This is a genomic window from Sedimentibacter sp. (genome assembly GCF_032080165.1).
GTDB lineage: Bacteria > Bacillota > Clostridia > Tissierellales > Sedimentibacteraceae > Sedimentibacter.
Map to the genome: position 1 here is coordinate 109616 of NZ_DAMASY010000004.1, position 57671 is coordinate 167286.

65 protein-coding genes and 1 pseudogene (1 of these 66 cut by a window edge) are annotated in these 57671 nt (G+C 33.1%); 12 read left to right on the forward strand and 54 right to left on the reverse strand.

Annotation, left to right across the window (positions count from 1 at the left end):
- The 8 genes and pseudogenes from RT412_RS07120 to RT412_RS07155 all read right to left on the reverse strand — a co-directional run.
- Positions 1-598: pseudogene (locus tag RT412_RS07120) on the reverse strand (hypothetical protein); the annotation flags it as partial.
- A complete protein-coding gene (locus RT412_RS07125; RefSeq protein WP_313413197.1) occupies positions 599-928 on the reverse strand; it encodes a hypothetical protein in 330 nt (109 codons plus the stop codon).
- Between the two features lie 59 nt (positions 929-987).
- Positions 988-1344: a hypothetical protein gene (locus tag RT412_RS07130; protein WP_313413202.1), complete on the reverse strand. Its 357-nt coding sequence runs from the start codon at positions 1342-1344 to the stop codon at positions 988-990.
- Position 1345: 1 nt separating this feature from the next.
- Positions 1346-1924: a hypothetical protein gene (locus RT412_RS07135; RefSeq protein WP_313413203.1), complete on the reverse strand. Its 579-nt coding sequence runs from the start codon at positions 1922-1924 to the stop codon at positions 1346-1348.
- Positions 1925-1938: 14 nt separating this feature from the next.
- Positions 1939-2127, reverse strand: a complete 189-nt coding sequence (locus tag RT412_RS07140; RefSeq protein ID WP_313413205.1) for a hypothetical protein — start codon at positions 2125-2127, stop codon at positions 1939-1941.
- The gene (locus RT412_RS07145; protein ID WP_313413207.1) at positions 2118-2678 is read right to left on the reverse strand and encodes a 3D domain-containing protein; all 561 of its coding nucleotides are present in this window, start codon (positions 2676-2678) and stop codon (positions 2118-2120) included. The genes RT412_RS07140 and RT412_RS07145 overlap by 10 nt, the downstream gene beginning before the upstream one ends.
- A complete protein-coding gene (locus RT412_RS07150) occupies positions 2675-2983 on the reverse strand; it encodes a histidine kinase (protein WP_313413210.1) in 309 nt (102 codons plus the stop codon). The genes RT412_RS07145 and RT412_RS07150 overlap by 4 nt, the downstream gene beginning before the upstream one ends.
- 9 nt (positions 2984-2992) lie before the next feature.
- On the reverse strand, positions 2993-3793 hold the full coding sequence (locus RT412_RS07155; RefSeq protein WP_313413212.1) for a Rha family transcriptional regulator: 801 nt from the start codon (positions 3791-3793) through the stop codon (positions 2993-2995).
- Between the two features lie 72 nt (positions 3794-3865).
- On the opposite strand from RT412_RS07155, the gene RT412_RS07160 reads away from it, so the two are divergent.
- Complete coding sequence (locus RT412_RS07160) at positions 3866-4099, forward strand: hypothetical protein (protein ID WP_313413214.1); 234 nt, start codon at positions 3866-3868, stop codon at positions 4097-4099.
- 2 nt (positions 4100-4101) lie between these two features.
- On the opposite strand, the gene RT412_RS07165 is transcribed toward RT412_RS07160, so the two are convergent.
- Both RT412_RS07165 and RT412_RS07170 read right to left on the reverse strand, forming a co-directional pair.
- On the reverse strand, positions 4102-4236 hold the full coding sequence (locus tag RT412_RS07165; RefSeq protein ID WP_281372263.1) for a hypothetical protein: 135 nt from the start codon (positions 4234-4236) through the stop codon (positions 4102-4104).
- Positions 4237-4281: 45 nt separating this feature from the next.
- Complete coding sequence (locus RT412_RS07170) at positions 4282-4497, reverse strand: XRE family transcriptional regulator (protein ID WP_313413215.1); 216 nt, start codon at positions 4495-4497, stop codon at positions 4282-4284.
- Between the two features lie 170 nt (positions 4498-4667).
- On the opposite strand from RT412_RS07170, the gene RT412_RS07175 reads away from it, so the two are divergent.
- The 4 genes from RT412_RS07175 (at position 4668) to RT412_RS07190 (ending at position 6953) form a co-directional block, all read left to right on the forward strand.
- Positions 4668-5000 (forward strand): helix-turn-helix transcriptional regulator, encoded by a 333-nt coding sequence (locus tag RT412_RS07175; RefSeq protein ID WP_313413217.1) that lies wholly within the window; start codon positions 4668-4670, stop codon positions 4998-5000.
- A 21-nt stretch (positions 5001-5021) separates the two neighbouring features.
- Entirely contained in the window at positions 5022-5492 is a 471-nt protein-coding gene (locus RT412_RS07180; RefSeq protein WP_313413218.1) for an ImmA/IrrE family metallo-endopeptidase, read from the forward strand.
- A 15-nt stretch (positions 5493-5507) separates the two neighbouring features.
- Complete coding sequence (locus tag RT412_RS07185) at positions 5508-5720, forward strand: hypothetical protein (RefSeq protein ID WP_313413220.1); 213 nt, start codon at positions 5508-5510, stop codon at positions 5718-5720.
- A 147-nt stretch (positions 5721-5867) separates the two neighbouring features.
- Positions 5868-6953 (forward strand): tyrosine-type recombinase/integrase, encoded by a 1086-nt coding sequence (locus RT412_RS07190; protein WP_313413222.1) that lies wholly within the window; start codon positions 5868-5870, stop codon positions 6951-6953.
- A gap of 68 nt (positions 6954-7021) precedes the next feature.
- Here RT412_RS07190 and RT412_RS07195 read toward each other — a convergent pair whose 3' ends face one another.
- The 12 genes from RT412_RS07195 to RT412_RS07250 form a co-directional block, all read right to left on the reverse strand.
- Positions 7022-8293 (reverse strand): ATP-binding protein, encoded by a 1272-nt coding sequence (locus RT412_RS07195; protein WP_313345212.1) that lies wholly within the window; start codon positions 8291-8293, stop codon positions 7022-7024.
- 1 nt (position 8294) lies between these two features.
- Positions 8295-8963 carry a response regulator transcription factor gene (locus tag RT412_RS07200; RefSeq protein WP_313345209.1) on the reverse strand — a complete coding sequence of 223 codons (669 nt, stop codon included), beginning with the start codon at positions 8961-8963 and terminating at the stop codon, positions 8295-8297.
- Between the two features lie 192 nt (positions 8964-9155).
- A complete protein-coding gene (locus RT412_RS07205; protein ID WP_313345206.1) occupies positions 9156-9560 on the reverse strand; it encodes a hemerythrin family protein in 405 nt (134 codons plus the stop codon).
- Between the two features lie 21 nt (positions 9561-9581).
- The gene (locus RT412_RS07210; RefSeq protein WP_313345203.1) at positions 9582-10892 is read right to left on the reverse strand and encodes a HAMP domain-containing methyl-accepting chemotaxis protein; all 1311 of its coding nucleotides are present in this window, start codon (positions 10890-10892) and stop codon (positions 9582-9584) included.
- 87 nt (positions 10893-10979) lie between these two features.
- Positions 10980-12545, reverse strand: coding sequence for a GGDEF domain-containing phosphodiesterase (locus tag RT412_RS07215; protein WP_313345200.1), 1566 nt, complete (start codon positions 12543-12545; stop codon positions 10980-10982).
- A gap of 126 nt (positions 12546-12671) precedes the next feature.
- Positions 12672-13550, reverse strand: coding sequence for a flagellin Hag (gene hag / locus RT412_RS07220; protein WP_313345197.1), 879 nt, complete (start codon positions 13548-13550; stop codon positions 12672-12674).
- A 183-nt stretch (positions 13551-13733) separates the two neighbouring features.
- Positions 13734-14906 carry a polysaccharide pyruvyl transferase family protein gene (locus RT412_RS07225; protein ID WP_313345194.1) on the reverse strand — a complete coding sequence of 391 codons (1173 nt, stop codon included), beginning with the start codon at positions 14904-14906 and terminating at the stop codon, positions 13734-13736.
- Between the two features lie 46 nt (positions 14907-14952).
- Positions 14953-15705: a CBS domain-containing protein gene (locus RT412_RS07230; RefSeq protein WP_313345191.1), complete on the reverse strand. Its 753-nt coding sequence runs from the start codon at positions 15703-15705 to the stop codon at positions 14953-14955.
- A 4-nt stretch (positions 15706-15709) separates the two neighbouring features.
- Positions 15710-16888 (reverse strand): N-acylneuraminate cytidylyltransferase, encoded by a 1179-nt coding sequence (locus RT412_RS07235; RefSeq protein WP_313345188.1) that lies wholly within the window; start codon positions 16886-16888, stop codon positions 15710-15712.
- Between the two features lie 2 nt (positions 16889-16890).
- Positions 16891-17763, reverse strand: a complete 873-nt coding sequence (locus RT412_RS07240; protein ID WP_313345185.1) for an N-acetylneuraminate synthase family protein — start codon at positions 17761-17763, stop codon at positions 16891-16893.
- Positions 17764-19659, reverse strand: a complete 1896-nt coding sequence (locus RT412_RS07245; protein ID WP_313345183.1) for a 6-hydroxymethylpterin diphosphokinase MptE-like protein — start codon at positions 19657-19659, stop codon at positions 17764-17766. It abuts the gene before it with no gap.
- Positions 19649-20272, reverse strand: a complete 624-nt coding sequence (locus tag RT412_RS07250; protein WP_313345181.1) for a hypothetical protein — start codon at positions 20270-20272, stop codon at positions 19649-19651. The genes RT412_RS07245 and RT412_RS07250 overlap by 11 nt, the downstream gene beginning before the upstream one ends.
- Before the next feature lie 261 nt (positions 20273-20533).
- Here RT412_RS07250 and RT412_RS07255 point away from each other — a divergent pair, with 261 nt between their 5' ends.
- Positions 20534-21049 (forward strand): hypothetical protein, encoded by a 516-nt coding sequence (locus RT412_RS07255; RefSeq protein ID WP_313345178.1) that lies wholly within the window; start codon positions 20534-20536, stop codon positions 21047-21049.
- A 48-nt stretch (positions 21050-21097) separates the two neighbouring features.
- Here the strand turns inward: RT412_RS07255 and RT412_RS07260 are convergent, their stop codons facing one another.
- The 9 genes from RT412_RS07260 to RT412_RS07300 form a co-directional block, all read right to left on the reverse strand.
- Positions 21098-21499, reverse strand: coding sequence for a hemerythrin family protein (locus RT412_RS07260; protein WP_313345175.1), 402 nt, complete (start codon positions 21497-21499; stop codon positions 21098-21100).
- 13 nt (positions 21500-21512) lie between these two features.
- Positions 21513-23627 carry a methyl-accepting chemotaxis protein gene (locus tag RT412_RS07265; protein ID WP_313345172.1) on the reverse strand — a complete coding sequence of 705 codons (2115 nt, stop codon included), beginning with the start codon at positions 23625-23627 and terminating at the stop codon, positions 21513-21515.
- Positions 23628-23723: 96 nt separating this feature from the next.
- Positions 23724-25763 (reverse strand): methyl-accepting chemotaxis protein, encoded by a 2040-nt coding sequence (locus RT412_RS07270; RefSeq protein WP_313345169.1) that lies wholly within the window; start codon positions 25761-25763, stop codon positions 23724-23726.
- 97 nt (positions 25764-25860) lie between these two features.
- Positions 25861-26205 (reverse strand): hypothetical protein, encoded by a 345-nt coding sequence (locus RT412_RS07275; protein ID WP_313345167.1) that lies wholly within the window; start codon positions 26203-26205, stop codon positions 25861-25863.
- A gap of 9 nt (positions 26206-26214) precedes the next feature.
- Positions 26215-26592 carry a flagellar export chaperone FliS gene (gene fliS / locus RT412_RS07280; RefSeq protein ID WP_313345165.1) on the reverse strand — a complete coding sequence of 126 codons (378 nt, stop codon included), beginning with the start codon at positions 26590-26592 and terminating at the stop codon, positions 26215-26217.
- 9 nt (positions 26593-26601) lie between these two features.
- On the reverse strand, positions 26602-28803 hold the full coding sequence (gene fliD / locus RT412_RS07285; RefSeq protein WP_313345162.1) for a flagellar filament capping protein FliD: 2202 nt from the start codon (positions 28801-28803) through the stop codon (positions 26602-26604).
- Between the two features lie 54 nt (positions 28804-28857).
- Positions 28858-29925 carry a chemotaxis response regulator protein-glutamate methylesterase gene (locus RT412_RS07290; protein ID WP_313345159.1) on the reverse strand — a complete coding sequence of 356 codons (1068 nt, stop codon included), beginning with the start codon at positions 29923-29925 and terminating at the stop codon, positions 28858-28860.
- A 3-nt stretch (positions 29926-29928) separates the two neighbouring features.
- Complete coding sequence (locus RT412_RS07295) at positions 29929-30735, reverse strand: protein-glutamate O-methyltransferase CheR (protein WP_313345157.1); 807 nt, start codon at positions 30733-30735, stop codon at positions 29929-29931.
- 2 nt (positions 30736-30737) lie between these two features.
- Complete coding sequence (locus RT412_RS07300; protein ID WP_313345155.1) at positions 30738-32813, reverse strand: chemotaxis protein CheA; 2076 nt, start codon at positions 32811-32813, stop codon at positions 30738-30740.
- Between the two features lie 207 nt (positions 32814-33020).
- Here RT412_RS07300 and RT412_RS07305 point away from each other — a divergent pair, with 207 nt between their 5' ends.
- The 6 genes from RT412_RS07305 to RT412_RS07330 are packed head-to-tail and all read left to right on the forward strand — an operon-like array spanning position 33021 to position 39473.
- The gene (locus tag RT412_RS07305) at positions 33021-34454 is read left to right on the forward strand and encodes a hypothetical protein (RefSeq protein ID WP_313345152.1); all 1434 of its coding nucleotides are present in this window, start codon (positions 33021-33023) and stop codon (positions 34452-34454) included.
- On the forward strand, positions 34441-34722 hold the full coding sequence (locus RT412_RS07310; RefSeq protein ID WP_313345149.1) for an EscU/YscU/HrcU family type III secretion system export apparatus switch protein: 282 nt from the start codon (positions 34441-34443) through the stop codon (positions 34720-34722). The genes RT412_RS07305 and RT412_RS07310 overlap by 14 nt, the downstream gene beginning before the upstream one ends.
- 2 nt (positions 34723-34724) lie before the next feature.
- Complete coding sequence (locus RT412_RS07315) at positions 34725-36746, forward strand: cell division FtsA domain-containing protein (RefSeq protein WP_313345146.1); 2022 nt, start codon at positions 34725-34727, stop codon at positions 36744-36746.
- Between the two features lie 14 nt (positions 36747-36760).
- On the forward strand, positions 36761-37387 hold the full coding sequence (locus RT412_RS07320) for a PilZ domain-containing protein (protein WP_313371160.1): 627 nt from the start codon (positions 36761-36763) through the stop codon (positions 37385-37387).
- A gap of 8 nt (positions 37388-37395) precedes the next feature.
- Positions 37396-39180, forward strand: coding sequence for an S-layer homology domain-containing protein (locus tag RT412_RS07325; protein WP_313341528.1), 1785 nt, complete (start codon positions 37396-37398; stop codon positions 39178-39180).
- 20 nt (positions 39181-39200) lie between these two features.
- Positions 39201-39473, forward strand: coding sequence for a late competence development ComFB family protein (locus RT412_RS07330; protein ID WP_313341531.1), 273 nt, complete (start codon positions 39201-39203; stop codon positions 39471-39473).
- Positions 39474-39548: 75 nt separating this feature from the next.
- On the opposite strand, the gene RT412_RS07335 is transcribed toward RT412_RS07330, so the two are convergent.
- The 23 genes from RT412_RS07335 to fliJ form a co-directional block, all read right to left on the reverse strand.
- The gene (locus tag RT412_RS07335) at positions 39549-40031 is read right to left on the reverse strand and encodes a chemotaxis protein CheD (protein WP_313341533.1); all 483 of its coding nucleotides are present in this window, start codon (positions 40029-40031) and stop codon (positions 39549-39551) included.
- Positions 40028-40633 (reverse strand): chemotaxis protein CheC, encoded by a 606-nt coding sequence (locus RT412_RS07340; protein WP_313341536.1) that lies wholly within the window; start codon positions 40631-40633, stop codon positions 40028-40030. The genes RT412_RS07335 and RT412_RS07340 overlap by 4 nt, the downstream gene beginning before the upstream one ends.
- 96 nt (positions 40634-40729) lie before the next feature.
- Positions 40730-42199 carry a FapA family protein gene (locus tag RT412_RS07345; protein ID WP_313341539.1) on the reverse strand — a complete coding sequence of 490 codons (1470 nt, stop codon included), beginning with the start codon at positions 42197-42199 and terminating at the stop codon, positions 40730-40732.
- A gap of 21 nt (positions 42200-42220) precedes the next feature.
- Positions 42221-42922 (reverse strand): flagellar hook-basal body protein, encoded by a 702-nt coding sequence (locus RT412_RS07350; protein ID WP_313341542.1) that lies wholly within the window; start codon positions 42920-42922, stop codon positions 42221-42223.
- Positions 42923-42978: 56 nt separating this feature from the next.
- Entirely contained in the window at positions 42979-43731 is a 753-nt protein-coding gene (locus RT412_RS07355) for a flagellar hook-basal body protein (RefSeq protein WP_313341545.1), read from the reverse strand.
- Positions 43732-43735: 4 nt separating this feature from the next.
- The gene (locus RT412_RS07360) at positions 43736-44527 is read right to left on the reverse strand and encodes a FliA/WhiG family RNA polymerase sigma factor (RefSeq protein ID WP_313341548.1); all 792 of its coding nucleotides are present in this window, start codon (positions 44525-44527) and stop codon (positions 43736-43738) included.
- Between the two features lie 17 nt (positions 44528-44544).
- On the reverse strand, positions 44545-46602 hold the full coding sequence (gene flhA, locus RT412_RS07365; protein WP_313341551.1) for a flagellar biosynthesis protein FlhA: 2058 nt from the start codon (positions 46600-46602) through the stop codon (positions 44545-44547).
- Positions 46599-47669 (reverse strand): flagellar biosynthesis protein FlhB, encoded by a 1071-nt coding sequence (gene flhB / locus RT412_RS07370; protein WP_313341554.1) that lies wholly within the window; start codon positions 47667-47669, stop codon positions 46599-46601. The genes flhA and flhB overlap by 4 nt, the downstream gene beginning before the upstream one ends.
- A 16-nt stretch (positions 47670-47685) precedes the next feature.
- Positions 47686-48456, reverse strand: a complete 771-nt coding sequence (gene fliR / locus RT412_RS07375; protein WP_313341556.1) for a flagellar biosynthetic protein FliR — start codon at positions 48454-48456, stop codon at positions 47686-47688.
- Positions 48457-48468: 12 nt separating this feature from the next.
- Positions 48469-48735 (reverse strand): flagellar biosynthesis protein FliQ, encoded by a 267-nt coding sequence (gene fliQ, locus RT412_RS07380; RefSeq protein ID WP_313341559.1) that lies wholly within the window; start codon positions 48733-48735, stop codon positions 48469-48471.
- 14 nt (positions 48736-48749) lie between these two features.
- Positions 48750-49454, reverse strand: a complete 705-nt coding sequence (gene fliP, locus RT412_RS07385) for a flagellar type III secretion system pore protein FliP (RefSeq protein WP_398439151.1) — start codon at positions 49452-49454, stop codon at positions 48750-48752.
- A gap of 66 nt (positions 49455-49520) precedes the next feature.
- Positions 49521-49799 (reverse strand): flagellar biosynthetic protein FliO, encoded by a 279-nt coding sequence (locus tag RT412_RS07390; RefSeq protein ID WP_313341562.1) that lies wholly within the window; start codon positions 49797-49799, stop codon positions 49521-49523.
- Positions 49800-49862: 63 nt separating this feature from the next.
- A complete protein-coding gene (locus tag RT412_RS07395) occupies positions 49863-50225 on the reverse strand; it encodes a response regulator (protein ID WP_313341565.1) in 363 nt (120 codons plus the stop codon).
- 21 nt (positions 50226-50246) lie between these two features.
- Complete coding sequence (gene fliY / locus RT412_RS07400; RefSeq protein ID WP_313341568.1) at positions 50247-51374, reverse strand: flagellar motor switch phosphatase FliY; 1128 nt, start codon at positions 51372-51374, stop codon at positions 50247-50249.
- 13 nt (positions 51375-51387) lie between these two features.
- Positions 51388-52371: a flagellar motor switch protein FliM gene (gene fliM / locus RT412_RS07405; RefSeq protein ID WP_313341571.1), complete on the reverse strand. Its 984-nt coding sequence runs from the start codon at positions 52369-52371 to the stop codon at positions 51388-51390.
- A 26-nt stretch (positions 52372-52397) separates the two neighbouring features.
- Complete coding sequence (locus RT412_RS07410) at positions 52398-53207, reverse strand: flagellar motor protein MotB (RefSeq protein ID WP_313341574.1); 810 nt, start codon at positions 53205-53207, stop codon at positions 52398-52400.
- Positions 53208-53231: 24 nt separating this feature from the next.
- Entirely contained in the window at positions 53232-54092 is an 861-nt protein-coding gene (locus tag RT412_RS07415; protein WP_313341577.1) for a MotA/TolQ/ExbB proton channel family protein, read from the reverse strand.
- 14 nt (positions 54093-54106) lie between these two features.
- On the reverse strand, positions 54107-54304 hold the full coding sequence (locus RT412_RS07420) for a flagellar FlbD family protein (RefSeq protein WP_313341580.1): 198 nt from the start codon (positions 54302-54304) through the stop codon (positions 54107-54109).
- A gap of 195 nt (positions 54305-54499) precedes the next feature.
- Positions 54500-55417 carry a flagellar hook-basal body complex protein gene (locus RT412_RS07425; protein WP_313341583.1) on the reverse strand — a complete coding sequence of 306 codons (918 nt, stop codon included), beginning with the start codon at positions 55415-55417 and terminating at the stop codon, positions 54500-54502.
- A 78-nt stretch (positions 55418-55495) separates the two neighbouring features.
- A complete protein-coding gene (locus RT412_RS07430; protein WP_313341586.1) occupies positions 55496-55876 on the reverse strand; it encodes a TIGR02530 family flagellar biosynthesis protein in 381 nt (126 codons plus the stop codon).
- A 12-nt stretch (positions 55877-55888) separates the two neighbouring features.
- The gene (locus tag RT412_RS07435; protein WP_313341589.1) at positions 55889-56377 is read right to left on the reverse strand and encodes a flagellar hook capping FlgD N-terminal domain-containing protein; all 489 of its coding nucleotides are present in this window, start codon (positions 56375-56377) and stop codon (positions 55889-55891) included.
- Positions 56378-56389: 12 nt separating this feature from the next.
- Positions 56390-57586, reverse strand: coding sequence for a flagellar hook-length control protein FliK (locus RT412_RS07440; RefSeq protein WP_313341592.1), 1197 nt, complete (start codon positions 57584-57586; stop codon positions 56390-56392).
- A gap of 78 nt (positions 57587-57664) precedes the next feature.
- Positions 57665-57671: the final stretch of a flagellar export protein FliJ gene (gene fliJ, locus RT412_RS07445; protein ID WP_313341594.1), read on the reverse strand. Its footprint extends 446 nt past the window's final position; the window shows 7 of its 453 coding nt (coding positions 447-453); its start codon lies beyond the right edge, outside the window; it ends in the stop codon at positions 57665-57667.

Sequence of the window (57671 nt, forward strand, 5' to 3'; positions counted from 1 at the left end):
TTTGGTATCCTGTGTTAGTCGCAGCACTTCGGTATCCTGTGTTAGTCGCAGCACTATAGTCTCCTGTGTTAGTCGCAGCACTTTGGTATCCTGTGTTAGTCGCAGCACTATAGTCTCCTGTGTTAGTCGCAGCACTTTGGTATCCTGTGTTAGTCGCAGCACTTTGGTATCCTGTGTTAGTCGCAGCACTTCGGTATCCTGTGTTAGTCGCAGCACTTCGGTCTCCTGTGTTGGTCGCAGCACTATAGTCTCCTGTGTTCGATTCCTTGGCATGCTCCCAATCAACTTTAGACTTTATATATTCAACTCCGGCTTTAATCAGTCCGGGAAGTCCTATCTCCACACCTATATGTATTTTAGAAGCTGCTACCTTACTATCTCTGCCATCTTCTTTATCTATTTTCCCGTCTCCGTCTACTTCGCAATATCTACTATCCGCCGGAGGATAATACTCAAATACATTCAAAGGATCTTCACAAAAATGGAATCCTTTGCTACAAGCTTTTATATTTCCTTCTTGTTCATAATCCTCGCCTGTTTCATATTGAAAACCTCTGCATTTTAAATCTTTATCAAAACCCTTATATCCTTTTATCATCTATATTTCCTCCTTGATTTTATTTTCATCACCTTCAAACGGTAAATCGCGATTTGTAACACAAGTAAACGTAAATCCTTCAACATTGACGATATATTTGTATTTAAACATTTCCGAAAAGAAGCCTTTAATTGGAACTTTGTTTGCAGTTCTGCAAATTTCTAAAAAAACATCTCCATCGAAAATTTGGAAACTATCACTATAGCTGTTGTAAGCGCATATAGAGGCTTTTTCTTCTGCTTTTAAATTGGCTTGCCTTATCGCTTCTTCAGAAACTAAGGTTGTCTCTTTTAATTCTGTAGCCGTATCTATTAATTTTTCTATATTCATAAATTATCTCCTTGATTTTTCTTACTGTGTTTTGTACAATAAAGAAAATGTTTTATTTTTTATTTGCCTGTTCCCGCAGGCTTTTTTCTTTTGTTTAGCGGTTTTAATCCTAATTTGTTTCTGTACGTTCCTACAGATGAAGCCGATACCTTCAAAACATCTGATATCTCTATGTCGTTGTAGTTATTTAGATATAGTTGAATGAAGTGTTTATCCAAGATATCTTTTACCGATTCACAACCCATTGCAGGTGTAGCGACTGACCTATATTCCTTTATTGCCTCCTCTCTTCTTTCTGCCTCTTCCCTGTCAGCCCAGCTACTACAGTTTTCTTGCCTTTCATGTAATACCATGCATTCTTTTTCTTTGTCTTCTGTGTTGTAAAAACAACTTTCGCATTCAAATATCCTTGCCATTTTACTCCTCCGGTTTCCTCCTATATGCAAGCCATGTTTTGCCGTAATCTTCATATTCAAATTCAAATCCATAGCCCGGATATCCACAGCAAAACGACTCTCCTTTTGCATAATCTGTTTGAACATGATAATATGCGGATTCAGCTTCTGAATAAGGTTTATGTCTTGTATATTCAGGCAATATCTCAATCCATACCCATTGGCGATTTTCAATATCCTTACTGATTTCTTTTAATTCTTCAATTGTCAGCGGTGGGTTTTCGTCCTTCATCCTCTTTGCAAGCAGATACATAGCGTACTCGTGTTGTTCCTGCCTTGCGTCCGGGTCATTAATAAATTCTATTAATTCCTCGGTTGTTGGTTCCGGGTTTTCGTCTGCTGCTCGGGTGTTCCAAGCGGTTATATCCTTTGTATTATTACCGATTATGATTTCTTCCGCAGTGCAATATTCGGAGTATGCAGTTACGTCGTGGCTGTAAAAATCCTCCATGACTTCCTCGTCTTGCGAATTTTTATATGTGTTCGTTGTTCTCACAAGTTCTCTCCCGCAAAACGGACATTTCTTAATCTTTTCGGTCATTGTTCATCACCTCCTTACATATATTTGCATCTACCTAATGCATATCCTTGCCTATAAGCAAGATACAATTTGTTTGTTTCTCCATTTTGATACACTTGTCCCATTTCCCAGAGGCTCTCATTCTCTCTATCTAATCGCATATCTTTAAATTCTCTTTCAAAATTAGACAATATTTCATAAAATTCTTTAGTACCTACTTGCACTGTTCATCCACCATCCAAACATCTGCCATGTGCCGTCCACCCTGTAAGGCTGTTTCTACATCCTCTACATAAACATCAATACACTTGTCCACTATCAGACCGCCTGTGTCCTCAACCGTCCTTTCCCCGATTCCGTCAATGTAGACTTTTGTGCCTACTGGCAATACATCCCAATCTGCTGCTATTGTTCTGCCCTCTTCCACCGTTGTCCCGCTTGCAGTTATACCATACTGAGGATGCCCGGGACTTTTGCCCGTGCTTTCGGGTCCGGCGGTGTAGTAGGTTATTTCAAATTCGCCTACATACTTCATTTTCAATTCTTCTTGTGTCAGATCTTCCTCTACTTCCATATGTAAAAACGCAATCTCTAACATTTCTATGTACTCCTGCTTGTCCTTTAATCGTGCAGCTTGTCTACTATTTATGTACTGTAGCTCTTCTATTTCTGCTTGTGCCGCCTTTGCATCCAATCCGGTTATTGTTAAAGCTACAAGGCAGATTATTAGGCAGGAGAGGAATATTGTTCTTTCTATCTTTAGTTTTTTAATCATAGTTCTCTCCCTTCTTTCATTGAGATTATTTGAGAAGATGCGGCTAATATCTGGCTAATTATGCCTTTTAGTTTAGTGTTTTCTACCTGAAGTTCTTCAATCTCTCTTTCCAATCTCCTACGCTCCAAAGGCGAAAATCTTTCAAGTTTAATTCCTTCGAGTTCTGCAATATGCTGCTCTGAAAATCTCGGCGCCGGTATTCCTTTACAAGGTGTTAAGACACCTTCTTTTCTCCAATTGTCTATTGTTGCTTCATTCACTTGCCAACGTTCAGCAAGGTCTTTACGTGTCAATAGTTGTGCCATTTTTACCTCCTAAATACTTTGATATTTTACGAGCATGTCCCTAATGATTGTGGTGTAAATTGCTTTTAGCTTCTTGTCCTGCTCAATTACATCAATGTTTCCAGTTTCTTTTATGACTTTCTTCGTAGCTCCGGCTTTTTCCAAACGCTCTTTTAATCTTTTAACTCTTACCCTTAAATCACAACCTGCACGAGTTTCGAGTTCTTTGTATGTGTTAACTCTTAATTTCTGATATCTTAAATCTCCAAGCTCTTCAATGATAATTTCAGACTGCGCTAATTTGTTGATTGATTCAGTTACCCATTTGCGCCAATTCTGTGTATCAACAACAACTGCATCCTGAATGCCTTTAATTTTGTCATTCGTTTGTTCAATAGCCTTTCCCTGCTCTTCAATTTTAAGCTTTACATTTTTCATTTCTTGTAAGCTTGCAATCATTATGTCCTCTATGCTTGTAGGTACAACCGGTACTTTTGGAAGTTGTTCCATTTCGTTAAACCGTTTTACGTACTTTGCTGTAAACAGTATTCCTTTTTCTCCCTGCTGTTTATTTCCTAATATCTCGCAACCCATTTTAGTTATTAAGTAACATGGATATTTACGTTTGTTATTACTTACAGTGTAAGTAGATGGAATAAAATAATCAGAAAGGTGGAAACTCCCCTTTTCTAAAGTTGGTATGATTCCAACATTTTTTCCGTCTTTTCTTCCCTCAATTTCTTTTAGCAATTCCTTATGTTCTTTACCTAACATTTCCGCTATGTCTCTGCTGTCTATTGTTTTAATTCCTGTTATTTGTAAATCATTCATTTGTTTCCTCCTTAGTTTATTTTTACATATTTTGACTTCTGTGTTATAATCTCCTTGAAAGGGGGTGATTATATGACATGGATAGCTGATATACATTTAAAATCCGGGGGCAATGTCGTTGTAGAAAATTTGGAATGCATACAAACGAAATATGATGCGGATATAAATCATGTGCCCAGAAAATATACAGATTTTAAAGATTTTATTTTTTTAAATCAAAATTTCTTATCGTTCTCCGGCAAAGATATTACGGTTACTCTGCCCGGGAACACAATAGAATACATAGTTTTAATCAGCAGAGCTTAGCGTTATTGATATTCTATTTCTAAAAGAGTGCAGTTACAGCTGTGCTCTTTTTCTATGTCTCGAATTGTGCGAACAAAATCTTTCAATTCTTCAGCTGTAGACAACTTAGCCTTAATTCTAATTTCTATACTTGACATCTTTTCCTCACCTCCTTAATTTTTATAGTGTGGATGCATATTAGTTCATCCTGCTTCGCAATCTTCCGATGTGCTGAATAGATGCTCTATGGTTTTGTCCGGAAAGAATTCATCCCGTATTGTATACATTTCTTTTCTTGTGAATTCTGAAAAACCATTCAATTTGTTATAAATAGTTTTAGATGAAGTACCTAACTTTTCGGATACATTCTTTCCGGTGATTCCTGCTTTGAGCATTTCTATTTTTAAATTTACAAACATTTAATCACCTCTTTTTACCCTGTGGGGTAATTTTGATTTGATTATATACCCTGCATCGTAATATGTCAATACATTTTTTACGCTTTAGGGTAATTTTTTTCTTTACAACGTAAAAACTTTGGTATATAATGTCTTTAATAAGTACAAGTTATATTGGAGGGATTTATAAAATGTCATTTTTAAATAAGTTAGAAAAGTTGATGTCTGATAAAGGAATAGAAAACCTAAGTCGATTGTCGCGCGAAACAGGAATACCGTATACAACAATTGACGGATTTTATAAAAAAGGAACCGAGAATATAAAACTTTCAACTTTGAAAAAATTGGCAAACTATTTTGATTGCAGCTTAGATTTTTTAGTAGATGATAATATTACAGAAGATACAGACAACGAGATCCACACCATAGCAGCGCATCATGACGGAGAAGATTGGACTGAAGAAGAGCTTGAGGATATAGAGAATTTTAAAAAATATGTTTTAAGCAAAAGGAATAAAAAGTAACTTCTCGGGGGAGGACAAGCTATGATAGCATATGAAGAACTGTTACAAGAGGCAGAAGATAACAATATCGAAGTAATAGAATTCACTTTTCGTGGCACTAATAAGGGTATGTACGCAGATGGTGTTATTGCTATTAGGAGAGACATAGAAACAGTTATTGAAAAGAAGTGCATCTTGTGTGAAGAACTGGAACATGCCTACACGACTGTAGGTGACATTACAGGCTTGGAAACTATCCAAAATCGAAAGCAAGAACAAATAGCAAGGAATCGTTCTTTTGAAAGATTGATACCCTTAAAATCGATTATAAAGGCTTCTTTTACATATTGTACAAGCTTATATGAACTTGCTGAGCATTTAGATGTAACAGAAGAATTTCTTAAAGAAGCAATTGAATATTACCAGAGCAAATACGGTCTTTACAAAGAAGTAGACAACTATTGCATATATTTCTCACCGTTGACCGTTTGCAAATATAAATATGAAAAATAAAATGAGGGGGCGTATATGAAATTTGGAGCAAGGAAGCCAAGCCTAAAGAAGAGCGTAAAAGCAAGAACAACAGGAAGATTAAAGCGAGAAATTAAAAGCGCTGTCAATCCGTTCTATGGGAAAAAGGGAATGGGATGGATTCGCAATCCTAAAAAGGCAATGTATAATAAAGTTTATAACAAAACATCGTTTAGTATATTTGATATTATAAAGAAATTATTTAAATAAAAAATAGCACCCGGTACTACTAATACCGAATGCTATTACACATCTTGTCACAAAGGACTAAATGCGTTCAAGTAACTATATTATACCATTTAATCCTTTGTGCATGCAAGGATTATTTTTTATACCCAAAATTAAAGGAGGTAACTAATGGACTACAACGTAACATACAGAAAAAAAGACAAAGGACTACAATGCATAATAAGTTATAAAGATAACCTCGGTAAATGGAAACAGAAGTCTAAGCAAGGGTTTAAAACACAAAAGGAATCCAAAGACTGGATTGAAGATATCGTTAAGGAGCTTGAAGGAACAATTAAATATATTGATCCTGATATGAAAAATATAACTCTTGATGAGTTGTTTCAGATGTTTATGAAACATGCCGAAATACATAAGGAAGCCGCAACCTTGAATAATTATGATGTCGCATATAAAAACATGGAAAAAATAAAGAGCAAAAAAGTCACTGACATAAGAGAGTTGGATGCTCAGGAGTGTGTCGATGAAATGATAAAGAAGAAAATATTGCATAGTACAGTATCAACCTATTTATCAAGGATTAATGTATTTTTCGGTTATGCAATATCTCCGCTAAGGATAATTAAAGATAATCCTTTTGCTGATGTGACCGTCCCACAAAATAAAGACTCAAAGATTAAAAAAATAAAAGCACTTACGGAATCAGAATTGAATAATTTACTTAGCAAAATAAAGCATAAGCCGTATTATGTTATTTCTTTGATAGCAGCAACCTGCGGACTTAGGATAGGTGAAATATTAGGCTTAACGTGGGCTGATATCGATGAAAAAAAATCTACTATGAGCGTAAACAAACAATGGAAGGTGGTAAAAAAGTCTCCTAAGACATACGGTTTTGGCTCTGTTAAAAGTAAGAATTCAAACAGAACAGTACCGATACCTTTAAATACAATGAAGGTTTTAATACAATACAAGAGCGATTTCCCTATTAATATTAGCGGTAGAATATTTACTTACAAAAGAACTGATTCTGCATGTACCAACTTAATAAAAACATATAAAAAAGCTGAATATGATATTTCTGTGCACGATCTAAGGCATACTTACGCTTCTAGACTCGTCGCCAATGGAGTTGATTTTAAAACTGTAGCTGAATTGATAGGGGATACTGTCCAAATGGTAATTAGTACGTATTCCCACTTTACTAAGGATATGATGGACAAAGCTCAAATAGCTGTAAATAATATTTTTTAAAAATTTTTGACGAATTTATTGACGTTTACTAACCATGTGTTGAAAATTACAGCTATTTTAGCGTATTGTTACATTCTTAAAGTAAATTTGCTTCCTACATTTATAGTGCTTTCTACCGTTAATGAGAACCTATGAATATCAGCTATCCACTTTGCTATACTTAAGCCAAGACCTGTACCGCCTTCACGGTGACGTGCTTTGTCTGCTCTGTAGAAACGGTCAAATATTCTGTCCAAGTCCTTTTTAGCTATTCCTATACCCGTATCTTCAACCGTAAATACTTTTTTGTTTTTTTCAGTATATAAGCTGACTGTTACCTTTCCTTTTTCGGTATATTTTACAGCATTATCCACTAATATTACTACTAATCTTCTGATTTTATCATAGTCTGCTTTTATCCTAATATCATCAGCTATATTAACTATAAAATTTAGCTCCTTCTTCTTGGCCAATACTTCCATGCTTTGACACACATTTTCTACCACTTCGGATAATGAAAAATCAGAGACAGATAATTTTTCTTCATTTGCATCAGCTTTTGCCAATATAAGAAGCTGATCTATCAATTTTGCCATTACCCTCGTTTCAGAGTATGCATTATCAAGCCAAACTTCATTTTCATCCACTGTTCCTGCTTCATCGCTTAATACAACATCCAGATTCGTCTGAATAACCGTAAGGGGAGTTCGAAGCTCATGAGATGCATCGGCTACAAATTCTTTCTGTCTAATCCATGTATCTCTTATAGGTTTTATTGCCTGCCCGGTAAAAATAAAGCTGATAAATAATAATATTGCAGTTCCGGTTAAGCCTGTTACATATAAAACAGTCTTTAAAAATGACCACAGTATATCTTCATTTATTGTATTTTGATAAACCTGTACTACACTACGCCCATTAATATCATCAAAGTAACGTGTATAAATTCTGTAATTAAATCGTCCTACCCTGCGGGAGGTGTATGAATCTTTTTGATCCTCAAAGGATTTTGCCGCAAGGTGCTTAATTTCATCTGCAATTGTAATTTCATTTTCATTTGCTAATATTCTGTCCAGATTTTCATTATACATAATATAACAAGCATCAAGTTTTTGAGGACCGATAAAAGTTATACTTGGTCCGATCCTCTCGATATCAAAGCTTCCGCTTATGCTGAAATTCATATACGAAGAATTCCTGTAAACATATACTCTAAGTGCCTCTGAGCGCATTAATTCCTTATTTCCGTCTTCAAAAACCATACGTGTAAAGTTATATATGCCTGCTGCAATAAAAACCATGAATGCAACCAATACTAAACCCATATAAGCAGTTAATTTAAAATGCAACCTTCTAAACATATTATTTCTCCTTGAGCATATACCCCACACCGCGGACAGTTTCTATTTTTGCATTTGTTTCATCCAATCTTTTCCTCAAATGATGGACATAAATTTCTATATTACTCTCTAATATATCTGCCTCAAGTCCCCATATCCTGTCTATAATTTGTTCTCGTGTAAAAACTTGTCTCGGTTTTTTTATAAACATTTCCATGAGCATTGCTTCTTTTAGCGGCAATTTATATTCTTCATTTCCAATATATAACAGATAGTTTTTTACATCGTATTTTATGCCTTCAAACTCATAAATTTCGCCCACATAATCACTGCTTTTTCTTCTGGATAATGCCTTAACTCTGGCTATCAGCTCCTTTGTTGCAAAGGGTTTAACCAAGTAATCATCTGCACCGGTTTCAAGCCCGTATACTCTGTCATCAATAGTGTCCTTTGCCGTAAGCATAATTACCGGAGTTTGAATACCGTTTTTTCTTATTGCCTTTAATATTTCGATTCCATCTGTTCCGGGAAGCATTATATCAAGAACAATTACATCATATATATCCTTTTCAGACAAAATAAGACCCTCATCACCGTCATTGGCAATATCAACATCAATTTTCTGCTTTGAAAACAAGTAGCTAAGTGCCTGTGTGATTTTTATTTCGTCTTCAACGATTAATATTCTCATACATAACTCCTTTATATCATCCTAAGCGTTTTGGTCATCCTGAGCGCAGATTTTACTTCTTATTTAACACTTACTTCTATAATAATTCCCAAATCTTAATTTTACATTAATATATTATTAATACTAAACGACATTTGTCAAGAAAAAAGGCCCTTCATCCTGAACTATTGAAGGATCCCCCTTTTATACCTATTATTTCATTGACTTTATATGATCAGCAACCTTCTTATCTTCTGATTTAATATGATTAATAAGCCATCCGCCTATAGACATATTAACCTTAGCGACAAGACCTATATTTGCACCCTTTTCTTTATATTCTTCATATATGTCGTTAACAGTATTTTTAAAAGCTTCATGTTTTTCCTTGTGAGATTTATAATCGGGATAATTTGACTTTATCTGAAGATTCTCCTCATCATTAAAATGCTTAACAACATAATCCTTAAGAAATATTAAAGTGTTTTCTACTTCAAGCCTTCCTTTTCCTGTATTACATGCATCCAAAAGGTTATTAATTGCCTTAATTATTGATTTGTGCTGCTCATCAATTATAATATTGCCTGTTTCCAATGATTTATCCCAGTTATATGCCATACCAATCACCTCCTTATTTATTTAATTAATTACATCATCAATGTTATAAACTTCCACTTCTTTAAGTTTTACATCCTCAACAAAACCTTTTAATTCCTGAGCAAGACTGCTTAATTCTTCGCAGGCAGCGGCATTATCTTCCGAATTTTTTGAATTTGTTTGAACGACTGATGATATCTGTTCAACACCGATTAATACCTGTGAAGCGCCAAGAGCTTGTTGAGCAGAGGCTTCAGATATTTGTTCCACAAGTTCCACAGTTATTTTAACCTTATCTACTATTCCATTTAATGATTCTTCTGTTTGGTATGCTATATCAGATCCCTTCTCAACTGCAAATAGAGATCTTTCTATAAGTTCGGTAGTATTTTTAGCCGCTTCAGCACTTTTAGAAGCTAAATTTCTCACTTCCTCCGCTACTACAGCAAAGCCCTTTCCTGCAGAGCCGGCTCTGGCTGCCTCAACTGCTGCATTTAATGCAAGTATATTCGTTTGAAAAGCAATATCATCAATTGTTTTGATTATTTTAGAAATTTCTATAGATGCATTTTTAATTTCGTCCATAGCATGCACCATATTATCCATGTGTTCTTTTCCGCTTTCAACTTCTATGGATGCTTCCAGAGAACTATTTCTTGCAATTTCAGCATTTTTTGCATTTTGTTTTATTTGTTCCGACAATTCATTAATGGTTGCTGCTAATTCTTCAATTGAGCCGGCTTGCTCCGTCGCTCCCTGAGATAAATCTTGTGTATTTGCAGCCACCTGATCTGCCCCTGCGGCTACCTGCTCCGCACTTTTTAAAAATCTTCCAATCAATCTGTTTAATCTTAAATTTATCCTGTGTATTCTTATTCCGATTTTCTCAAAATCTCCCGGATACTCCCGTTCTATATATCTTGTGAAATCTCCATCGTCAATTCCACTTAAATTATATATCATACCATTGACCATTGAGTTTAATTCTTGAACAATATTATTTATGGATTCACTTAATTGTCCGATTTCATTTGCATTATTGATTGTTTCCACATCTGTATGCATATCCCCTTTTGCTAAATCATACAACCTTTTTGTAAACTTATTTAATGGATTTATTATACGGTTAGATAAAATACCTACTAATACATAAGAAAAGATAACAATAATAACTACAATTGAAACAACTGCTATAACTTCAACTGTATTTAACGTATTATTTGCATACTTAAATCCAATATATGCAGATAATGCAGACACTAATATTATGGTGAAAATTACAAAAGAAACAATATTGATAACCAATTGTTTTTTAATACTCTTAGATATTTTATTTATTCCCAAATCTTTCATATCCTTTTCTCCTATAATTTAATGTTTAGGGGACATTCCCCTTATCATCAAAGACTTTCCCTATGTTAGGGGTGTGTCCCCTTTCCTCTAAATGCATTCTACTATGGGTAGATTATATTTTTTTCTGCCATTGCATATAAGTGCATCGAATTCTGATATAGGAATAGGTTTTTCAAAAATAAATCCCTGAGCCATATCGCAGCCTATATCTCTTAAAAAGTCAACCTGCATATCGGTTTCGACACCTTCCGATATAACGTTCAAATTTAAATTTTTAGCTATATTGACAATATTATTAACGATAATTTGTGAGCTGTAATCTTCAATATGTTCTAAAAATATTTTATCTAATTTAAGCGTATCAATCGGCATGTCCTTTAATAACCCGAGACATGAATAACCTGAACCGAAATCATCCATTGATATATCAAAACCATCATTTCTGAATTTTCTCATTACGGTAAAAATTTCATTTTCTTTTTCATTGCTGAATACTACCGATTCAGTAATTTCAATTTCAATTAAATTATTAGGTATATTGCATTTTTCTTTTATTTTATTGTAATCATATACAAAATTTGTGTTTAAGAAATGTATTCTTGAAACATTTACCGAAACAGGTACTACATCATATCCCAAATCAATCCAATTTCTTAAATTAAGACATACCTGCTCAAAAACAAATTTATCAAGTTTTATAATAAAACCGTTCTTTTCAAAAATAGGAATAAACCTGATTGGATTTAATAGTCCTAACTCAGGATGATTCCATCTTACCAATGCCTCAGCTCCGGATATTTCACCTGTCTTTAAATCTACCTTAGGTTGTATATAAACCTTAAATTCATTTTCCTCTAATGCCCTATACATACCATCTTCTAATTTTTTAACTTCAATTAAATTATTTCCGATGCTGTCATTATAAATAGCATAGCTGCTTTTATATCTGCTTTTTAAATCACCTTTTGCAAAAACTGCCTTATCAATCGCTGAGCGTACATCAACATTTTCGTTATCTATAAAACATATACCTGCCATAACTGCCGGTTTTATGTTGACTTCATTCCAAATATCTAAACTCTCAATTTTTTCTGTTATATTTTTAATTCTGCTTACTAACTCATCCTGCTCTGAATATTCAAATAAAATAAAAAAATTATCTCCTTCCGCTTTACCAAAAACTTCGTTTACGAAATTATCATTCAGGATCATACTTATCTGCATAAGGATTTCATCTCCGATTTTATAACCGACACTATTATTTATTATTGAAAACTTATTTATATCGTAATGAGCAAGTGCATATCTTTTTTCGATATTATTATTGATATGCTCTTCAGCATCAACAATAAATTTAAATTTATTTCTTACATTATACAATACATCCGATTGTTCTAAATTTTTTAATTTACTATATATATTTTTTCTAACTGACTTATATACTTTTATTATAAAGCAGCATAATCCTATTATTATTGCAATAAAAATAAAATTAAAAAATGTAAGCATCCATTCGCTATATGTAATTTCACGACCGCTTATTATGCGTATTATGGAAAAAACAATTATTAAAGTGCTTATTAAAACTATTGTAATAAATCTTTTTATCAGGGGAGTAAACTTTAAAATTTTATCATTATTAATTTTATTCATCTCAATACTCCATCAACTTATTCAGTTATTAAACAATATCGGCATTTTATTCATAAAATTTATATCATAATCAAAATTTTCCTAAAAAAATAAGGGGTTTTCACCCCTTATTAATTACGCTTTTAATTATTGTAATAATTGTAATACACCTTGTGGCTGCATGTTTGCCTGAGCAAGCATTGCCTGAGCAGCTTGAGTAAGAATGTTGTTCTTAGTGTACTGCATCATTTCTTTAGCCATATCAACGTCTCTTATACGAGATTCAGCAGCTGTTAAGTTTTCTGAAGTTACTCCTAAGTTGTTAACAGTGTGCTCTAATCTGTTCTGTAACGCACCAAGACCAGCTCTTTGTTCTGAAACTAATTTAATAGCATTATCTAATGTAACTAACGCATTTTGTGCTCCAGTTTGTGTTGATAAGTCAATTAAACCAGTACCACCAGAAGCAACTAATCCTAAACCTGTTTGACCCATATCATTGATTGACAAAGATACTCTTTCATATTGATCTGCAGCATGAGCTGTACCACTAAGAACAGTGTTTGCACCAATTTGCAGTGTTAATTCACCATCTCCAGAAGAAGTCATCTTGCCATTAAGTAAATCAATACCATTGAATTTTGTAGAATCAGATATTCTGTCTATTTCTGTCAATAATGCTTTCACTTCTTCATTGATACTGTCAAGATCTTCACCTTTGTTTGTTCCGTTTGCAGCCTGAACTGCTAATTCTCTCATTCTTTGAAGAATAGCATGAGTTTCATTCAATCCGCCTTCTGCAGTTTGAATTAATGAAATACCGTCTTCCGCATTTTTGGAAGCCATTTCCAAACCTTTGATTTGTGCTCTCATTTTTTCAGATATAGCCAAACCTGCAGCATCATCACCTGCTCTGTTAATTCTGAAACCTGATGATAATTTTTCTAAATTTTTACCTGTATTATTGTTGTTAATTCCAAGTTGTCTTAAAGAATTCATTGCGTTTAAATTGTGTTGTATTCTCATAATTACCTCCGTGTAATTTTCTCGGGATCCTTCCCTATATTTTATTTTTAGTATTTATTTTCAACACCGGGCCCTTGGTGCTAAAAATAATTTACTGTTACAAAACATATATCGGAACTTTTATAATTAAATTTAGTTTTTTTTATTAAAATTAATTTAATCAATAATGTATAAATATCTAAATTATCGTTCAATTTTATTTTTGTACCAATTTTTAACCGCATCATAAAATTCAACGCTTTCTTTAAATACATTTGAATTTACTCTTTTGTAATCATTCCTTATATTATCCAAATTAATTATTGTGCTATCAATTTTTTCTCTTAAAAAATTTTCAAAACCAAACTTATTTACTTCTACAACTCTATCACTTAAATTAACTTCTCGATACAAATCAAGTATTTTTTTATAGCTACATAATCCTATAGTAGGGATATTTTGAGCAATTGCACAAACATTGCTATGAAATCTCATCCCCATAATAAAATCACATTCTTTATACAGACCAAAAATATATTCCTCTGATCCTTTTCCTGTAAGGCACGGCGATACGACAAAGCGGGTTCTTCTATATTTATCCTCTATTTTTTCCAACAAGTCATAAATAGCACCTAAATCACTATATATATGAGGGAACAAAAGCATTTGATAGTTTTCATGTTTTTTTAATAATTCATTTAATTCTATAGCAAAACCATTAATAAAATTTTCATATGAAATACAGTCTTTTACTTCGCTGTTAAATCGAATATCTTTCATATCAGCAGCTACATTTATGCCAATAAACTTGTAATTATTCTTAGTCTCCGGAAAGTCATATTTTTTAGATTCCATAAAAAAAGCTCCATCCGGTACTCTATAAAACTTATTATCGAACAAATTTCCATATAACTTCTTAATTGTATCATAAGAGCCGTCATTCCTAACGCTAACCATGATGTTTTTATCACTTGTAATACGCTCCATAAACAATCTGAATTTCTCTATTGAATTTTGGCTCGCACCTTTGGCAATGTCACATCCTACTCCATGAAATAATATTGGTGTTTTTATTAGTTCAAGTGTTTCTTCCTTAATATTTATTGTTGTTCCTGTATATGAGTAATCCCATTTTAATTCAAAAAAATTGCCGCCACCAATAACTACTATGTCGTGATTATTACATAAATTAATAAAATCATAACTATTAAAATCTCTTAAATTCCACGACTTATAAAATTCCCTCATCTCTATATTAGTGAAATCAATTTCTCTGCCTAATGTTTCGATTAATCTTTTTCTGAAGCCATTATGATTTGCGTTGTCCCCTATATTTCCGTTAAAACTTGCAACATGCAATGCTTTAATCCTCGTCATAGTAATTTCCTCCTTCTTTACTTATAACTTTCATTAACCTCAATTGTTAAATCCTGCCATATTCATCTTCATATCTAATAATATCATCTTCACCAAAATAGTCTCCAAGCTGCACCTCTGCAATCATGAGAGATTCTATTTCCGATAAATTTACAATCCTGTGCTTACATCCTTTCGGTATATAGATAAAGCTACCTGATTCAATTTTTTTAACCGATTCCCCAATTGTAACTTCTCCTATTCCATTAATGACTACCCAATATTCTTCTCTTCGTTTGTGTTCTTGCAAACTTAAAATGCCTTTAGGATTGATTTTTATAATTTTTGATTGAGAGTACTCATTAATAAAAGTTGTCTTGTAAATACCCCACGGTCTGTTATAAATCTCGTGCTCAAGCAAGGAGTCATCCAATTTAGTAAAATCATAATCTAAATCAAATTGAGTATCTTTTAATAGCAAGACATGCATGTTTATTTTTGTAATTACATTGACAAGTCTGCCACATTCATCTATGATCGGAAGAAATTTTATTTTTGGCTTCTTAAATAGTTCAACTATTTTATTGAATTCATCATTTCTAAATGCCTTCTCTGATCCTTTATTATATACTTTTTCTATTTTTTCATTTATATTCATACCTTTAATGAACCCTCTTCTTATGTCACCATCTGTAATCGTTCCCAAGAAGTATTTCTCATCATCAACAACTATCAAAAACCCTTTGTTGTTATTATCAATTTTCGTTAAAGCATCCAAAATTGATTCCGATGGTTTAATTAAATAATTAGTTAAGTCCATATTATCACCTGTTTTTTACATTTAAAATAATCTCGACAATCTCTCTGACAGCACCTTCTCCGCCTTTAGCTTTAGTTATTATTTTTGCTGCATCTTTTACACAATCCATACCGTCATAAACAGTACATCCAAGTCCCACAGTTCGAAGTACATCTAAATCATTAATATCGTCCCCGATATAAGCAATTTCTTCATACTTCAGGTCGTATTTTGAGCAGATATCATTTAGTATCTTCATCTTATTTTGGACACCTAAATGCACCTCATCTACTTTCATCTTCTCAGCTCTTCTTTTTACTAATTCAATGTTTTCACCTGTAATAATTCCGGTTATAATTCCAACTTCTTTAAGTAATTTAAATCCCATTCCATCTTTGGTGTTAAATTTCTTGAGCTCATCTCCGTTTTCTGAATAATACATGCCTCCATCTGTCAATACTCCGTCACTGTCTGTAAGAAAGCATTTTATCTTTTCTATATCTGCATCACAAGTATTATTACTTATATTTTTCTTTAGTAATTCTTCTACAATTACCCAATCGGAAGGTTCGTCTATTTCGTAATAAGTATCGTCAGGCATTTCTATTGCTGCTATATTCCCTGAAATTCTACATTGGTTGGATAAAAGATTTTTCTTTGAAGTAATGTAAAAAGCTCCGTTTTCAACTAAGAATCCATTAAACTCTTGCCTTCTTGGGCGGTTTAAAGGATCATAGTTAAGTGCAATGACGGAATTTGATTTTTCTTCCCATGTGAATCTTTTTTGCCTGACTACTGACAGTACACTATCAATTCCGTTTTCAAAGAATTTATTTATGCCTTTTGTAATATCTATGCTTTTTAAGAGTGGCGAAGTGGCTTGTACTAAAACTATATTTTCAAAGTCGTAATTTTGAGCAAATTCAATCATGACTGATTCTGTTGTTGCCGTATCTGTAGATACTTTTTCAGATCTGTCTATTAGCTTAACCTTGTCTGAACCATACTTTTCAATTACTCTTTTAATTTTTTGACTATCCGTAGATACTACTACAGTATCTATTTCGTTACATTTAACTGCTGCATCTAAAGACCAAAAAATCAGTGGACGTCCATTCATTAGTTTTATGTTTTTTAAAGGTATTGATTTACTGCCACCTCTTACAGGAATGAATGCCACTGTTCTTCCAATAAAATTATTCAAAACTATCTCTCCCTGTATTTCAACTTTTCTCGTTGCACCTTTTCTATATCTAAAATCTCTTCTTTTTTATAATTTAATGCTTTATTTGTCGCAACCAAATCATTTCTTAATCTTCTGATTCCATCCGGTTCAAGGGAAGCCGCATGATCTGTTCCTTTCCAGGTTCTATCAAGTGTATAATGTCTTTCAATTGTAGTTGCCCCTAAAGTATAAGCCGCTATATCTACCGCTATTCCTATATGATGCCCTGAGAATCCGACTTCTTTTACCCGTGATCCAAACTTGTTTTTTAATCGAACTATTTCTAACAAAGAAATATCTTCGTACGGAACAGGATAACCTGATGTACAACTATAGATGACTAAATCCTTATTCCTCCTTTTATCTTCGAATAACTTAACAATTTTGTCTTCTTCTTCATGTGTTGTCATTCCAAAGGATAGGTGTATTTCACCTTCATAATTATCACACAGCCACTCCAACATTTCATAATGATTATTGCATGCAGATGGAATTTTTATAAGTTCCGGTTTTAATGATGCTATCTCTTTTGCAGATGTAAGATCCCATACTGATGTACTATATGTAATTCCAAATTCTTCACACCATTCTTTTAATTGTCTGTGCTGTTCAACATCAAATTCCAAGAATTCTCTATGAGCCCCATAAGTATCTCCGTAGGAATTTTCCGGATTAGGATGAGGGGTATTATATTGTTCTTCTGTCAACAATTCCTTGTTATTCCTTTTCTGAAATTTTATTACATCTGCCTTGCAAAATATCGCAGCGATTTTAATCAATTCTTTTGCTATTTCCATTTCTCCTTTATGGTTACATCCGGCTTCTGCGATTAATCTTGGTTTTTGGTAAGTCATCTATACTCCTCCTAAACTATTTTTTTTAATATATTCATTAATACTTTCTTTCATCTCATCATAAATCGGTTCTATCATCTCTATATCATTGGTGCATATATCTGCAAAATTTCTGAAACTTTTAATAATTCGTTCGCCTTGTTCCCGTGGATTTTTTTCCGCATTCAAGTTTTCTATGCTGTCCGCCAATATCTTGTATTGAACTCTGTTCATCGGAAGTATGAAGGTCTTATAAAAATCATTGTTTTCTATTCTTTTTAGCTCTTTATCCAATTTTATGTATAATTTTTGTGCTTGAGTATAGTTCCTGTTATTAATAGCTTTTTCAATTTTATTTAATACAGTTCTATATTCTTTGTTTATCTTTAAAGCACTCTGATATGATTTATCCATGTTCTTAGCTTGTGATAACATATATTTTTTATCATATCTTGTTTTATCTTTTTTTAATCTATTCAATCCACCTTCATCTACTACTTTTTCTCTTAAACTGCTTTCAATTATATCCTTAAGCTCTTTAAATTCTGTTCCTTCGATTTTAGCTCCGCCTTTAGTGGTATTTACAACATTTATATCTGGGAATTGTTTAATATAGCTTTCAATTTGCCTTCTCATTGAATTAAACCCATTTGTAGTTAATATCTCATTGCCATGAACATCTTTTACCCAAATACCTTTTTCTAATTCTTCATCTGTTAGTTCAATTCTGTGATAAGTTATTCCTTCAGAATATCGCTTTTTATCACGATACCCCAAGTTTTGTCCTACCAATATTATTTTGTCAAATCCTAATATAAATAACAACTGCAGCGTTGCTGCCGCCACAGTTGGAGCATCAGAAACTATATTTATTACACTTCCGTCATCATTTCTCAGATAATATAACGCTATTGCATCCTGACTTGTTATCATATGGTATTTATTTCCCGGATAATTTTCTAAGGTCTTATATCCTGCTGACGAACCAAAAATTATAGGAATTTCAGTTATTTCTTTTTCCTTTACTATTTCAAAAACTACCTGATTTTTAGCACTGGGATCAATTGCAGATGTCGCGTGGGGATATATGTTATTATAAATAAGCGTATTGATGGCTGAGCCAACGCTAAATATGTATGCCAAACCATTATCCTTAATATATCTTAAATTTTCAATTTCTTCATTAAGGGATGGACCTGCTGCTACTAATATTGCTGTTTTATCTTTAAAAACTCCAATCTTTTCTGAAACTATGTTCGGAGTAGATAATATGTCTTTTAAATTTTTCATACAATTTATTATCCATCTTTTTTGATGAGCATAATTAGTATGCAGATTAATTCTTTTACCAATAATTAATTCCTTGAATTTGCTAAAAAAGCCATTGTATTGTTCTTCAAATACATTTTCATAGATTGGTAAAGCTGTTATTATAATCTTTTTATTTATTTTATTGAGCAAAATACTCAAAAAAATATCCACATATTTTGATTCAAACTCACACTGCATAATTTCCAAGCTGTCACCAGATAATTTTTTTAGATTTACATTTTCTAAAAAATGCCGGAATACTTCAACAGATGGCTCGTAAAGTGAAAAGGATGTGTTGGGATATCTCTGAGTAAATACATCTATATGGTAACCAAGCCCTAATCCGTAAAAAATCACATGTGAGTTTTCGTCAATGTTTTCTTTTTCTTCAAGCTTATTTATAATTGATTCAGCTTCTCGTAAAGGGTCATACTTGCTGTGAAGGTAAAAATCTTTATCGCCCTTTTTTACTTTTATGGTTTTTTGATTATTCTTAGTATTTTCTATTTCTATGTAGTGTTTATGATTACATGCGCCTTCATTTTCTATATCTTCATACAATTTAGGATAATTGTTTTTCAAAAATATAATATTATCAGTTAACATCTTTATCTACCGCCTCGGATATTAATAACTCTAATTTTTCAACCATAGCTTCAAATATGGGTATTATTTCATGTAGCAGCATGTCCCCTATTAATACATTGTCCTTATTAAGAACTGCATTTTCCAATTCAAAAATTATACTATTAAATTTTGATACCTCTTGAATATAGTCATTCCATATTTCATAATCACTAACTACTTCATAAGAGCTTTCAATTGAATTTATTTCTGTAAGTGATTGGATAATCCATTGAATTCCTTCAAACAAGTCTGTAAGCTGTGACCAAGTGTTTTCATCAGGTTTTTGGTAGAATTCCTCAGCTGTTTTGTTAATTATGGTAATTGCATTTTTCGAATATTGTTCAGCTGATTTAAGTGATTCATTAACCATTTCTGTAAGTGTTATCGCAATTACTTCTATTTTGTTAATACTTTCAATATTTTCAATAATGTAATTATCGAAATTATCATATATAACTTCCTCATCAATAATAAGATGAGAAAATTGCAAATCATCTTTTTGTAAATATTTATTAATACTATTAAATAGCTGTTCTATAATTTCAGGATTGTTTTCGAACCATATTTCTTTATTCTGTATGTGTATATTCATATTTTGCCTTCTTTCTATAAAATATTTTTTAACTTTTAATTTTAAATAATTTTACTGATTTTTATAAAGTTCTTTTATTATTATCGGCTTAAAAATATAAATATTAAGGGGATTAAGTCTTTCGAAGTGCTTGTTTTTATTATAATTATATCATTATAGCTATGTATCTGCAATTGATTTATGCGGATATTGACCGATTTTAGCAAAAGTTGTTAATTTTAATTAAAATATGACGATATATTATTACAAGGAGGTGTAATAATGATTAATGAAATCAATTCCGTTAATCCATCAATAGTACCAAATAATAAAGTTACAGGAAATTCAAAACCTAAAGACATAGATAATTCTAACTCAGTAAAAAACAATAAAAAATATGACAGTATAGAAATTAATAAGCTAATTGAAGATAATGAAAGAAGAATAAATGATTTTAAAGAAATGATCCGCAAAATGATTGCAAAACAGGGTGAAAAATCTAACCTGACATTGTTTGGGCAAAAGTTAAATGTTTCGGTTGAGGATTCACAAAAAGCCACCGCTGCAATTGCAGAAGGCGGTGAATATTCTGTAGATGCTGTAGCTACAAGAATTATGGATATGGCTAAAGCATTGTCCGGTGGAGATAAATCAAAAATTTCTTTACTAAGAGATGCGGTTAAAAGAGGATTTGAAGCGGCAGGTTTAGAATTTAATGATGGTGCAGGACTTCCTGACATATGCAATCAGACCTATGATGAAATTATGAAGCGCTTTGATGAATGGGAAAAAGAATAAAAAAAGAGTTGGTTTTTGAACCAGCTCTTTTTGATTTGAAATGAGATCCTATAATTTTTTTGCGTATTCGCCTATTTTTTTATCAGCGCTGGAAATGTGCTTTGTAAGCCAGTCTAATATAAATTGATTTGCGCTTATTATAACATTTATGTTTGCTCCAACATCTGCATATTGTTTTCTTAATTCTGCCAGCTTTTTAATAAATGCTTCATGCATTTGTTTTTGTGAATTCAGTTCGGGATAATTTATGCTCTGCATGTATTTTTCTTCATCCCTGAAATGTGTCTTTGTATAATCATCTAAAAAATCAAACATCTGAATTATATATTCTTTTGATTTTCCGCTTTTTCCAGCTTCAAAAAGTTGATCCGCTTTATCAAACCAGTTTTTATGCTGCGAGTCGATAAGTTCTACTCCAACCTCTAAGTTTTTTGACCATAATAATGCCATATATTCCTCCTATTTATATAGTTTCATGCGACTGTTCTACAGATTCCTCTTCACTTAAAGCTTCATCCTCGAAACTGTCCCTGAAATCTATTTCAGTATCTTTTAGTTTTATTCCGTTTATCATGACCTTTAATGTTTGAGCTTGACTGCTTAATTCTTCACTTGCTGCCGCACTTTCTTCTGATGTTGCCGAATTTGTTTGAACTATAGATGATATTTGTTCAATTCCTGACAAAACCTGTGTTACTGCATCAGCTTGCTGTGATGATGCAATTGATATTTTCTCTATCATATTTGCTGTTTCATTTGCTTTTTCAACAGCCAAATCCAACGCTTTTTCAGTTTCCTTGGAAATTTTAGTTCCTGCATCTACTGCTGAAATAGAATTCTCTATAAGCTCTGTTGTATTTTTTGCTGCTTCAGCACTTTTAATTGCGAGATTTCTTACTTCATCGGCAACAACCGCAAATCCCTTGCCGGCTACACCTGCTCTTGCTGCTTCTACTGCTGCGTTTAAGGCAAGAATATTTGTCTGAAACGCAATGCTGTCTATAACCTTAATTATTTTAGCTATTTCAGCTGAAGAATTATTTATGTTTAGCATTGCTTCATTCATTTCCTTAACATATTTATTTCCGATTACAACCTGCTTGGATGACTCTATGGATGTTTCATTTGCCATATTTGCAAAAGAAGCATTGTTATTTATCTGATCTGATATTTCTCCTAAGGTAGCTGACAGCTCTTCAACCGAACTCGCCTGCTCAGTCGCACCTTGAGAAAGGGCTTGTGCACCGTCTGCAAGCTGCCCAGCGCCACTTGAAACCTGTTCAGCACTTTCATTTACCTGTTTAACCATAACATTTAAAAATTCACTGATTTTTTTCATGGACACCGCTATTGAGTTAAGGTCCCCATTATATTCAAAATCCATATTTTTTGAGAAATCTCCTTCTGCAATAGCACTCATATGGTACGACATATCATTTACAATTCTATTCATGCCTTTTACAGTCCTGTTCATTGATTTAAACAAGAAACCAATTTCATCTTCTCTGCTCGTTCTTTCAATTTCAGTATGTAAATCACCGTCAGATAACTTGCTCAGTCTATCCGCACAAAGGATTATCGGGTCTGCTATTTTTGCTGCCGTATTTTTCCCTGTAAAATACGCTACGATAATTGACAATACGGATATTAATAGAATAATCCCCAAGCTTACGTATGTTGAACTTAAATATTCTGATTGAGGTGCACTGACAAAAAATCCCCATCCGTTACTTCCTTCAATAGGAGAATAGGATATCAAATGTTTCTGATTGTCTAAAATATAATCTCCAAAGATAATTTCTCCGTTTAATAATTTCTTTTCTGTAACCGCAATAGATTGATTGCTTCCATTTGTTTCGTATGCGGCAATATCATTTTCTCCTGATAATACTTTTTCATAGTCATGATGACCGATGGTCATACCTTCTTTGTTTAATATAAATCCATAGCCTTTTTCACCAATTTTTACGGATGAAGCTATGTCTGATAAAACTTGACCGTCCAATACTATTACGGCAACTCCGTTTACATCTGTTCCGTATAAGCCGTCTTTCCATATAGGAGCTGCTATTGTAAATGTATATTTCTTTAATTTTGTATTCATCGCCGGTTCAGATACAAATATTTCTCCTTCCATTGCCGCAAGAAAATAATCCGAATTGCTTACCAAATATATTTCATTGGTTACAGGTGATTCTCCTGTTCCCACGGAAGATACATTGTATGCATCTAATAACCCGTACATATCCACAATTTGCTTAACTATTTTTTCTTTTTCATTTTTACTGATTCTTACATCTGACAGCACGGGGTTCAAACCAAGGTCCGCCGCTACAGATTTATAAACCTCTAACTTGCTGGAAATAACGGTCGAAGATACCTCAGCCAAATTTACCATGGTATTTTCCAATGTATCAAATGTAGTTTTATAATTTTGGAAAGCTGATAACCCTCCCAAAATTATAACTACAGAAATTATCAAAGATAAATAAGTTATAAATATCTGAGTTTTTATGCTTTTTTTGCTTGAGTTTTTATGATTAATAGATTTATCTTTTACTCCCCTTTTTTTCAACATACTGCCTCCAAATAAAGTGTTATATATTTACTATCGGCATATTTAAATAAAAATTTATGCTATTTATAAATAATTAGGGGCTTACGCCCCCTAATTTTAAACTGCTTCTTCGGTGTTAAATTTAAATTTACTTATTAGGTCATTTAAAACCTGTGATTGTCCTGAAAGCTCTTCGCTGTTTGCAGCACTTGCCTCTGCCGTTGCCGCATTTTGTTGAACTACGGATGATATTTGTTCAATACCGCTTCTTATTTGATTTACTGAAACAGTCTGTTGTGCTGAAGCCTTAACTATTTCACTTATTAATTCATTCGTTTTGTTTGTAATTTCAACAATACCTGATAAAGATTTACCTGCCTTGTCAGCTAACATGGTTCCTTTTGATATAGAATTTATTGAATTTTCAATTAAAGCGGTGGTTTGTTTTGCCGCTTCTGCAGACTTTCCTGCCAGGTTTCTTACTTCATCGGCAACTACCGCAAAGCCCTTTCCAGCTGAGCCGGCTCTCGCTGCTTCAACGGCTGCATTAAGTGCTAAAATATTTGTTTGGAAAGCTATATCATCAATTACTTTTATAATCTTGCCTATTTCATTTGAAGATTCGCTTATTTCATCCATTGCAGAAAGCATGTCTCTCATATGCATATTGCCTACTTCGACCTCTTTAGAAGCTTCTAATGCCTTTCTTCCTGCATTTTCAGCATGCTCTGCGTTGTTTGCAATCGTATGATAAATTTCATTTACTTCAGCTGATAATTCCTCAATTGCACTTGCTTGTTCTGTCGTTCCCTGAGCAAGTGTTTGAGCTCCGTTAGAAACATTAGCAGCATTCATGCTGATAAATTCTGATGAATCCTTTATTTTTCCGATTGTATCTGTTAAGGTTCCCGATACATGCAGTAAGCTTTGTTTCAATTTAGCAAATTCGCCATCATAATCATATTTCAGATCCATCACTAAATTGCCTTCTGCTAAATCATTTAACACATTAACACTTTCATTTATATAATTAATATATGATTTTAACCGTACAGTTAAGCTTTCGATAGAATCCGCCAGAACTCCTATCTCATCGTGACTCTTTACATCAATATTTACGTCCAATTCGCCTTGGGCTAATTTATTGGTAATACCGGTTATAGTTTTTACCGGCTCTGTCATTTTCTTAATTGCTATAGTTAAAACAACTAACAATAAAACTAACACCGCTAAGAATACAAACACTATAGTAAATATAAGCTGCCTTGTGTCAGACATAAATTCATCTTTCGGGAGTGACGATACGATTTTCCATCCTGTATTGCCTATTTGTACACTTTTTCCTAATATTTTTTGATTGTTGTCTGTATATTCCACAACATTGTCGTCATTATTATTTATTGACTGAATTATATTATCGCTTAAGCCAATTTCATCAATATTTTTTAAAATTAATTCTTCATTCTTGTGAGCTGCAATTACATTGCTTTTAGTTAACAGTGAAAAGTAACCTGTTCTGCCTAATTCATGATTGCTTACCATAGTAGTTAGTTTGTCTATTGCTATATCAATTGCTGCAAGCCCCACTGTACTCCCGTTAACTTTAACAGGTGCAGATATGGTTATAACAACACCACCTGTAATTGCGTCAATATATGGATCTGTAATCCATACCTTGTCCTCTGTAACTGCTTTATAGTATTCCTTTGATGTTACATCATATCCTGAATTCGCAATAATGGTCGGAGAAGCAAGATAATAGTCTTCTTCTGCTATATAAGCAGTTAAAATTACATCAGGATCTGATTTTTGGGTATCATCAGTAGTTTTAGCCGCAGTCATGAAGCCCTCGGTTTGCTTCAATGTGCTCCAGCCTTTTGCATTAACCATGAAATTTTGCAAATTTTTATCTTGAGCCATTTGTTGTACTATCGCTATATATCTTTCAAAAAATGCTTCTGATTTATTTCCTACGCTTACAGATGTTTCATTTAATACAGTTTTTTTAGTTTCCGTAAATCGATTATTAATTGTAGTTCCTATAATTAATCCGGTTAATAACAACGCAACAAAACATACTACGAAAATTGAAAACGTTATTTTAAATGTTATGCTTTTAGTTGAAATTCTTTTGGTTGAAATATCCTTTTTAGCCATATATTTACCTCCATTTGTATTAATTTAACTATATATCGGATAACTTTTATAAACATTTATATTGTTATAAAATTAACGAGCAGGCAATGCCTGCTCGTTATGCTTGAATATTTATGGATTGAGATTGATCAGGTCGACTTAAATTCTTTTTTACATCCTTCAATTCTGCATTAATATTCTTTCTAATTTGATTATCCATATCTGAGATTTCTTTAAATATTGTTCTTATTTCTTTTTTTATTTCTTTAGTTTCATTTGTTTCAGTAGGGTAATCATTTAATTTTTCATTAATAGAATTTATTTTTTCAATAAACAGCTTCCTTTGGTCAATCATAGAATTTACTTTGTCATATTCGGTTTTTAATGATAAGCTCATTATTTTTTCCGTAAATTCTTTTAATTCTTTAGCTGCTTTTAATTTATCTCTTAATAATTCTTTCATAAATCACCGTTAATTCTTGGATTGCCTTGCTATTTTATCCGCTTCTGCCCAGGTATTTCGCAAGTCTTTTATCATAGGCATTATTTCATTTATATACTTAGCGTCATTATAGCCGGCTGCCTTAATCAATTCTTTATTGAAAAACATATATAATTCTTTCAAATTTGGAGTAATCTCATATTGATCATCCAATGTAACTATCAGATGATTGATTATTTTTTTACTTTTATCCAAATATATTTTTGATTGTTTGAAATCCTTGTTTTCTATTAATACTATACTGCAGTTAAGCTTTTTAATCAATTCATCAAATATCATTATAAGCAATTCGCCTTTTGTCATAGTATTTATAGAATTTATTTTATATTGTTCATACGGATTCAACATTTATTTCACCTATCCCATCATATCTGTTAACCAAGAGCTTTGAGCATTAAGATTATTCAGAGCTTTCTCCAATGCCGTAAATTGATTCCAATATCTTTGTCTTTCGGCTTCCAATGCCTTTTTCAATGCTTCCATTCTGTCATCATAATCTTTTATTTTCAAAGAAATATTATTCTGATCCGATGTTCGCCCGCTATCTAACCCGGCTTCCTCTATAAGAATACCAGAGGTACCGAAAGCTCCTATATTTTTCGTCAGTATACCTTTAATCTGGACAGCCAGTCCTTGTGTTACACCGTCTCCATCCTTAGTACCTGTAAATAGGCTTGCTATTTCATCAGGATTTTCTATTAATTTTTCTTTGAATTTTTGCTCGTCTAAAACTAATTTTCCGCTTGTATCCATATAAGCAGGAGATATACCAATGTTAGCCAGAACCAAATCGCTAACATCCGTCTTACCCATTATACTTGCTCTTAAATCAGAAAGAAGAGACGTCATTTTACTGTCGCCGAATAAAATTCCTTTTTGGGCTTCTTTATTCCAATTCTCAATTTCCTTTTCTGTCATTTCTTCCTGTTGGTCAGGTGTTAACGGCGGATATTTGCTGTTTGGCTTTTCTTTTGTATTAGTTCCTATTAAGGTTATAATTTCATTGTAATCATCAATAAATTTCTTTACCCTTTCAACAACTTCATCAACGTTGTTAGTAACGTCAAAGGTGATATCATTAAGCCCTGCTGCATTTTTATTTAACTCAATGTTTATACCATCCATTGAAAAGTTAGCTGTGCTACGAGTGATATCTACATCATCTTGACCATTGATGGTAACATTCATTTTTGTGTCTTGCCCGGATATATCCGTAATACTATCTCCAAAAAACTTATTTGCCAAACCACCTGATATATTAATTTTGCTCTGTTCTCCTGTTTCCTTTGAATTTATTGTAAATTTATCTGTTGTTGAAGAATAAGAAATATTAACATCTGATTCGGTATTTATCTTTTTAATTATATCGTTAACAGTCATGCTACTGTTAATTTCAACTGACTTTCCGTTAATCGTAAGAGAAAAATCTTCATCTTCTCCATATATGCTTCCAACAGTTTTTGACATATTTAATCTATTAGTATCTCCGGTTTTAATTCCTGTTAAGATATTTAAATCGTTACTGATTTCGCTTACTCCAAAAACATCCGTATCATTTACAGATGAAAATGTTAATGCAGAACCATTTATATCTACTTCTACTTTTCCGGCTCCATAAACTTTCGCTAATTCATCATTAAGATATTCTTTTAAACCGGAAGCATCATAGGTATAATCAGTGTCTTCAGCCATTTTAGATAAATCTATTGTTTTTTTAATTCCATTAAAATCAAAAGTAATGCTGCTGCTTAAAAATACTTCTTCTGCTGTTCTGATTAACCCCTCTGCTTCTATAACCTCTCCATTTGAAGAGGCTATCGTATCTTCTTTTATTTCATCTATCTTTAGAGCATTTAATATATCGTTGCTTGCTGCAACTAATTTAGCACTTCCTGTTTCAAATTCTATTTTTCCGCCATCTGCTTTATATTTTATACTTTCACTTAATTTATCACCATTTTGATCCTTAATAGATTCAAGCTGTTTATTCAATTCAGCAGCTATATCTGCAGCATGTTCTTCTATAGTGTCTCCGGTAAATTTAAAATCTTTGCTTATTTGTAAATTGTATTTTTTTCCACCATACTCTATAGTCATAGTGTCTCCGGCAACAGATGGCATTTCACTGGATATCTCACCACTTGAAAAGCTTTGCGATGAAGCATTATTTACTGTTGTATACGTTGCTGCAGAAGCAACTTGTGAAATGCTGTTTATCGAAAAATTTTTAATATTTTCTGCATTTCCCGTTACATTAACATAGTTTGAAGATGATTTGAAGGTGTATGCTTCAAAAAAACTCGCACTCAAAATATTGGTTTTAGAACCTGTTGAGTATGAAAAATATTTATCGCTGAAAGCTAACAATTTTGAGCTGACTTCTCTGTATGCTTCCTGTCTGTACAATAATTTTTGCTTAGCCTGATATTGTCTGTTTATTTTGTTTCTGGTGGCTGCAGTCATTTGTTTAACTAGCTCATCTGTGTCCAGACCGGACATTAAACCGCCTAAACCTTTATTAATTGTTGAACCATATATACTGTTTGATATTGATGCCATAAATTTCTCCTTTCCAGAAAACAATAGAAATTTGTTCTCTTTTATATATTTTAGTTATATTTTATTTAAATGCTTTATCAATACATCAGCAATACTATCAATTGATGCCTGAATTTGCACTGCACCTATATTATAAGCCACCATGGGCATTCCGTAGACTACACAGGATTTTTCATCTTGCCCGATAGTGTAAGCCCCCGACTTTTTCATGTTCATGAGACCTTGTGCTCCGTCCTTGCCCATCCCTGTAAGTATAATTCCTACGGAGTTTTTTCCTGCAATTTCCGCCACTGAATTAAAAAGAACGTCTACAGAAGGACAATGACCGCTTACCTTATCTCCCGGACCGCAGGATACATAATATCCTTTACTGTCCTTTTTTAATTTCATATGTTTCTCACCCGGTGCAATTAGCGCAAGTCCGGTTTCTACTCTGTCTCCATCAACGGCTTCTCTTACCTCTATATTGCATATTTTGTTTAACCTGTCGGCATACATTTTGGTGAATCCGGGAGGCATATGCTGCGTTACTAATATTCCCGGAATTTCCTTCGGAAGCTCTTTAAGAATTTTAAGAGTTGCTTCCGTCCCTCCTGTTGAAGCACCGACTGCAATTATTTTTTGTGTTATAACACTTATCGGTTTTTGTATTTCTTTTTTTTGTATGGCTCCCTTTGCATTTTCATTGTGTGATTCTTCTTTTTTTGCACCGGTATATGTTACTAATTTTGCTATGGAGGCGATTTTTATTTTAGTTTTTAGTTCTCTAAAAAACATCTGTAAATCATTGCCCGACGACATATCAGGTTTCTTGACAAAATCAACTGCCCCTGAATGAAGTGCATCGAAAACGCTTATATTCATTGAGCTTACCAGCACAACCTTTATAGGATGTTCACCCATCAGCTTTTTTATAAATGTCAGACCATCCATTTTGGGCATCTCTACATCTAAAGTAAGTATGTCCGGATTAAGCGCTTTAATTTTATCTATGGCGTCAATCGGATCAACAGCTGTGCCAACTACATCTATATGTTTATCCTGATTCAACTCATTTTTTAGTACATTTCTAAATAACAAGGAATCATCTATAATTAATACCTTAATATTTTTTTCTATCATATGTTATTCCTTTTTATAAATTGCCGGGCTAACATAAAGATATTCTGATTTGTTTCTTTGAATTGTCTCAGCATGCCCTATCATCAAATATCCACCTGTCTTAGTTGCTTCATAAAATTTATTTACAATATTAATTTTAGTATCTGCATTAAAGTAAATCATTACATTCCTGCAAAATATAACATCATATTTGTTTTTAGCGACAATAGGATCCATCAAATTAAATACCTTAAAGTCAACATATTTTTTAATTTCCGGCAATACCTGGTACTTCCCTTCCTTTGTCTTTGCAAAGTATCTTTTTTTGTATGATTCGGGAAGATTTTTAATGCTTTCTTCCGAATATATGCCTTCACGTGCCTTTGAAAGGACATTTTCGGATATGTCCGTAGCATGAATTTGTATTCTCCATTGGCCTGCAGAATATTTAAAATAATCATCTATAACCATGGCCAGCGTATATGGCTCTTCACCCGACGAGCATCCTGCACTCCAAATATTTAAAGTTTTTAACTTATTATTTTTTTCTTCGTTAACTAAAACAGTTTCCTTTAAAAATTTAAAATGATTTTCTTCTCTGTAAAAATATGTATAATTTGTTGTCAGCTTGTTTATAAGCATCGTTATTTCTTCTTTATTGTTTCTTTTAATGCTGTCCAAATACTGACTGAAACTGCTCATACCTTTACGTTCTATCATGTTTGACAGACGACCTTCAATCAAAATCTTTTTTTTTGAAAGGTCAATTCCGTAATTTTTATGCATATATTGAACGAATTCTAAAAATTCACTATCTGTTAATTTCACCATAACTACATACTTTCTATTATATTTCCTATGTCAAGGATTAAGTTTATACTTCCGTCTCCTAATATTGAGCAGCCCGAAATTCCTGTTTCCTTAAGATTGTTTTTATTTAATATTGTTGGAAGCGGTTTAACCACTACCTGCTGTTCTCCTATTATACTATCCACGAACAAGCAGATGCTTCCATCTCCTGATTCAACAAGTATCAAAATTCCATCCTCAATATTTGTAGCATTCGTTTTAATGTTGAAATATTCATTAATTCTTACTATCGGATAGCATTTTTCCCTGATTAATATCATTTCTTTTCCATCAGTATTATGAATGATTTCTGTTTCAGCCGTCTTAAAGGATTGTTGAATATTTTTAATAGGAATAATAAATTCCGAATCTCCGACTACTACCTGCATACCGGATACAATTGTAAGAGTAAGAGGTATTTTAAAGGTAACTATTGTGCCAGATCCTTCCTTACTGTCTAATACAACATTTCCACCGACTTTTTCTACATTTGATTTAACCACATCCATACCGACACCTCTGCCAGAATATTCAGTCACTTTTTCATTTGTAGTAAAACCAGGCTGCATTATAAACTGGAATATTTCCTTAGGTGTATATTCTCCTTCCGGTTTTATTAACATGTCCTTTGCTTTTGCTTTGGCAAGAATTTTTTTATAATCAAAACCTTTACCGTCATCTTCCACGGTAATATGGATTTCTCCTCCGGTATTTGAAGCTGATAACCTGATTGTTCCTTTTTTGTCCTTGCCTTTTTTTATTCTTTCATCTTCCGATTCAATACCATGATCCATAGCATTTCTTACGAGGTGCATAATCGGATCGGATATACCGTCAACTATGGTTTTGTCTATCTCAGTATCCTCGCCTACAAGTACCAACTCAACCTCTTTATTAAGCTCCTTACCCATATCCCTTACAATTCTTTTCATTTTCTGGAATATGCCTGACACAGGTACCATTCTTAACGACATAACTATATCCTGCAGCTCGTCTGTCAGCTTACGCATTTGTCTTGTGGATTTTGTAAAGCTGTCTAAGTTTAATTTCTTTATTTCATTATCAGAAGAAACCATGGATTCGGCTATAACAAGTTCTCCAACTATGTTTACAAGCTTATCAAGCTTAGTAAGATTCACTGTTATTAAGCTTTGTTTGCTGTGTTTAGATGTGTCAACCTTAGTATTTTTTACTGATTTGTTAATTGTTTCAACAAAGCCGGCATCAGCCTTTAAGTCAGAAGTTTCTTCCTTTACATTCTCATGCTCATCTACATACTCTATTACTGTATAATTTTTTACATTTAATGCCTCTCTCACTACGCGAACTGCTGCGTTTAAGCTTTCCTTATCATTTACATATACAAAAAAGCCGTCTTTTATAATCTCATGAGAAGTTTCGGATATCCTTTCCACATTTTCAGGTTTATATGTGAAATCAATTCCTGTTTCCCTGAGCTGATTTATTATAAGATACGCTCTTATGTTTTCCATTCCGATATCATCATCAAATATTATTTTAATTGCATATTTATTGGATGATTTTACTTCTTCTGATACTGATTCTTCATTATTTTCTTCAATTATTTCTTCAATCAGCAATGCTGCTGATTGTGTTAAAGCCGCTTCATCTTTGGGCAAAGTATTCGCATCTGTTTTTCCTGAAATAACATCCAAAAAACCTGTTATTTCTTTTTCAAATGGCTCTAAATTTTCTTCAAGTTCGATTCCGTCTTCTATTTTAGAAATTTCATCTTTTATAAAGTCTGTAAATTTAAATACTAAATTGACTAACTGTTCGTTGTATTTACTGTTAATGCCCTTTTCTCTAATATAATAGAATAAATCCTCTACCTTATGAGATATCGTCATTATACTGTTAAACTGCATCATGGCAGATGAGCCCTTAATTGTATGCATTATTCTGAATATTTCATCTATACACTCTTTATCAAAAGCTTGTTCACGTTCTGCCCCTAATAAAATATCGTCTAATTGTTCCAACAATGAATTTGCTTCAAAAAGATACATATCAAGTACTGAATCAAAATTATTATCCATATTATACCATTCTCCTTATTCGGCTGCTATCTTGATTTTTATATCGGCATTTTTTAAAAATTATTAAGCAATCGTACAGTTTTTTTTAATTTTTTACACGTTGACATCTTATTTAAATCAATAATCTACCGATATATTTACATATACAGTTTAACTTTTTTAATTAATATAGTATAATTAATACTAAAGAATATTACGGGAGCCGATATGTTAGACAATAATATAAGCATTAAAACGAATAATCCAATAAGTGATAACCATCTTAATAAGCCAAAGATAAAATTAGAGGAAGTTCAACCTTTTAATGTTGTTGATCCAACTAAGGTTATAAAACCACAAAAACAAGATGCAAGTAATCAGACCGGGCAAAATCTATATAACTATAATCCGGATTCTGTTTTTGAAAAATTTATTAAATCATTGCAAAATTCTCCTGTTTTTGCCGAAAGTGCAAGAAAGCTTATTTTAAACAGACAGTTTATTAATAACAATATAAAGAGCGATCCGATTCTCAGCACATTATTCAAATCATTCCTTGAAAGCATTGAAATGAATGATACTGAAATATTGGAATTTCTTAAATTTCAGCAGGGAACATATACAAAGTTTAACGGTGAATTTTTTGAAGCTTTAAGAAATCTGTTAGGCAAAACAAATCCTGACAATAATGATTTTAAAACAGCACTCAGAAACTTCTTAAGAGGCTATGATTGTTTTGTTTCTTTGGATGAAACCAGCAAATCAATAGAGGCAGCACTTAATAATATTGAAAGAAATCTGCCTCAGATGCTGAAAAATTCTTTCAATGAAATGACAAATAAATTAATATTTGATGATACCGGCAATATGGATAAAAATTTAGACATATTGAAAAATGAAATCTTACCTTTCATGGGAAGATACATTTCTAAAATGAATGATTTTGGTACGATTAAAGATTATGTATCACTGCTTATTCATAATATGGTGAGATTGGAAACTGCATCTAAAGAAAACTTTTCAGAAAGCATGGAAACATTGTTTGAATATATAAAATACAACTTTGATTTTAACGAAAAGGATATAGAAGCTTTAAGATTATCATTGCTTAATACTTATGAAACGGCATCTAACATTAAGAATGATTCAATTGATTCATTTTTCAAGCTGATTAAGTCCGGTGTCACAGAAAGCGAAAACTTGGTAAGCAAAGGAGTAATGGAAGAAATGACAGAGTCACTATTGTTCAGTCAAAATGTTCATCTTCCGTTAATGCACATGTTTTTACCTTTAAATTACAATGGTATGTTTATGTTTTCAGAGCTTTGGATCGGAAAGACATACGAAGAAAGCGCCGATAAAAAGAAAAAACAAGAATATGTGCAGACCTACAAGGTATTTATAACCTTTGATATACAAAACTTAGGTTATTTTGAAACAACTTTAGTATTAAAAGAATCAAAATTATCTTTAGATATTTATGTTCCAAACAATCTGTCAAGCAGTATTAACAAGATAAAAGATGATTTGGTTAATCTTTTAGACAAAAATAGTTTAAGTGTTACTAATATAAGTGTGCAGGAGAGCGTAAAAAAACGAAGATTTAATGAGGTGTTCTCTAATTTTATTGAAAGGAAAATCGGTGTAGATGTCACAATATAAAGATAACTCTAAGAAAGCTGTCGCTCTAAAATATGATTCCAATAAAAACAATGCTCCTGTGATAATAGCTTCAGGTTCCGGTTATGTCGCTGATAAAGTGGTTGAAATTGCAGAGGAAAACGGAATTCCTGTATATAAGGATGATTCATTGTCTGTCTTGTTGTCACAGCTTGATGTCGGAAGTGAAATACCCGAAGAGCTTTTCGGCTCAATAGTTGATATTTATATCTATTTTCTTAATTTCAAACTTTCGAAGGATGAGGTTTAAATATGAATAATTTAATATTTGCCTTAGATATAGGTACTCGTTCTGTTGTAGGAGTGGTTTGTGAAAATGTAAATGGAATTTTGAGCATAAAAGATATAAAAATCTGTTTTCATAAACAAAGAGCTATGGTTGACGGTCAAATAGAAGATATCGAAGAAGTCAGCAAAATTGTAGGAATAGTAAAAAGTCAGCTTGAAAACAGTCTGAATATAAAGCTTGAAAAAGTAAGCATTGCTGCTGCCGGTCGAGCTTTGAAAACAGAACGCATCTCTCTGGAAAAAGATACTGATTTAAGGATTCCGATTACTTATGATTTCATTAAGGCAATGGAAACAGAGGCACTTCAATTAGCTCAAGAGTTATTTTCTAAAAATTCATCCAATGATTTATTCTATTGTGTGGGTTACAGTGTTCTCAGCTACAAGTTAGACGGAAAAACTATGTCTAAATTGGAGGGACACAGGGGTAATAAAGTTGCAACAGAAATTATTGCAGCGTTCCTGCCTCATACAGTTATCGAAGGACTATACTCCTGTATGGATAAAAATAATCTTGAGGTTATCAATTTAACATTGGAACCGATCGCCGCAATGGATTTGATTATACCACCCGAGCTGAGGTTGTTAAATTTAGCATTGGTGGATATTGGCGCCGGCACTTCGGATATTGCCATTTCTAAGGATGGCAGCATTGTGGGTTATGATATGGCTACAATTGCCGGTGATGAAATTACCGAATGCTTGATGAAAAATTATTTATTAGATTTTAATGCGGCAGAAGAAATAAAATCCGAACTTTCCGGAGACAAGGATTGCATATCTGTTAAAAATGTATTAGGATTTACGCAAGATGTTAACAAACAAGAAATTTTTGAATCGATTAAGCCGGCAGTATATGATTTAGGTTCCGACATTTCTACAAAAATACATAAAATGAATAACAGCTCACCTGCAGCAGTATTTTTAGCAGGCGGAGGAAGCAAGACACCATTTTTAAGAGAAATTTTATCCGAATTCTTAAATATTCCTCAGTCAAGAATTGCTTTAACCGATAAGACCGGGCTTAGAAATATTGATTTGACAACACTCAATTATTACGGCCCTGAGCTTATTACGCCACTTGGCATTGCTTATTCTGTAGTTCTTAACAAAAATTATGATTTTTTCAGTGTTACGGTTAACAATAAAAAAATACGCCTATATGGCATAAGACAAATGAAAGTTATGGATGCCATTTTGATGTCAGGATTTGATACAAAAAAACTGATTGGTATATCCGGAAAAAGCTTAAGATTCGCATTGAACGGGAAACAGCGTTATTATGCAGGTGAATTTTCCACTCCATCTCAAATATACGTTAATTCTGTTACTGCAAACATAGAAACAACAATAAAACCCGGAGATGCAATTGAAGTTATCCCGGCGAAGGATGGAGGCTCTCCTGTAATAAGAATATCTGACGTAACAGAAACTAATAGTATAGGCCATGTTTATTTTAACGGTATTAAAACTGAGCTATCAACTAAGTTCTATGCTAATGATCTTGAAGTTAATGCGGATTATATAATTGAAAATTCAGATTCTATAAAAATCATACAAACAAAGATTGTCAAAGATTTGTACAAGCTGTATGATATGGATGAAGCTATATATAAAAGCTATGTGAAAGGTAATAATGTAAATTTAGATTATGAGTTGTATGATGGCTTGATTATTGACATAGTAAAAATTGATGAAAGTGCAAAGCCGTCTGATAGTTCTGCAGGACATGAAACATCGGCAAATGAAGATGTTCCGGTAGTTGAGGAATCGTCAATAAAAGTAACAATAAACAATAAACAAATAAACTTACCGAAACGCGAAGATAACATACCATATATCTTTGCGGACATGTTGGCTTATACTGACATTGATCCTTCAAAACCACAAGGTAACATTGTACTCTTGCATAATGGCAAGAATGCTTCTTATTTAAATTTAGTGGCTGAAAATGATGAAATAATAATTAAATGGGAATCCGAATAATAATTGGAGGCAATATGCAAGATTCAGAAAAGTTCGTTAAAGTATTTGATGAAAAAAATAAGTTGCTCTGCAATGGTCATCTTTTAAGCATCAGCAACAAAATTATTATGATAAAGGGACATTATTTACCTATATTAAAAACTAAAACAAAGGTTATAGTAGAAATTTACGATTTTGCCGGAATTTCGCCTTATTTGTGCGAGGTGACGCTCTCTTCTACTAATCAGCTTAATACTTTAATTATCAAAAAAGATCCTATTATAGAAAGAAGAAATTCATTAAAGATAAAAACCGATTCATCTTTTGTAATAGACAAGCTCTACAGAAAAAACGAAGATATTACTGAGAATTTTCAGGGTCTTAAAATTAATATGTTAAATTTAAGTATAGGCGGAATGTTGATATCATCAAATTATAATTTATTGGTTGGTGACCTCATTATGTTCAATTTTCAGTATGATGAAGATAATATTATAATAAAAGCGAAGATAATCAGAATTGATAAAAAATACGACAAGATAACAAAAGAACTATCTACTATAAACTACGGCTGTGCATTCGAAAGAATGTCAAGTTTTAACGAGACTGTAATTACAAAATATTTATTTGACAGACAGCTGCAATTATATAGAAAAGAATAGGAGATTTTATGAAAAAAATAACGATAATTACTATTACATTAATAATTATATTCAGTATTTTCAATATAAGCTACGGAGCAGTAAGCAGAAATATAAAAGCTAAATTCACCGTATCAGATGTGTCAGGAACAAAATTTAAGGAAATTACAATAACTCCTTACGATGACTACGACGATGATGATGATGAAGATAAAAGCTACAGAATATATCTGCCTTCAGGTTATTTTGTAGATGGAACAAGTGCTTCTTTTGTAGCCGATAGAAACGGAAAATATCCGTTTACCGTATATGACGGAAGCTACAAAAAAACTTTTGTCTATAATGTAAAAAATGTTGAAGAATCTGAAGAAGACAGCAAGGATGACAAAGAAGACATAAGCATCAGTTATAGCTTGATGTATGACTACGAAAAAAAGCAGGTATTGTTCAACATAAAATCAGATAAGCTCAGAACGATAATAACTCCGGGCGGCACTTCAACGACAAATGAAGTTAATTATTATATAAAGGATTTAAAAAATAATATTCCTTTTGATTTAACAATTACTATTGATGACCAACCTTATGATTTCAAAATCATTAAATCAGGAGAATTTTATCTTTTAATTTATATCTCTCCCGTTAATTATAATGATTACAGCACTGTTGTGGAATACCACGGCTATAACTTTACAAATAATGAATATTACACGGCAAATCCGCCAAAGGATATTTATGATGATAACGGCAACTATCAGGTGTTGGTAAAATCGAACAGCTCTCAGCATATATTTAATTTCAGCATAACAGGAATTGACTACAGAAGGCCTTATGTCGATATTGAACTTTTTAATAACGACACATTCTATTTGGAAGCTGAAGATGATTTTGGTCTTGATTATATAATTACTTTTGACGGCAAATATGTACCAATTAAAAATACACCTGCAAAAGAGACATTTACATACAATCACAGTACGGTATTAAAATACAACGGAGAATATACATTTGTAGCAGTTGATAAAAAAGGTAACAGGACTGTAGAAACTATCCAGGTTAAATCTCTGAGATCCGCACCAAGAAATCACAAATTTGACCCTGAGGTGCATGGTAAGGATTATAACGAGGACTTGTTTAAAAATATAGGTTTGAAATATCAACCATCTAAAGATGAGGAACCAAAAATATTTGATAATATTCTTCCTGCTTACATGAACGGCAAAAGCCCTGATAAGTTCGGTCCTGATTTGCCTATATCAAGAGCTGAGATGATTACAATATTCTGCAGATTAAATAATTTACCGTATGACAACAGTGCCCACTTGAAAACTAAATTTACAGATATTCATGATCATTGGGCAAGAGATTATATCGCTATGGGCAGCAGCAAAAAATATGTTTCAGGTTATAAAGATAATACCTTCAAACCGGACAACAATGTTACAAGAGCCGAGTTTTGTCAAATGCTTACCAAGATAAGTGCATATAAATCATTGCTAAATGCTATTCCGGCATCTAACAACATTAATTATACCGATATAAACGAACATTGGGCAGAAAAAGAAATCATTAAAATTGGCGGCAGAAACTTAATTGAAAGTGATAATAATTTTTATCCGGACAAACCGATAACAAGAGGGGAAGTAGTTCACGCAATAAATATGCTGTATGGATTTAGTCCTTCTTATATAGAATTAGGTTATACAAATACTTTATACAATAAGAATTTTGATTTTCAAGATATTTATGCGCATAAATATTACACTGATATCATTATCTCTGTAGTAGGCATGTACAGGGAAAAAATAGATTAATTAATCTTAGGGGGATTAAAATGGTTGTAAATTATATGGAGGAAATAGTAAAAAACTATTTAAATCAAACTTTAAAAAATGACCCGACATACGCAAGTATTTGCACATGCGACCAGTGTATTGATGACATAATGGCTAAAGCTTTGAATAACATTAAACCATACTACATCACAACGAAAACAGGAGAAGTGTACGCCGAATATTCTTCCTTGGCAAATCAAAATCACGCAGAAGTTATTGCAGAAGTGATTAAGGCCATAGAGTTTGTATCAAATCATAAGAATCACGAGTAATAACATATTTACATTAAAATAAGCGTCAATTTGACGCTTATTTTTTCAATAAGATTATTACCCATCATTCAACGGTCATATTACTTTCAGATCTCTTCCGAAGGATTTAATTGTTAAGCTGCCTGTTGTGCTGTCAAAAATAATTGTTCGTCCATAATTTTGTCCGACATCCTCCGAAAAAAGTTTAATTTTTAGTTTTTGCAATGTTTCCTTTGTAGCAGCTACATTTCTTTCACCTATATTTCCTATGGTTGAACTTCCTTTTATATCGAACATTTTGGCTCCTCCGGCAATTTTTGCAACCATCCTTGATCTTAAACCGCCTAAGCGTTCCATTTGTCTGATCATTTCATCTATTCCTGTATCAGCATACTTAAAAACATTACTTTTGTCCGAGTTATTGTTGTATGGAAGCATTATGTGAGCCATCCCTGCAATTTGCGCTGCTTTATCAATAATACAAATACCTACACAAGAACCAAGGGCATATGAAATCAACCCTTTGGGGACATTGACTATCTTCATGTCTGAAATACCTACGTTTACCTCATGACTCATATATCTATTCCAAACCTCTTCAGTAAAATTCCCAGGGATGTCATACTTGGCAATAGAAGCATGTGGCTGTATACTGTTTCATCTTGACAGTAATATTTTTCTTTAATAAATATAACCCTGTCGGCCACCTCAGAAAACTCTGCTGTTACGGCATCTAACAGTGCTCCCGACATATCAATGTTCAATGACGGCACTGTTATATCAATTTTCATGTTTGTCAATGAAGAAATAGAATTTACGTAGGATGATACCATAATATTTCCTATTTCGGACAATGCCGACATTTCCATTTCAGATATTTCTTCAAAGCTGTGAATATCTGTTCCAAGAAGCGAATTTAATATAAGATGTACAAATTCCTTTTTCAATAAAAACAGTATTACTCCATCAATATCTCCACCAAAGCTCACCAAAATTCCGACAATAATATTTTCTGCGCCTCCGATAGATTCAATTACATCATTATAATTTAATAAGCTCACTTCAGGCACATTCATATCGATTCTTTTAGAAAGCATTGCCGAAAGAGACGTTGCCGCGTTACCGGCGCCTATATTTCCTATTTCTTTTAATACGTCTATATGTATATCATTTAATTCCAAATTATTACTCCTTTCTTTATTTTAAATCAGTAATCTTAGTGGCAAATATATTGATAATGGAACGATATTATCGTTCCATATAAAAAATTAGTCAATTTACATTTCAATATCTCCGGGATTTAAAGCTGCTATCGTTATGTCATTTCCGTCATTATAAACTTTGCTGTAACTAATATCCTGTCTTACTCTGTATTTCATCCAACCAATTGTTATTCTTGTATTCGAATAAATTGTTCCCTTGCAAATTATCTTATGATTTTCTATGTTATCTGTAGGCATAATTTCCGTCAGTTGTCTTTGCAGGTCACTTATATCATTATTCAGCTTTATTTTTTTTAACAGCAATTGTCTCTTTACTGCGTTTTTGTTTTCATTATCAAGAGAAGAACTTGCTATTAAATCAACCTTTTCATCTAATTCCCTAACTTCATTTTTTTTATCGTTAATATCTTTTTCTATTTTTATGTTCAGTCGTCTTTTTGATTCGAAAAGTTTCAATTCTTCCTGATACCTGTTTAAATCAATAATGACATTGGTTTCAGGATTAGTCTTACTTCCTATCGTTTTAGCAGATATAATATTTTCTGCCCTGGTTGTACCGCCTATGATTGCCGCATTAGCTCCACGCAGCACTACGGAATCTTTTGCTACTACCTCACTGTTTATTAAAGCTTCGGCATAAACGATACTTTCTGTAAAAATTGTAGCATTTTCAATATATTTGCTTGTAATATTACCTTTTGCGACAATTGTTCCTTTTCCCATGCCGTTCATACCCTTGCTGATTACTACTTCACCGTCAGATTTTATGAAAGCACCTTCAACCATACCTCTTATTTTGATATCGCCCTTAGCGGTTACCGAAAACCCTTCTTTTACATCACCGTTTATTACTACACTTCCTATAAAATCGATATTGCCGGTATTATTATCAACATTGTTTACCTTATAAACATTGTCAACATAAACTTTACCGTTTTTATATTCAACACAACCGTCAGCACTTGCTAAAAGCTTCAGTTCATCTTCAGATACGTGAGTATTGCTTCCATAATTAAAAGAAGCACTTTTACCTTTTTTATAGCTTACAGGATTACCATATACATCAATTCCATCTTCTCCTTCTTGGGCAGGAATTATATGACACAGTACCGTATCCTTCGTAACGTTAACAACATTGTTAAGGTTTCTAAAGTCAATTGTTCCGACATCATCTTCAATAAATTTATTTTCACTTGAAATATCAAAATCATAAATCAGTTCTGCATCCTTACCGTCTACCGGTTCTTTACCCTGAACCGCAATCAGTTCTTTTGAATATTCTTTTTCTTTGCAGAAGCTCTTGATTTCTTCTTCTCTGATTCCATATACAATATCGTGCTCCGATAAATAATCAAAAATTTCTTTGCAATCTACTTCTGCTTCTCTGTCTATCAATTCAATTCTTATATAAACTTTTAATTTGTTAGCAGAAACAAGATCCTTAATTATATACTTTGGCTGCTCTTCCTGGGGCATTATGCTATTATTGACTTCTACTGCTTTGTTCTCATTTGTTAAAGACATATAATTATCCCCCTAATCTTTTTAACCTCTCAAAGAATTTATTGTCTGTTCAATTTCGTCTGCTGTTCTGATTATATTAGAATTAAGCTGGAAAGATTTTTGAATTTGTATCAGCTTCACCATTTCTTCTGAAATTTCCACATTTGAGCTTTCAAGAAAACCTTTCATAATCTTTGCATTTTCAAGCATTTCGTATTCGGCATCTTCATTTCCAATTCTAAAAAGATTGTTTCCTGCCTGAACTAAATCCTGATTATTATTAAAAATAAACACTCCAACATCTATTATATCGTCAGTATTTTCTATAATTATAGGTTCTTCTTCACTGTTTAGTACATAGCCACCTTGATACATCAAATAGTTTTCATCATCTATATTTGTAATCTGAAAGCTTCCGCCTCTTGTATACATATTTTCTTCTTCAAACTGAACTGCAAAAAAACCTTCACCTGCAATTGCAAAATCAGTTGATCCTCCCGTATAATAAGGTGCTCCCTGAGTGAATACTACATCTGCCTTGTTCAGTTTTGAACCGCTTCCCGATTTTAGTTCTGTATTAACTCCCTCAGGTCCTCTAACATTTGTATACATTAAATCTGAGAATTCTCCTTTTGATCTCTTAAATCCTTCTGTTTGGACATTGGCCATATTGTTTGATAAAACATCCAAGTAATTTTGACTGCTTATTGCTCCGTTTGTTGCGGTATAATATGCTTTTATCATTTATTTTCCTCCATATAGTGAGATTCTTCGCTTTGCTCTGAATTTAATAACCGCTATTAATCTATCTTGCCAATTTCAGTTACAGCTTTTTCATTAATCATATCATAAATCTTAAATGCCTGTGATGCTGTCTGCAATGATCTCTGAGATGCTAATATTCCTGTGAATTCTTCTGTCATATTTACGTTAGATCTTTCAATTGTTTGATTTACTACTCTTGGATAATCGATTAAATCAGGGTCTTCATCAGAAATATACATTCCCGGTCCATATTTATTAAGAGTATTATAATCAGCAAAATCGTACACTGCAATTCTGTCGACTACCTCATCTTCCACAATAATGCTTCCGTCTTCCGCAAAGTCAAATTTGTCCGTACCTAAATATATTTCTCCGAATTCGCCCTGTACTCTTCCGCCGCCTTCTAATACCATGTAGCCTTCTTCATCAATATTGAAGCTGCCGTTTCTCGTATACAATATTTGACCGTTGTTATCCACTGAAAAAAATCCCGATCCCATAATCGCAAAATCCAGCATACGTCCTGTTTCCTCCAAAGTACCTTGCGAATGAAAGGTGTTATTTTCCACAACCGTGTGTATCAATGAAACATCATTTATAGGTGTTGCTTCTTTATAAATTCCGTTTTGTTTATATTTGTTTATAAAAAGGTTTCCGAAAGTTGTGGTTACAGCTTGCTCTTTTTTATATCCCGGAGTGTTCATGTTGGCAATGTTATTGCTTGATATATCTATTTTCCTTTGCTGAGTCAGCATACCTGATGCTAAAGTATAAAATCCCCTTGACATTTAATCACCTCTTATCCTTTTCTACATTATCGTTTTGATAATTCATTATACTTTTCTCTAACTTTTGAAGTGCCGAAGTATGTATCTGCGAAACCCTTGAATTGCTGATGTTTAAAATATCAGCTATTTCCTTAAGCTTTAAATCTTCTTTGTAATATAAAGATACTACTAATTTTTCCTTTTCTCCAAGCTTATTGACGCTGTCGACTAAGACCTTGTACAATTCCTTTAATTCAACTTCTTCTTCCGGAAGTTCATATCCGATACTCATTTCAGTTTCTGTCAGGTTCGCCTCACCAAGCAGTTCTTCAAAGGATAATATGCTTGTCCCGAACGCATTGTTGACTATTTGATTGTATTCCTTCATATCCATTTTCAGATATTGTGCCACTTCGTCATCCTTTGGTGTTCTTCCTAAGCTGTTAGTGAGCTTATCCTCTGCATCTTTAATAGTTTTATAATCACTTTTTACTTTTCGCGGTATCCAGTCCTGTTTTCTTACATAATCAATTATTGAGCCCTTTATTCGAATTGAAGCATATGTTTCAAATTTAGTATTTTTCGTAATGTCGTATTTTTCAACGACATCCATTAAAGCTATTATGCCTTCATTCACAATATCATCTACATCACCGTATTGTTGGTAAATTCCTCTTAGCTTCAAAGCTATTATTTTAACTAAATAGCTGTACTTTTCAATTATTTGATTTCTTACATTAATATCTCTGGTAGCATAATATTGCTCCCATAATTCAGCTTCATTGATTTCTACATTGTAATCATTAGTTAAAATCATATGCATCACTCTTTTCTTTAAATTGCTATATTTCCTAATGCTTGTATTTGAACTGAATTGTCAATTTCATTGAAGGATAATACAACCGCCTTAGGGTAAAACTGATCTAAAAGCTTTCTGAAATAACTTCTCACAAATGGTGATGTGAGCACAATAGGTATATTCATTTCGCTTTTTAATTTATTGATATAGTCAATCAATTGACTAACAATATTTTGCAATAATTCCGGTTCTATGGATAAATAAGAACCTTTTTCATTTTTGCTTATTGCATTCAATATTAATTTTTCAATGTCTGTGCTTAAGGTTATAACTTTAATTTGTCCGCCTACAGACCACTTGTGAGTAATTGTTCTCTTTAATGCTTGTCTTACATATTCGGTCAGCATTTCCGTATCCTTTACCGATGTTCCATAATCACTGATTGTTTCAAAAATAGTTTCCATATCCTTTATAGGTATACCTTCTTTTAATAAGTTGCCAAGTATTTTCTGAAGGTTACCTTGTGATACAACTCCCGGAACCACTTCTTCAACTAAGGATTCATTGGATTTTTTAACATTATTAATTAATTGATTTAAATCCTGTCTTGATAAAAGTTCGTGAGCATGTGTTCTTATAATCTCAGACAAATGAGTTATTAATACCGACAAAGGGTCGATAACAGTATAGCCGTAAATTTCTGCTAATTCTTTTTTGTCCTTGGTAATCCATATACTTGGTATACCATAAGCAGGCTCTATAGTTTCAATTCCATCCACCTGCCCGGTTAAATTACCGGGGTCAAGAGCTAAATAGTATTCAACTAATATTTCCCCTCTTGCAACTTCTTCGCCCTTAAGCTTTATTACATATTCATTAGGATTTAAATATCCATTATCCCTTAATCTGACCGACGGAACAACCATTCCCATTTCCTGAGCAAACTGTCGTCTGAACAATACCACCCTGTCTATGAAATTTCCGCCGCTTGCTTCGTCTACTAATGGTATCAAGCTGTAGCCAACTTCCATTTCAATGGGATCAATTTGAATTAACTCATATATATTGTCAATATTTCTGTAATACTCCTCTTCAGTTGACGGCTCGCCATCTTGTGTTTTTTCATATTGCTCGCTTTCAACTGCGTCATCATTAATATTTGTTTTTAATAACCTTGTTCCTAAAAATATTAATATTGTTGAAAGAACCAATACCTGCGGCTTGGGAAAGCCCGGTATAACCGCTATAGCTAAAATTACTATACCAGATATAATTAAAACTAACGGCTGTGATTTTATTTGTTTTATCAGGTCAACATTTAAGCTTGATTCCGAAGCTGCTCTTGTAACAATCATACTTGTAGCAGTTGATATCAATAAAGCAGGTATCTGAGAAACTAAGCCGTCTCCAACCGTAGCAATGGAATATGTCTGCAAAACCTCGGCAAATGTAGAGCCGCTCTGAACCATACCTATAATAACTCCGCCTATAAAATTTATAGCGGTTATTACGATAGACATTATGGAATCGCCCTTTACAAACTTTGTTGCTCCATCCATTGCCCCGTAAAAGTCTGCTTCTCTTTGAATGTTGCTTCGTCTTTGTCTTGCTTCATTTTCAGTTATAATACCGGAGCTTAAATCAGCATCTATAGCCATTTGCTTACCCGGCATAGCATCAAGAGTAAATCTTGCGGTAACTTCCGCAATTCTTTCTGCACCCTTGGTTATAACGATAAATTGTACTAAGACTATAATTAAAAATACAATAAATCCTACAACTGCATTTCCCTGAAGTACAAAATTACCAAAGGTGGCTATTACTGCTCCGGCATTTCCGCCCTGTGTCAAAATTAACTTTGTTGAAGAAACATTTAAGGATAATCTGAACAACGTAGTAATTAAAAGAAGTGATGGAAATACGGAAAACTCCAAAGCCTCTTTTATATACATCGTTGTAAGTAATATAATAATTGATAATGATATGTTGATAATAAACATTAAATCCAATAAAAATGGAGGTAATGGTATTATTATCATTAGTATTACTGCTATTATGAATAATGTGATAGAATTATTTAATATTCTTTTCATCGTGTGTGAGTTTCCTTTTTCTTAAGCCCATAAACCCAAGCCAATATTTCAGCTATCGGTTCATAGAATTCTAATGGTATTTCCCTGTTAATTTCTGAATTAGAATATAAAGCTCTTGCCAACGGCACATTTTCTACAATATTGATTTTATATTCTGCTGCCTTATCTATAATTTTCAATGCTATGTTATCCTTGCCTTTTGCTAAAACTATAGGAGCATTGTCTTTTTCAATATTATACTTTATTGCTATCGCATAATGAGTAGGGTTTCTTATAATTACATCTGCCTGTGGAACCTGCTGTATCATTCTTCTCATAGAAACAGCTCTTTGCTTTTCTTTAATTTTACCCTTAATCAGCGGGTCACCTTCTAACTGCTTGTACTCTTCTTTTACTTCCTGCTTTGTCATCTTAATATTTTTTTCATATTCCCACCAGGAATACAAAAAGTCAAAACCGGATATGACAACAAATGCTAAAATAACACTTTTAACAATAGACATTATTGTTGAAGATATAAATTCAATGCCTGCTGCTATATCTATTGATACTAATTTGGGTACCTGAAGTAATCTACCTATTACCGCAGAATATATAAGAGAGCCTAAAATTACTATTTTAATAATGTTTTTTAAAACTTCCACAATGGACCGTAATGAAAACATTCGCTTTATTCCTGACAACGGATTCAATTTAGAAAATTTGAATTTTATATTTTCTTTAGTTATCAAAAACCTTGTTTGTGCTCCGGAGCATACTATCGCTGTCAGCATAACCGCAATCATCAACAATCCCACAGAACCAAAAATAGTGTACGTTATATCTTTAAATAACTGTGTGACAAATATATCGTTAATGCTGTATGTTGTATTCATAAGTGAAATGTATTTATTAAACATATATGATGTGTTTCTGTATATGTATGGAGTCAGAAATTTCAGTATATAAAATGAAACTGCAATAACTCCTACAGTAACGATATCCTTGCTTTGAAAAACATTTCCTTTCTTTCTTTCGTCCCGCCTTTTCTTGGGGGAGGCCTTTTCCGTTTTATTTTCGCCTGGCATAACAATCCTTTTTCTTCTATGTTATTAACGCGCTTAAGCTGCTTTCTATGGTATCAAACATTAAATTGACCGTATTGTCTATGAATGTGGCAAATGTTGGAACCAATAATATTATTAACAATAATCCGACAATAATTTTAAGCTGTACGTTTACTGAAAATACCTGTATTTGCGGTATTGCCTTCATCAATATACCTATACCGGATTCTAATATAATTTCAACCGCAATGATGGGCATTGACAGCTTTAAAGATAATACCAATATTTGCTGAAACAATTCGACCATGTTGTAAAATAAATTTTGCGGTATTGAAAAATTTCCTATTTCAATTAGTTTACAGGAAGTTATGAATATATGAATTAATGTAATATGACCGTTTGCACTGAAAAATACTAAAATTAATATAACATTTAAATAGCTTCCTACTATACCCATTGAAATATTACTGCTTGGGTCATAAATCTTTGACATTGACATTCCTGTTTGCATTCCTAATATTTCTCCGCTTATAACAACTGTACTGAAAAATAAGCCTATTACATATCCTATTAAATACCCGATAAATATTTCCTTTACAACCAACAGAACATATTCTATTATTGTCCCTATAATTATATCTCCTTCAGGAGGCAGCATCCCATAGACAGTTACCGTTAAAAATAAGCTTATTGCTATTTTTAATGAAGCAGGAAGGTTTCCTCTTCCGAATATTTGGTTAAAAAACACACATCCGCTCATTCTTGCCAGTATTAATAAAAAATACGTAAAATCTCCTGAAAAAGCCATTAATAATCCTCTCTAATAAAGTGTGAGCATCAAATCAAAAACATAGTGTGTAAAATCTGACATTACTTCCAACATCCATGATCCAAGGACTATCAGCATTAATGCTGTAACTAAAAGCTTTGGTACAAATGTCAAAGTCTGTTCATGTATTTGAGTGGCTGCTTGAAAAACTGCTATTATCAAACCGACTGTTAAGCTCAATAGTAACAAGGGAAGCGCTATTTTTATTGCAGCTCCCGAAGCTGCTTGCATTACCTGCATAACCTGAGAAATACTCATACTTAACTCCTGCCTTAAAAATTAAATGTAGTTATTAATGTTTTAAATAATAGGGACCAGCCATCCACAACCACAAACAACAATATTTTAAAAGGCATTGATATCATTATAGGGGGCAGCATCATCATTCCCATAGACATTAAGACACTCGAAACTATCATATCTATAATCAAAAATGGAATGTATAGCAAAAAACCTATTATGAACGCTCTTTTTAATTCGCTTGTTACAAAAGAAGGAATAATTACAGTCAAGGGCAAATCATTTACACTTTCTGCATTCGTTATTTCCTGATTATTTGACATGTCAACAAACATCTTTAATTCATTGTTGCCTGTCTGCTTCAGCATCCAGATTTTAATGGGTCCCGAAGCTCTTTCATAGAATTCTTGCTGAGTTATTTCTTCATTTTTATATGGCGTATAAGCTTCAGTGTTTATTTCATCTATAACGGGTGACATAATAAATAATGTTAAAAATAGTGCTATTCCTATCAACACTTGATTGGGTGGTGTTTGCTGAAGCCCCATTGCGTTTTTTAAAAATGACAGCACAATCATTATTCTTGTGAAAGCCGTCATCATTATTAATATAGACGGAAGCAGGGTAATTACTGTTAACATTACAAGAATTTCAATAGTTTCAGCAGCATTTCCGTTAATATCCATGTTGATGACACCGCCATATGCCGGTTGAGCATTCATAAACATGAATATCATCACAGTAATATAAATTTTTACTAATTTTATTTTATTGATTTTCGGTTCTTTCTTAGACATTCGAGGTTACCTTTTTAAGAATTTATTGAGCATATTGCTGAACTCCGGATTGTTTTCCGGCTTTGTATCAGGAATCGGCTGAAAATCTTTTAGCTCTTTAATAATTGTAATATCTTTTTCGGTAATACTGAGAAGATAATATTTGCTGCATATCTCTGCTATAGCCAAAAACTTGTTTTGTCCCAATATTATCTTATCTACAATGTTTATGTATCTGGATTTCATTGCTGAATTTGTCCTTGTTGAAAGCCATTTAGTAGAGTAATATGTCAGATACAATACCAATACTATCCCGATTATTGAAAATATAAGCGAAAATATATCTTTGATATTAATCTTAATCAGCTCCTAACCAAGTATACCTTGAACGGTTTTTAGAACCCTGTCTGCTTTAAATGGTTTAACTATAAAATCTTTAGCACCGCTTCTGATTGCTTCAACTACCATCGACTCTTGTCCCATTGCAGAACACATTACTATTTTAGCATTTGGATCCATTTCTTTTATTTCTTTCAAAGCTTCCAATCCATTTTTATTTGGCATTGTTATATCCATTAAAATTAAATCAGGTTTTTCGGTTTTATAGGATTGCACTGCTATTTCTCCGTCCGAAGCTTCTATTATATCGTCATATCCGTTTTTTAACAGAGTATCCTTTATCATCATTCTCATAAATGCCGCATCATCCACTATCATTATTTTTTTATCCATTTTTTCCTCCGCTTAAGTCATTTATAATGTTAATTTTATAATTTCTTCTTTTTTAATAATTTCTACTACTCTTACTCCAAAATTATCATTAACTACTACTACTTCACCCTTTGCAATTAACTGTCCGTTAACAATAATATCAACTAATGCACCTGCTTGTTTATCAAGCTCTACGATTGTGCCCTGTGCAAATTCTAATATATCTTTAATCTGTCTTTTGGATTTTCCTATTTCAACACTGATTTCTAACGGAACTGACATTATCAATTCTAAGTTTGACCTTTGCTCTTCGGAAAGAATATCATCTTCATCTTCGAATTCATCATATTCCATTGGTCTTATGCTGACCGAAGCTTGCTGTTTTTTCTTATGCTTAGCCTTTTTAGGAATACTTTTTACAGATTGTACCTTTTCTGAATACTCTCCAACGTCTTCTTCATCTTCATCATATTCTTCATCTTCTATATCATCATAATCTTTCGATGCATCATTGAAAGATACTGCTTCACTGCTTTCTTCATTATTGCTTGATTCAGAATCGTCAGTCACTTCAGTACCTTTTAAGAAGCTTGATACAATCTCTCTTGCCAATGCAACAGGTATTACATTTATAAACTGACTTTCAACACTTCCTTCAATGAACAATTCAAAGGCAACAGCCACTATAACATCTTCATCACTGAAATATTTGTTTTGAAATTCTGTCTTATCATCAATTTCATATGCTATTGGTGTTGATATATTTATTGACTTACCAAGAAAATCCGATAATGCCGTAGCAGCTGAACCCATCATCTGATTCATAACTTCGCATATGGCACTTGTGTTTATTTCATCCATTTCAAACTCTTCGTCCAGCATGGATTGACCCAATAATATTTCTATTATTGTCTTTGCGTCAGTTCTTTTCCAAATCATTAAGTTAACGCCGTTTAAACCTTCAACATAGTTGATTTCAACCCCTATGGCAGGCTCTAAATTTTCATAACTGAACTCTTTTGCATTTAGTACATTAACCTTTGGTACAGTTATTTCAACTCTTTTGCCTAATAGAGTGGAAAGTGAAGTAGCAGAAGAACCTAAGCTTATATTCATTACTTCTCCTATTACATCCCGTTCCATATCAGAAAAAATATTTTCATTTAACATAGATTGCTCCTCATTAATGTGTGATTTTATTTATCTTAATAACACCTTTCTTTTTTCTTATGCCCCATTTACCTTCAAACCACTTTCTACCGTCAACATGTATATCAATATCTCTGTCAATATTTCTGTCAAGTATTATAAGGTCTCCTATCTGCATGTTCAAAACATCATGAAGTGTTGCCTGTGATTTTCCAAGCACCCCGGTAATTGTAAGATTAGAAGATTTAATTGAGCCCATAATTGCTGCTTTTTGCTCTTCTCTGCTTTGATCTGATCTCTTGCTGCTCTTTGAATAATTGCTTGCCTTCTTTAATATTTCTTCCAGTATGCTGGAAGGAATACATAAGGTTATTTTCCCGGTAGATTGATTTAGCGAAACATTTAAAACAATTATTACTACGGTATCATTGTAGTTAATTGATTGAATAAACCTTGAATTAGTTTCAAGTTTTGCAAGCTCCGTATCTATTTCGAGAGTGCTTTCCCAATTAGATCCCATTTGCTTGACAAGCTGCTTTAACATGTTACTAAGAAGAAAAAGTTCTATATCGGTATAATCTCTGTCATGCTCATATTCCTCACCGATACCTCCCAGCAATCTGTCTATTATAACAAAAGAAAGGGGTTTAGATACCTCCATTAGAATTTGACTGTCTGAAACTGTATTATCAGGATACTTAACATCAATCAGACCCATCAATACATAATCATCCAATGCATTGTTGTATTCATGAAATATACTTTCTTCTACCTGTTCTACAGTTACATCACACATTAACCTTAACATTGAAGTCAGACGGGATGTAACCATTCTGCAGTAATTTTCATAAATACCCTTCAGCAGCTTTATGGTTTCTTTAGTGATCTTTTTAGGACTTCTGAAATCATATTCTTTTATTTTTTTATCATTTGTCTCAAGCTCTTGTATATTTACATCGCCACTGCTTAAATTGTTAAGCAGCTCGTCTATCTGGCTCTGAGATAGTATTTCTGCCATATCTTTGCCTCATTCCATCAGTTTTGCTAATCAATAATTGTTGTTTGCTGATAATTTGCGTCGTCTGTTTTACCATCTTCTTTATTTATCGTATCTTGTATTATTTTTGTATAACTCACAGGGTATCCTTTTCTGCTTATATAAATTTCAACCCTTCTGTTTTTTGCTCTTCCTTCAGGAGTGCTGTTATCTGCTATGGGACTGTACAATCCATATCCTATAGCAAGGTATTTTGAAGGATGTATAACTTCTTTGTTCTCTAAATATCTCAAGACGACATTTGCTCTGTCTGTCGATAACGACCTGTCTATATCCGTTTTGTCATATTCGACTTCTGCCGTATGACCTGCTATTATAACTTCTTCTATATAATCTTCTACCAATGCCAAGCCTTCTGCCAAGACATCCAATATTGATCTGCCGCTCATCTCTAAAATATCACTGTATCCCCTGAAGGTTACTGCGTCCGAGAATCTAATAAACACATACTCCTCACTTTTTTGAATCTCAACCTGATCCGTTAAATCATTTTCATCGATATATTGCTTTAACATAGCATACAATTGATCCAAATTTGCCTCATCATCTTCCGCAACCGTTTCAGGAGTGGAGTTGTCCTCTTCTGATCCGGATTCTGTTGATATATCCTGCATATGAAAAGCAGCCGGATTCATCTGTTTAGAAAATGCTTCAATAATAGCAACATATTTTTGTGAATCTATTGTTGACATAGCATATAGCATTATAAAAAATGTTAGCAGCAGAGTTACCATATCACTGTAGGTTTCCAACCAGCTGGCGCCGCCGCCGGTATCTCTTTTTTTCTTCCTCGCCATAATTTCCCCTACTTATTTTTAATTTTAAGATTTTGATTTTCTCTTCCCAAATCCTCTTTTTGACTTCTTTTCTGTTCCTTCTTCATCACTTTCCGTCGGTGTTAACCCTCTATCCTTATAAGTTATGTATGAGTTCAATTTTTCTCTTATATATTTAGGATTTTCACCTGATTGTATCGACAGAACACCTTCCATGATAAGCTCTTTGGTAATCAATTCTTCATCATGCTTCGCTTTCAATCTGTTAGATATCGGTGCACATATCATATTTGCAAGAACCGATCCGTAAAAAGTAGTTACCAATGCAACGGACATACCCCTTCCGAGTGCATCCGCTCCCTGAGTCGGATCCATATTGGCAAGCATATTTATAAGTCCGACAAGTGTTCCCATCATACCGAATGCAGGCCCAAAGGATCCGAGAGTATCAAATACCTTCCATGCAGATGCATGTCTCGATTCTATGCAGTCAATTTCATTTTCTATCTGAGCTCTTACTTTAGTCGGCTCAATTGCATCTACTATAAGCATTACGCAATATTTCAAAAATTCGTCCTGCAGCTCTATTGAATTAACTTTTTCTTCTAAAATCAACAAGCCTTTTAGTCTTGCTTCCTTTGCCAGTTCTTCTATCGCATCAATATATAAATTTAGATTGATTTTTTCTTTCTTCATAAGAACTTTCATGTTTTGGGGTATGTCTTTTAAATACTTAACAGGAACCGACATTATGGTAGCCGATATAGCTCCGCCGAATGTAATATACATACTTGGGATACTGACAAAGCTGTTGACAACCTGCGAGATATTTGTACCGCTTTGCATGATTCCATATATCACCAGACCAAATCCGGCAAAAATTCCTATTATAAAAGATAAATTCATTTTGCACCTCTTTGTTATTCAGCAGTTACGCCTCTTAAAATTTTTTGATTGTAATTTATTATTTTATTAACTATTTCATTCTTTGAATCTTTTACTAAATAATATTTACCGGTAGTCAATGTAATTTTTGTTTCCGGAATAAATTCAATTATTTCTATTAGTGTTGCATTTATTAAAAATGCATCTCCGTTTATACCAACAACTTCAACCATATACCCTCCTATTTTTTTAAAAACCTTAATCATAATCATAAATTTTCTGTTTATAATCATGATTAATGCCTCTATGTCAATGGATTGGCAATTGAGTGGCGATTGACTTGCAATGGATTGGCAGTTGAAAAATTATTTATCCACCGCCCATCCATTGCTTATCTATTGCCTGTCTATCGCCTATCTATTGATTATTTATCTCTTCAGGTTAACCAATTCTTCAAGCATCTGATCAACTACGGAAATTATCTTTGTGTTTGCCTGATAACCTCTTTGTGTTATGATCATATCTGAAAATTCATTTGCCAAATCGACGTTGGACATTTCGAGTCCGTACGTAACCAATTCACCCGTTCCCTGTGTTCCGGCTACTTCATAAGTTATATTACCGGTATTATTGCCGGCTCTGTAATATGAATTACCTTCCAATACTAATGCATTGTTGTTAGGAATGTTTGCAATTGCTATTTGCCCTATAACAACAATTTTGTCTTCAGGTACTGTAGTAGAAGGGTCAGTCATTGCGCTTTTTGTTGTTCCGGTAATTGTACCATCTGCATTTATAGTAATATTTTTAAAATTATCAAACTCCTTAATAGTTAATGGGCTTACTGTAGGTGGTGATGCCGTTTTACCTGATTCATAATCCGGCGTATACTCCGGACCCGCGCCATAATCTTCAACATTCCATCCCATTACACTTGCTCCGTTAACATCAACAAGATTACCTGCCTCATCAAATCCTAATGCTCCCAACCTGGTGTATAAAGTATCTCCGTTTGACGTTTGTACGGTTAAATATCCTTCCCCGTTTATATATAAGTCAGTTGACCTATTTGTAGGCGAATATCCTGAAATTGTATGTATTGTATCTATGGAACCAATCTGAGCACCGTATCCAACCTGAGCTGAGTTTGTACCTCCTCTGATTACCCCGCCTATAACATCCGGGTCAGTTGGATTTTTTATCTGTTGGTAGTACACGTCTCTGAATGTAGTTCTTTGTGATTTGTATCCGTATGTATTAACGTTAGCTATATTGTTACCTATTACGTCCATTTTTGTCTGGTGACTTCTCATTCCTGATACACCAGAATAAAGTGCTTTCATCATAATAATTCATTCTCCTTTTTTTTATTAGCTGTATAGTCCATCAAAACGTCCGGACTTTCGCCTCCTAAAAAGGACCGGCTATTTTATTACAGCTCCATCGATATTTGTGAATATATTTTCTTTTAAATCTGTACTGTTTACTGCTGTTATAACCTTGTTGTGCATTGTGCTGATTATGAAAGCCTGATTGTCAATCATTACAAGAACATTTTTTAAGCCCTTGTCCTTTGCCTGCTCAGCCGCTTCATTCAGCTTTTCTGTTACATCGTCGCTTAATTCAATATTCCTTTCCTTAATTCTTTCATTAGCATGTCTGGAGAAAACAACCTCGTTTTGAATTTTTTCGTTTAATATTTCCTTAAAAGCCGAGTTGTTAACCTCTTGGTTTCTGGCGAAAGAATTGGTCTGAATATTATTGTTTAAGCTGCTTATTTTTTTTATGAAATTAATATCCGTCACAATATCACCCTCTTACTCTTGTGTTTCATCAATTTCAGGGTCTTCAGGATCAACAGGGTCTTCAGGATCAACAGGGTCTTCAGGATCAACAGGGTCTTCTTCAATCTGCTTAATTTCCATAACATTTGAGTAAAAATACTCCTTGTCATTTACATACAGCTTAGTCTGACCGCCGTATATTATAACCCTTTGAACGATGCCCTCATCAATAATCAGTTCTCCCTTACTGTTGTAATCTGCAACAACAACACTCTTACCTATAAGAGATGTTGCTTGTCCTTCAATTGCTATTTGTGTTAAATCCGTCATTGCCTGCAACGATGAAAATTGGGCCATCTGAGAAATAAATTCCGTATTTTCCATTGGATTCATTGGATCCTGATTTGTAATCTGAGATACCAGCAGATTCAGAAAGTCCTGCATGCTTAGGCCTTCATTTCCTGTTTGTACATTTAAGTTGTTATTATTATTAACCTGAGTACCGTATCCATTTATCTCCATATTCGCCCTCCTTTACTGATTTATTTTTGCGCTTCTTAAATTGATAAGCTCTGAAAATGTGTCATCATCACTGTTTTTACCGTCTTCTTCATAAAAATAATAATTTCGTCTCTTGTTGTCCTGGTCAAGGTTTTGATCATCCTGATTGTATTCATTATTTTGATTTTCTTTATCGTAATAGTTTGTCAGATGATGCTCCTGACTCGAATCGTTGGACTTAATAACTATACTGACAGTTTCTGATGTCTTGTTTAAAAGCTTTAAAAGTTCTTCCCCATTTGAAGCCAATATTTTCTGCGTTTCTTCATTCAGCGCCTTTACTTCAACTGTCATTTTGTTATCAACCATTGTCATCTTTATGTCCACTTTCCCAAGCTCCTTAGGATAAAGCTCCATTGTAACCTGCTTTACCGTATTGCCGTCTCCTTTATTTGCCTCTGTCAGCATTACGATGTTATCCCTTACCTGCTCCAATACCTGAGATTTTATCTGCGTTGATTCATCGTTTAATTGAATAATTTTGTTATTCTCAGGCGTTATGTTTTTATTGGCATTGGCATTAAGCGTTTCGGCATTGAAGTTAATATCATTTTTCAGCTTATCTCTTCTACCTTCAATTTCTGTAATTAATTTCTCTGCCTGAGGGCTTAACGCAGTCTTTTCATTATGTACTTGCTCTGCATTGATATCGGATGGCTTCATATTGGAATAACTTGTATTGCCATTGTTGAGAAAGCTATTTTCATAAATGCCATGATTTAAGCTTTGTAAATTATTTAACTCCGGCAGCATATACGCATCTGAGTTTGAACCCGTATTTTCAGTTATACCCATGATCTGCGGAGCAATAAGATTAAAATAGTTTTGCATCAGATATGAGCTTTCTAAAATATTTTCCGCATCTGATTTTTCTGTTTTATCGCCATCAGATGTAAAAACATCCGTTTCGGTGATTACTGGATTTATGTCTATATTATTCATATTTAATAAATTCAGGTAATCGGTTCCGCTTCCTGTCAAAAACTCCATAAACTCATTGTTCATTTCTGTATTGTCTGTTATCACGGGAAGCTGATTTAAGCTATTATCCGTCATCATATTTGTCAGCATAGCCAAAAATGTGTCTTTTCCCATAACAGGAGCCATATTTGTGTTCAAATTATTTTGTACTTGATTCAAAACATTGTTTAAATCCATATTTACATTCATATTATCACCTCCTTTCAATTTTTCTGTCATTACTATGAAATTCTTCGGACTGCGTCCTCAGAATGACATGCTATGTTATTACATT

What these genes read in the sequence shown, in the direction of transcription:
- flhB (WP_313341554.1), bottom strand. Translation starts at nt 47,669, where the DNA reads ATGCCAGGCGAAAATAAAACGGAAAAGGCCTCCCCCAAGAAAAGGCGG.
- RT412_RS07160 (WP_313413214.1), top strand. Translation starts at nt 3,866, where the DNA reads ATGACATGGATAGCTGATATACATTTAAAATCCGGGGGCAATGTCGTT.
- RT412_RS07315 (WP_313345146.1), top strand. Translation starts at nt 34,725, where the DNA reads ATGAATAATTTAATATTTGCCTTAGATATAGGTACTCGTTCTGTTGTA.
- RT412_RS07230 (WP_313345191.1), bottom strand. Translation starts at nt 15,705, where the DNA reads ATGGACTTAACTAATTATTTAATTAAACCATCGGAATCAATTTTGGAT.
- RT412_RS07320 (WP_313371160.1), top strand. Translation starts at nt 36,761, where the DNA reads ATGCAAGATTCAGAAAAGTTCGTTAAAGTATTTGATGAAAAAAATAAG.
- RT412_RS07295 (WP_313345157.1), bottom strand. Translation starts at nt 30,735, where the DNA reads ATGGTGAAATTAACAGATAGTGAATTTTTAGAATTCGTTCAATATATG.
- RT412_RS07175 (WP_313413217.1), top strand. Translation starts at nt 4,668, where the DNA reads ATGTCATTTTTAAATAAGTTAGAAAAGTTGATGTCTGATAAAGGAATA.
- fliY (WP_313341568.1), bottom strand. Translation starts at nt 51,374, where the DNA reads ATGTTAAATGAAAATATTTTTTCTGATATGGAACGGGATGTAATAGGA.
- RT412_RS07360 (WP_313341548.1), bottom strand. Translation starts at nt 44,527, where the DNA reads ATGATTTTAACTAATGATTACAATGTAGAAATCAATGAAGCTGAATTA.
- fliM (WP_313341571.1), bottom strand. Translation starts at nt 52,371, where the DNA reads ATGGCAGAAATACTATCTCAGAGCCAGATAGACGAGCTGCTTAACAAT.
- RT412_RS07395 (WP_313341565.1), bottom strand. Translation starts at nt 50,225, where the DNA reads ATGGATAAAAAAATAATGATAGTGGATGATGCGGCATTTATGAGAATG.
- RT412_RS07135 (WP_313413203.1), bottom strand. Translation starts at nt 1,924, where the DNA reads ATGACCGAAAAGATTAAGAAATGTCCGTTTTGCGGGAGAGAACTTGTG.
- RT412_RS07350 (WP_313341542.1), bottom strand. Translation starts at nt 42,922, where the DNA reads ATGATAAAAGCATATTATACCGCAACAAACGGAGCAATAAGCAGTCAA.
- RT412_RS07355 (WP_313341545.1), bottom strand. Translation starts at nt 43,731, where the DNA reads ATGTCAAGGGGATTTTATACTTTAGCATCAGGTATGCTGACTCAGCAA.
- RT412_RS07265 (WP_313345172.1), bottom strand. Translation starts at nt 23,627, where the DNA reads ATGTTGAAAAAAAGGGGAGTAAAAGATAAATCTATTAATCATAAAAAC.
- RT412_RS07240 (WP_313345185.1), bottom strand. Translation starts at nt 17,763, where the DNA reads ATGACTTACCAAAAACCAAGATTAATCGCAGAAGCCGGATGTAACCAT.
- RT412_RS07170 (WP_313413215.1), bottom strand. Translation starts at nt 4,497, where the DNA reads ATGTTTGTAAATTTAAAAATAGAAATGCTCAAAGCAGGAATCACCGGA.
- RT412_RS07290 (WP_313345159.1), bottom strand. Translation starts at nt 29,925, where the DNA reads ATGATAGAAAAAAATATTAAGGTATTAATTATAGATGATTCCTTGTTA.
- RT412_RS07300 (WP_313345155.1), bottom strand. Translation starts at nt 32,813, where the DNA reads ATGGATAATAATTTTGATTCAGTACTTGATATGTATCTTTTTGAAGCA.
- RT412_RS07250 (WP_313345181.1), bottom strand. Translation starts at nt 20,272, where the DNA reads ATGAATATACACATACAGAATAAAGAAATATGGTTCGAAAACAATCCT.
- RT412_RS07305 (WP_313345152.1), top strand. Translation starts at nt 33,021, where the DNA reads ATGTTAGACAATAATATAAGCATTAAAACGAATAATCCAATAAGTGAT.
- RT412_RS07335 (WP_313341533.1), bottom strand. Translation starts at nt 40,031, where the DNA reads ATGAGTCATGAGGTAAACGTAGGTATTTCAGACATGAAGATAGTCAAT.
- RT412_RS07145 (WP_313413207.1), bottom strand. Translation starts at nt 2,678, where the DNA reads ATGATTAAAAAACTAAAGATAGAAAGAACAATATTCCTCTCCTGCCTA.
- RT412_RS07345 (WP_313341539.1), bottom strand. Translation starts at nt 42,199, where the DNA reads ATGTCTTTAACAAATGAGAACAAAGCAGTAGAAGTCAATAATAGCATA.
- RT412_RS07185 (WP_313413220.1), top strand. Translation starts at nt 5,508, where the DNA reads ATGAAATTTGGAGCAAGGAAGCCAAGCCTAAAGAAGAGCGTAAAAGCA.
- RT412_RS07440 (WP_313341592.1), bottom strand. Translation starts at nt 57,586, where the DNA reads ATGAATGTAAATATGGATTTAAACAATGTTTTGAATCAAGTACAAAAT.
- hag (WP_313345197.1), bottom strand. Translation starts at nt 13,550, where the DNA reads ATGAGAATACAACACAATTTAAACGCAATGAATTCTTTAAGACAACTT.
- fliD (WP_313345162.1), bottom strand. Translation starts at nt 28,803, where the DNA reads ATGGCATCAATATCAAACAGTATATATGGTTCAACAATTAATAAAGGT.
- RT412_RS07245 (WP_313345183.1), bottom strand. Translation starts at nt 19,659, where the DNA reads ATGTTAACTGATAATATTATATTTTTGAAAAACAATTATCCTAAATTG.
- flhA (WP_313341551.1), bottom strand. Translation starts at nt 46,602, where the DNA reads ATGAAAAGAATATTAAATAATTCTATCACATTATTCATAATAGCAGTA.
- fliQ (WP_313341559.1), bottom strand. Translation starts at nt 48,735, where the DNA reads ATGAGTATTTCTCAGGTTATGCAGGTAATGCAAGCAGCTTCGGGAGCT.
- RT412_RS07190 (WP_313413222.1), top strand. Translation starts at nt 5,868, where the DNA reads ATGGACTACAACGTAACATACAGAAAAAAAGACAAAGGACTACAATGC.
- RT412_RS07425 (WP_313341583.1), bottom strand. Translation starts at nt 55,417, where the DNA reads ATGATGAAAGCACTTTATTCTGGTGTATCAGGAATGAGAAGTCACCAG.
- RT412_RS07150 (WP_313413210.1), bottom strand. Translation starts at nt 2,983, where the DNA reads ATGGCACAACTATTGACACGTAAAGACCTTGCTGAACGTTGGCAAGTG.
- RT412_RS07420 (WP_313341580.1), bottom strand. Translation starts at nt 54,304, where the DNA reads ATGGTTGAAGTTGTTGGTATAAACGGAGATGCATTTTTAATAAATGCA.
- RT412_RS07225 (WP_313345194.1), bottom strand. Translation starts at nt 14,906, where the DNA reads ATGACGAGGATTAAAGCATTGCATGTTGCAAGTTTTAACGGAAATATA.
- fliP (WP_398439151.1), bottom strand. Translation starts at nt 49,454, where the DNA reads ATGATATTCATGTTTATGAATGCTCAACCGGCATATGGCGGTGTCATC.
- RT412_RS07205 (WP_313345206.1), bottom strand. Translation starts at nt 9,560, where the DNA reads ATGGCATATAACTGGGATAAATCATTGGAAACAGGCAATATTATAATT.
- RT412_RS07260 (WP_313345175.1), bottom strand. Translation starts at nt 21,499, where the DNA reads ATGGCATTATTATGGTCAAAAAACTTAGAGGTTGGAGTAGAACTTATC.
- RT412_RS07210 (WP_313345203.1), bottom strand. Translation starts at nt 10,892, where the DNA reads ATGAAAGATTTGGGAATAAATAAAATATCTAAGAGTATTAAAAAACAA.
- RT412_RS07155 (WP_313413212.1), bottom strand. Translation starts at nt 3,793, where the DNA reads ATGAATGATTTACAAATAACAGGAATTAAAACAATAGACAGCAGAGAC.
- fliS (WP_313345165.1), bottom strand. Translation starts at nt 26,592, where the DNA reads ATGTTGAATCCGTATGAACAATATAAAATAAATTCTATAAATACTATG.
- RT412_RS07215 (WP_313345200.1), bottom strand. Translation starts at nt 12,545, where the DNA reads ATGAATAAAATTAATAATGATAAAATTTTAAAGTTTACTCCCCTGATA.
- RT412_RS07200 (WP_313345209.1), bottom strand. Translation starts at nt 8,963, where the DNA reads ATGAGAATATTAATCGTTGAAGACGAAATAAAAATCACACAGGCACTT.
- fliR (WP_313341556.1), bottom strand. Translation starts at nt 48,456, where the DNA reads ATGGCTTTTTCAGGAGATTTTACGTATTTTTTATTAATACTGGCAAGA.
- RT412_RS07410 (WP_313341574.1), bottom strand. Translation starts at nt 53,207, where the DNA reads ATGGCGAGGAAGAAAAAAAGAGATACCGGCGGCGGCGCCAGCTGGTTG.
- RT412_RS07275 (WP_313345167.1), bottom strand. Translation starts at nt 26,205, where the DNA reads ATGAAAGAATTATTAAGAGATAAATTAAAAGCAGCTAAAGAATTAAAA.
- RT412_RS07330 (WP_313341531.1), top strand. Translation starts at nt 39,201, where the DNA reads ATGGTTGTAAATTATATGGAGGAAATAGTAAAAAACTATTTAAATCAA.
- RT412_RS07180 (WP_313413218.1), top strand. Translation starts at nt 5,022, where the DNA reads ATGATAGCATATGAAGAACTGTTACAAGAGGCAGAAGATAACAATATC.
- RT412_RS07130 (WP_313413202.1), bottom strand. Translation starts at nt 1,344, where the DNA reads ATGGCAAGGATATTTGAATGCGAAAGTTGTTTTTACAACACAGAAGAC.
- RT412_RS07310 (WP_313345149.1), top strand. Translation starts at nt 34,441, where the DNA reads ATGTCACAATATAAAGATAACTCTAAGAAAGCTGTCGCTCTAAAATAT.
- RT412_RS07125 (WP_313413197.1), bottom strand. Translation starts at nt 928, where the DNA reads ATGAATATAGAAAAATTAATAGATACGGCTACAGAATTAAAAGAGACA.
- RT412_RS07255 (WP_313345178.1), top strand. Translation starts at nt 20,534, where the DNA reads ATGATTAATGAAATCAATTCCGTTAATCCATCAATAGTACCAAATAAT.
- RT412_RS07195 (WP_313345212.1), bottom strand. Translation starts at nt 8,293, where the DNA reads ATGTTTAGAAGGTTGCATTTTAAATTAACTGCTTATATGGGTTTAGTA.
- RT412_RS07415 (WP_313341577.1), bottom strand. Translation starts at nt 54,092, where the DNA reads ATGAATTTATCTTTTATAATAGGAATTTTTGCCGGATTTGGTCTGGTG.
- RT412_RS07165 (WP_281372263.1), bottom strand. Translation starts at nt 4,236, where the DNA reads ATGTCAAGTATAGAAATTAGAATTAAGGCTAAGTTGTCTACAGCTGAA.
- RT412_RS07325 (WP_313341528.1), top strand. Translation starts at nt 37,396, where the DNA reads ATGAAAAAAATAACGATAATTACTATTACATTAATAATTATATTCAGT.
- RT412_RS07270 (WP_313345169.1), bottom strand. Translation starts at nt 25,763, where the DNA reads ATGGCTAAAAAGGATATTTCAACCAAAAGAATTTCAACTAAAAGCATA.
- RT412_RS07435 (WP_313341589.1), bottom strand. Translation starts at nt 56,377, where the DNA reads ATGGAGATAAATGGATACGGTACTCAGGTTAATAATAATAACAACTTA.